The organism is Streptomyces meridianus, from assembly GCF_023703325.1.
Classification (GTDB): domain Bacteria; phylum Actinomycetota; class Actinomycetes; order Streptomycetales; family Streptomycetaceae; genus Streptomyces; species Streptomyces meridianus.
The window spans coordinates 169,895-227,565 of the sequence record NZ_JAMQGM010000002.1; the positions used below are offsets into that span (position 1 = coordinate 169,895).

The 57,671-nt window shown below is 71.0% G+C and carries 50 protein-coding genes (2 of these 50 running past the window's edge); 29 read left to right on the forward strand and 21 right to left on the reverse strand.

Translation table 11 applies throughout. From position 1 onward, the window contains the following. The 6 genes from M1E25_RS02450 to M1E25_RS02475 form a co-directional block, all read right to left on the reverse strand. Window positions 1-200, reverse strand: the start of a protein-coding gene (locus M1E25_RS02450; protein WP_251408709.1) for an ABC transporter ATP-binding protein. It extends 835 nt beyond the left edge of the window; 200 of the gene's 1,035 nt are visible here — the first part of the coding sequence; it begins with the start codon at window positions 198-200; the stop codon falls past the left edge of the window. Window positions 201-211: 11 nt separating this feature from the next. Continuing rightward, the gene (locus M1E25_RS02455) at window positions 212-1,192 is read right to left on the reverse strand and encodes an ABC transporter permease (protein WP_251408712.1); all 981 of its coding nucleotides are present in this window, start codon (window positions 1,190-1,192) and stop codon (window positions 212-214) included. Next, complete coding sequence (locus M1E25_RS02460; RefSeq protein WP_251408717.1) at window positions 1,185-2,108, reverse strand: ABC transporter permease; 924 nt, start codon at window positions 2,106-2,108, stop codon at window positions 1,185-1,187. Before M1E25_RS02460 ends, M1E25_RS02455 begins: the two co-directional genes overlap by 8 nt. A gap of 104 nt (window positions 2,109-2,212) precedes the next feature. Next, window positions 2,213-3,841 carry a peptide ABC transporter substrate-binding protein gene (locus M1E25_RS02465; protein WP_251408719.1) on the reverse strand — a complete coding sequence of 543 codons (1,629 nt, stop codon included), beginning with the start codon at window positions 3,839-3,841 and terminating at the stop codon, window positions 2,213-2,215. Between the two features lie 258 nt (window positions 3,842-4,099). Then, window positions 4,100-5,965: a translational GTPase TypA gene (gene typA / locus M1E25_RS02470; protein ID WP_251408722.1), complete on the reverse strand. Its 1,866-nt coding sequence runs from the start codon at window positions 5,963-5,965 to the stop codon at window positions 4,100-4,102. Window positions 5,966-6,232: 267 nt separating this feature from the next. Further along, entirely contained in the window at window positions 6,233-8,227 is a 1,995-nt protein-coding gene (locus tag M1E25_RS02475; protein ID WP_251408725.1) for an ABC transporter family substrate-binding protein, read from the reverse strand. A 381-nt stretch (window positions 8,228-8,608) separates the two neighbouring features. On the opposite strand from M1E25_RS02475, the gene M1E25_RS02480 reads away from it, so the two are divergent. The 5 genes from M1E25_RS02480 (at window position 8,609) to M1E25_RS02500 (ending at window position 13,854) form a co-directional block, all read left to right on the forward strand. After that, window positions 8,609-8,899, forward strand: coding sequence for an Rv0250c family protein (locus M1E25_RS02480; protein WP_251408728.1), 291 nt, complete (start codon window positions 8,609-8,611; stop codon window positions 8,897-8,899). A gap of 97 nt (window positions 8,900-8,996) precedes the next feature. After that, complete coding sequence (sdhC, locus tag M1E25_RS02485; protein ID WP_251408731.1) at window positions 8,997-9,842, forward strand: succinate dehydrogenase subunit SdhC; 846 nt, start codon at window positions 8,997-8,999, stop codon at window positions 9,840-9,842. Between the two features lie 22 nt (window positions 9,843-9,864). Then, on the forward strand, window positions 9,865-11,823 hold the full coding sequence (locus M1E25_RS02490; RefSeq protein ID WP_251408733.1) for a fumarate reductase/succinate dehydrogenase flavoprotein subunit: 1,959 nt from the start codon (window positions 9,865-9,867) through the stop codon (window positions 11,821-11,823). Next, window positions 11,820-12,653 (forward strand): succinate dehydrogenase/fumarate reductase iron-sulfur subunit, encoded by an 834-nt coding sequence (locus M1E25_RS02495; protein ID WP_251408736.1) that lies wholly within the window; start codon window positions 11,820-11,822, stop codon window positions 12,651-12,653. Before M1E25_RS02490 ends, M1E25_RS02495 begins: the two co-directional genes overlap by 4 nt. A 148-nt stretch (window positions 12,654-12,801) precedes the next feature. Beyond that, a complete protein-coding gene (locus M1E25_RS02500; RefSeq protein WP_251408739.1) occupies window positions 12,802-13,854 on the forward strand; it encodes a LacI family DNA-binding transcriptional regulator in 1,053 nt (350 codons plus the stop codon). Window positions 13,855-13,913: 59 nt separating this feature from the next. On the opposite strand, the gene M1E25_RS02505 is transcribed toward M1E25_RS02500, so the two are convergent. Continuing rightward, window positions 13,914-14,471 carry a histidine phosphatase family protein gene (locus M1E25_RS02505; RefSeq protein ID WP_251408742.1) on the reverse strand — a complete coding sequence of 186 codons (558 nt, stop codon included), beginning with the start codon at window positions 14,469-14,471 and terminating at the stop codon, window positions 13,914-13,916. A 225-nt stretch (window positions 14,472-14,696) separates the two neighbouring features. Here M1E25_RS02505 and M1E25_RS02510 point away from each other — a divergent pair, with 225 nt between their 5' ends. From M1E25_RS02510 to M1E25_RS02540, 7 genes are all read left to right on the forward strand, one after another. Beyond that, the gene (locus M1E25_RS02510; RefSeq protein WP_285830247.1) at window positions 14,697-14,951 is read left to right on the forward strand and encodes a CbtB domain-containing protein; all 255 of its coding nucleotides are present in this window, start codon (window positions 14,697-14,699) and stop codon (window positions 14,949-14,951) included. A gap of 20 nt (window positions 14,952-14,971) precedes the next feature. Beyond that, window positions 14,972-15,733, forward strand: coding sequence for a CbtA family protein (locus M1E25_RS02515; protein WP_251408749.1), 762 nt, complete (start codon window positions 14,972-14,974; stop codon window positions 15,731-15,733). A 255-nt stretch (window positions 15,734-15,988) separates the two neighbouring features. After that, a complete protein-coding gene (locus M1E25_RS02520; RefSeq protein ID WP_251408751.1) occupies window positions 15,989-17,236 on the forward strand; it encodes a sugar ABC transporter substrate-binding protein in 1,248 nt (415 codons plus the stop codon). Between the two features lie 3 nt (window positions 17,237-17,239). Continuing rightward, window positions 17,240-18,205 carry a carbohydrate ABC transporter permease gene (locus M1E25_RS02525; protein ID WP_251408754.1) on the forward strand — a complete coding sequence of 322 codons (966 nt, stop codon included), beginning with the start codon at window positions 17,240-17,242 and terminating at the stop codon, window positions 18,203-18,205. Then, window positions 18,202-19,047 (forward strand): carbohydrate ABC transporter permease, encoded by an 846-nt coding sequence (locus M1E25_RS02530; RefSeq protein WP_251408757.1) that lies wholly within the window; start codon window positions 18,202-18,204, stop codon window positions 19,045-19,047. The genes M1E25_RS02525 and M1E25_RS02530 overlap by 4 nt, the downstream gene beginning before the upstream one ends. Before the next feature lie 79 nt (window positions 19,048-19,126). Beyond that, a complete protein-coding gene (locus M1E25_RS02535) occupies window positions 19,127-20,968 on the forward strand; it encodes a GH39 family glycosyl hydrolase (protein ID WP_251408760.1) in 1,842 nt (613 codons plus the stop codon). A gap of 404 nt (window positions 20,969-21,372) precedes the next feature. Next, on the forward strand, window positions 21,373-22,884 hold the full coding sequence (locus M1E25_RS02540) for a glucoamylase family protein (protein ID WP_251408763.1): 1,512 nt from the start codon (window positions 21,373-21,375) through the stop codon (window positions 22,882-22,884). A gap of 101 nt (window positions 22,885-22,985) precedes the next feature. Here the strand turns inward: M1E25_RS02540 and M1E25_RS02545 are convergent, their stop codons facing one another. From M1E25_RS02545 to M1E25_RS02575, 7 genes are all read right to left on the reverse strand, one after another. Further along, complete coding sequence (locus tag M1E25_RS02545; RefSeq protein ID WP_372500499.1) at window positions 22,986-25,598, reverse strand: SpoIIE family protein phosphatase; 2,613 nt, start codon at window positions 25,596-25,598, stop codon at window positions 22,986-22,988. A 192-nt stretch (window positions 25,599-25,790) separates the two neighbouring features. Continuing rightward, the gene (locus tag M1E25_RS02550; RefSeq protein WP_251409051.1) at window positions 25,791-26,261 is read right to left on the reverse strand and encodes an ATP-binding protein; all 471 of its coding nucleotides are present in this window, start codon (window positions 26,259-26,261) and stop codon (window positions 25,791-25,793) included. 169 nt (window positions 26,262-26,430) lie between these two features. Further along, complete coding sequence (locus M1E25_RS02555; RefSeq protein ID WP_251408766.1) at window positions 26,431-26,853, reverse strand: (deoxy)nucleoside triphosphate pyrophosphohydrolase; 423 nt, start codon at window positions 26,851-26,853, stop codon at window positions 26,431-26,433. A 40-nt stretch (window positions 26,854-26,893) separates the two neighbouring features. Continuing rightward, a complete protein-coding gene (locus M1E25_RS02560) occupies window positions 26,894-27,070 on the reverse strand; it encodes an SPOR domain-containing protein (RefSeq protein ID WP_251408769.1) in 177 nt (58 codons plus the stop codon). 71 nt (window positions 27,071-27,141) lie between these two features. Continuing rightward, window positions 27,142-28,845, reverse strand: a complete 1,704-nt coding sequence (locus tag M1E25_RS02565; protein ID WP_251408772.1) for an APC family permease — start codon at window positions 28,843-28,845, stop codon at window positions 27,142-27,144. A gap of 191 nt (window positions 28,846-29,036) precedes the next feature. Then, window positions 29,037-29,789: a GntR family transcriptional regulator gene (locus M1E25_RS02570; RefSeq protein ID WP_251408776.1), complete on the reverse strand. Its 753-nt coding sequence runs from the start codon at window positions 29,787-29,789 to the stop codon at window positions 29,037-29,039. 165 nt (window positions 29,790-29,954) lie between these two features. Continuing rightward, window positions 29,955-30,662, reverse strand: a complete 708-nt coding sequence (locus tag M1E25_RS02575; RefSeq protein ID WP_251408779.1) for an excalibur calcium-binding domain-containing protein — start codon at window positions 30,660-30,662, stop codon at window positions 29,955-29,957. Window positions 30,663-30,837: 175 nt separating this feature from the next. Here M1E25_RS02575 and M1E25_RS02580 point away from each other — a divergent pair, with 175 nt between their 5' ends. The 5 genes from M1E25_RS02580 to M1E25_RS02605 all read left to right on the forward strand — a co-directional run bounded on the left by M1E25_RS02580 (window position 30,838) and on the right by M1E25_RS02605 (window position 37,656). Further along, complete coding sequence (locus M1E25_RS02580; protein WP_372500500.1) at window positions 30,838-32,253, forward strand: MFS transporter; 1,416 nt, start codon at window positions 30,838-30,840, stop codon at window positions 32,251-32,253. A 564-nt stretch (window positions 32,254-32,817) separates the two neighbouring features. Next, window positions 32,818-33,726 (forward strand): oxidoreductase, encoded by a 909-nt coding sequence (locus M1E25_RS02585; RefSeq protein WP_251408785.1) that lies wholly within the window; start codon window positions 32,818-32,820, stop codon window positions 33,724-33,726. A gap of 618 nt (window positions 33,727-34,344) precedes the next feature. Further along, window positions 34,345-35,436 (forward strand): zinc-binding dehydrogenase, encoded by a 1,092-nt coding sequence (locus M1E25_RS02595; protein ID WP_251408788.1) that lies wholly within the window; start codon window positions 34,345-34,347, stop codon window positions 35,434-35,436. Between the two features lie 816 nt (window positions 35,437-36,252). Next, window positions 36,253-36,987, forward strand: a complete 735-nt coding sequence (locus M1E25_RS02600) for a class I SAM-dependent methyltransferase (RefSeq protein ID WP_251408791.1) — start codon at window positions 36,253-36,255, stop codon at window positions 36,985-36,987. 273 nt (window positions 36,988-37,260) lie between these two features. Then, on the forward strand, window positions 37,261-37,656 hold the full coding sequence (locus tag M1E25_RS02605; RefSeq protein WP_251408794.1) for a tyrosine-type recombinase/integrase: 396 nt from the start codon (window positions 37,261-37,263) through the stop codon (window positions 37,654-37,656). A gap of 20 nt (window positions 37,657-37,676) precedes the next feature. Here M1E25_RS02605 and ychF read toward each other — a convergent pair whose 3' ends face one another. Beyond that, complete coding sequence (gene ychF, locus M1E25_RS02610) at window positions 37,677-38,765, reverse strand: redox-regulated ATPase YchF (RefSeq protein WP_251408797.1); 1,089 nt, start codon at window positions 38,763-38,765, stop codon at window positions 37,677-37,679. A 193-nt stretch (window positions 38,766-38,958) separates the two neighbouring features. Here ychF and M1E25_RS02615 point away from each other — a divergent pair, with 193 nt between their 5' ends. After that, window positions 38,959-39,528, forward strand: a complete 570-nt coding sequence (locus M1E25_RS02615) for a DUF6542 domain-containing protein (RefSeq protein WP_251408800.1) — start codon at window positions 38,959-38,961, stop codon at window positions 39,526-39,528. Here the strand turns inward: M1E25_RS02615 and ppgK are convergent. Further along, entirely contained in the window at window positions 39,525-40,313 is a 789-nt protein-coding gene (ppgK, locus tag M1E25_RS02620; protein ID WP_251408804.1) for a polyphosphate--glucose phosphotransferase, read from the reverse strand. The genes M1E25_RS02615 and ppgK overlap by 4 nt on opposite strands. 28 nt (window positions 40,314-40,341) lie before the next feature. Further along, a complete protein-coding gene (locus M1E25_RS02625) occupies window positions 40,342-41,334 on the reverse strand; it encodes a 4-hydroxy-3-methylbut-2-enyl diphosphate reductase (protein WP_251408807.1) in 993 nt (330 codons plus the stop codon). 211 nt (window positions 41,335-41,545) lie between these two features. Here M1E25_RS02625 and M1E25_RS02630 point away from each other — a divergent pair, with 211 nt between their 5' ends. The 4 genes from M1E25_RS02630 to M1E25_RS02645 all read left to right on the forward strand — a co-directional run bounded on the left by M1E25_RS02630 (window position 41,546) and on the right by M1E25_RS02645 (window position 44,729). Next, window positions 41,546-42,229 (forward strand): esterase/lipase family protein, encoded by a 684-nt coding sequence (locus tag M1E25_RS02630; protein ID WP_251408810.1) that lies wholly within the window; start codon window positions 41,546-41,548, stop codon window positions 42,227-42,229. Window positions 42,230-42,311: 82 nt separating this feature from the next. Continuing rightward, window positions 42,312-43,565, forward strand: a complete 1,254-nt coding sequence (xseA, locus tag M1E25_RS02635) for an exodeoxyribonuclease VII large subunit (RefSeq protein ID WP_251408814.1) — start codon at window positions 42,312-42,314, stop codon at window positions 43,563-43,565. A 116-nt stretch (window positions 43,566-43,681) separates the two neighbouring features. Further along, window positions 43,682-43,969, forward strand: a complete 288-nt coding sequence (locus tag M1E25_RS02640; protein WP_251408816.1) for an exodeoxyribonuclease VII small subunit — start codon at window positions 43,682-43,684, stop codon at window positions 43,967-43,969. Between the two features lie 166 nt (window positions 43,970-44,135). Next, the gene (locus tag M1E25_RS02645; RefSeq protein ID WP_251408819.1) at window positions 44,136-44,729 is read left to right on the forward strand and encodes a malonic semialdehyde reductase; all 594 of its coding nucleotides are present in this window, start codon (window positions 44,136-44,138) and stop codon (window positions 44,727-44,729) included. A gap of 106 nt (window positions 44,730-44,835) precedes the next feature. Here M1E25_RS02645 and M1E25_RS02650 read toward each other — a convergent pair whose 3' ends face one another. Beyond that, window positions 44,836-45,360 (reverse strand): DUF4245 domain-containing protein, encoded by a 525-nt coding sequence (locus tag M1E25_RS02650; RefSeq protein WP_251408822.1) that lies wholly within the window; start codon window positions 45,358-45,360, stop codon window positions 44,836-44,838. A gap of 203 nt (window positions 45,361-45,563) precedes the next feature. On the opposite strand from M1E25_RS02650, the gene glpX reads away from it, so the two are divergent. Then, window positions 45,564-46,595, forward strand: coding sequence for a class II fructose-bisphosphatase (gene glpX, locus M1E25_RS02655; RefSeq protein WP_251408826.1), 1,032 nt, complete (start codon window positions 45,564-45,566; stop codon window positions 46,593-46,595). 101 nt (window positions 46,596-46,696) lie between these two features. Here glpX and M1E25_RS02660 read toward each other — a convergent pair whose 3' ends face one another. Next, window positions 46,697-47,071 carry a WhiB family transcriptional regulator gene (locus M1E25_RS02660; protein ID WP_251408829.1) on the reverse strand — a complete coding sequence of 125 codons (375 nt, stop codon included), beginning with the start codon at window positions 47,069-47,071 and terminating at the stop codon, window positions 46,697-46,699. Window positions 47,072-47,275: 204 nt separating this feature from the next. Further along, a complete protein-coding gene (locus M1E25_RS02665; RefSeq protein WP_251408831.1) occupies window positions 47,276-47,977 on the reverse strand; it encodes a DUF1707 SHOCT-like domain-containing protein in 702 nt (233 codons plus the stop codon). A 232-nt stretch (window positions 47,978-48,209) separates the two neighbouring features. On the opposite strand from M1E25_RS02665, the gene M1E25_RS02670 reads away from it, so the two are divergent. The 6 genes from M1E25_RS02670 (at window position 48,210) to M1E25_RS02695 (ending at window position 56,981) form a co-directional block, all read left to right on the forward strand. Next, window positions 48,210-49,925, forward strand: a complete 1,716-nt coding sequence (locus tag M1E25_RS02670; protein ID WP_251408834.1) for a fumarate hydratase — start codon at window positions 48,210-48,212, stop codon at window positions 49,923-49,925. Between the two features lie 251 nt (window positions 49,926-50,176). Continuing rightward, complete coding sequence (locus M1E25_RS02675) at window positions 50,177-51,571, forward strand: class II fumarate hydratase (protein WP_308290378.1); 1,395 nt, start codon at window positions 50,177-50,179, stop codon at window positions 51,569-51,571. Window positions 51,572-51,665: 94 nt separating this feature from the next. Then, window positions 51,666-52,364: a cytidylyl-2-hydroxypropylphosphonate hydrolase gene (fomD, locus tag M1E25_RS02680; protein ID WP_251408837.1), complete on the forward strand. Its 699-nt coding sequence runs from the start codon at window positions 51,666-51,668 to the stop codon at window positions 52,362-52,364. A gap of 81 nt (window positions 52,365-52,445) precedes the next feature. Beyond that, on the forward strand, window positions 52,446-53,150 hold the full coding sequence (locus tag M1E25_RS02685) for a class I SAM-dependent DNA methyltransferase (RefSeq protein WP_251408840.1): 705 nt from the start codon (window positions 52,446-52,448) through the stop codon (window positions 53,148-53,150). Window positions 53,151-53,197: 47 nt separating this feature from the next. Next, a complete protein-coding gene (locus tag M1E25_RS02690; RefSeq protein ID WP_251408843.1) occupies window positions 53,198-55,267 on the forward strand; it encodes an ATP-binding SpoIIE family protein phosphatase in 2,070 nt (689 codons plus the stop codon). A 247-nt stretch (window positions 55,268-55,514) separates the two neighbouring features. Beyond that, the gene (locus M1E25_RS02695; protein WP_251408846.1) at window positions 55,515-56,981 is read left to right on the forward strand and encodes a catalase; all 1,467 of its coding nucleotides are present in this window, start codon (window positions 55,515-55,517) and stop codon (window positions 56,979-56,981) included. A gap of 94 nt (window positions 56,982-57,075) precedes the next feature. Here M1E25_RS02695 and M1E25_RS02700 read toward each other — a convergent pair whose 3' ends face one another. Then, a protein-coding gene (locus M1E25_RS02700) for a transglycosylase domain-containing protein (protein ID WP_251408849.1) crosses the window boundary here: on the reverse strand, window positions 57,076-57,671 show its end. It continues 1,735 nt past the right edge of the window; 596 of the gene's 2,331 nt are visible here — the last part of the coding sequence; its start codon lies off the right edge, out of view; the stop codon is at window positions 57,076-57,078.

Consider the following 57,671-nt stretch of genomic DNA (forward strand, 5'->3'; position numbering starts at 1 on the left):
CCCATGACCGCCTGTGCGGTGACCGACTTGCCGGACCCGGACTCGCCGAGGACCGCCAGGGTCTCCCCGGCGCCGACCGAGAAGGAGACCCGGTCGACGGCCTTGGCCACCCCGTCCCGGGTGCGGAACTCGACCTCCAGATCGCGGACTTCGAGCAGCGGGACGTCGGGCTCCGCGGGTGCGGGGGACATCGTGGCCATGGGATGCCTCCTCAGCGCAGCTTGGGGTCGAGGGCGTCGCGAACGGCGTCGCCGAGCATGATGAAGGCGAGCACCGTGATGCTCAGGGCACCCGCGGGCCACAGCAGCATGTGCGGGGCGTTGCGGATCTGGGGTGCGGCGTTGGAGATGTCGATGCCCCAGGAGACCGTGGGCGGTCGCAACCCGACGCCGAGGAACGACAGGGTCGCCTCGAGGGCGATGTACGTGCCCAGGGCGATCATCGCGACGACGATCACGGGAGCGACCGCGTTGGGCGCGACGTGGCGCAGGAGCATGCGCAAGTTCCCGGCGCCGAGTGCGCGGGCCGCCTGAACGTAGTCGTTCTGCTTGGCGGTGATCACCGAGCCGCGGGCGATGCGGGAGATCTGCGGCCAGCCGAGCAGGACGATGAAGCCGACCACCGGCCAGACGGTGTCGCTGGTGACCACCGACAGGAAGACCAGGCCGCCCAGGATGATGGGGATGCCGAAGAAGACGTCGGCGACGCGGGAGAAGAGGGAGTCGGTCCACCCGCCGAAGAAGCCGGCCAGCCCTCCGAGGAGGCTCCCGAGCAGGGCGGCGCCCGCCGTCGCGCAGACGCCGACGGTGACCGAGGCGCGGGCCCCGTACACGGTCCGGGTGTAGACGTCGCAGCCCTGGGTGTCGAAGCCGAAGGGGTGGCCGGGCGCCGAGCCCTGCTGGGACCTGGCCAGGTCGCACGTCAACGGGTTTCCGTCGGTGATGAGTCGGGGCCAGATGGCGATCAGCACCAAGAAGACGATCATCAGGGCGGAGACGACGAAGACGGGGTTGCGTCGCAGTTCGTGCCAGGCGTCCGCCCACAGTCCGCGGGGCTTGGCGGCCGGCCCGTCCGGAGGAGGGGCCGGGGCGGGTGGGCTCTCGACGGTCCCGGTGTCGGTGGTGGCCAGTTCGATCCGGCCGCCGGCTCCGGCCGGGGCGACGGCGTCCTCCTGGCTGTACGGCTCAGGCATAGCGGATCCTCGGGTCGAGCACGGCGTAGCAGAGGTCGACGAGCAGGTTCGCGAGCAGGAAGACGATCACCAGGACGGTCACGAAGCCCACGACGGTGGGTGAGTTGTTGCGGAGCACTCCCTGGTAGAGCTGGAACCCGACGCCGTGGATGTTGAAGATCCGCTCGGTGACGATGGCCCCGCCCATCAGTACGCCGATGTCGGTGCCGATGAAGGTGACCACCGGGATCAGGGAGTTGCGCAGCAGGTGCCGGACGATGACGCGGTGCCGCGGCAGTCCCTTGGCGACGGCGGTGCGCACGTAGTCGGCCCGGACGTTCTCGGCGATGGACGTCCGGCTCAGCCGGGTGACGTAGGCGAGCGACACCAGGGCGAGGACGGTGCCGGGCAGCAGCAGTTCGCCGAACGTGGCGTCGGCGGAGACGGACGGCCGGACGATGCCCCACTCGACGCCGAACAGGTACTGGAGCACGTAGCCGGTGACGAAGGTCGGCACCGAGATGACGATCAGGGTGATCATCAGCACCGTGCTGTCCACCGACCGTCCCCGCCGCAGGCCGCTGACCACGCCGAGCGTGATGCCCACGGCGATCTCGATGACGACGGCGACGAGGGTGAGCCGCAGCGTCACGGGAAACGCCTCGCCCATCAGCTCGGTGACGGGTTGGCCGTTGAAGGCGGTGCCGAAGTCGCCCTGGAAGATCTGCCCCATGTAGTGCAGGTACTGCTTCCAGATGGGCTGGTCGAGGTAGAGGTCGTGGCGGATCTGCGCGGCGGTCGCGGGGTCGGGAGCCTTCTCGCCGAAGAGCGCGGCGACGGGGTCGCCGAGGGCGTAGACCATGACGAAGATCAGGAACGTGCTGCCGATGAACACCGGGATCATCTGAAGCAGCCGCCGAATCACATAGCGTCCCATGGGGGCTCCGGGGGGTCGGGCGGTGTGACGGTGCGCCGGCCGTCGGCGATGGCGGCCGGGGCCGGTACGGAAGACTGCCGCGCACCGGCCCGTCCGCGGTGCCGTCAGCTGACCTTGATCTCGTTGTAGACGGGGACGCTGAAGGGGTTCAGCTGCACGTCGGACAGCCGCTCCGAGTAACCGGCGCTGCCGTTCTGGTACCAGAGCGGGATGGCGGGCATCTTCTCGGCGAGGATCTTCTCGGCCTGCGGGAACATCGTGACGGCCTTGGCGGTGTCGTTCTCGGCGTTCGCCGCGTTGACGATCCTGTCGAACTCCTCGTTGCTCCACTTCCCGTCGTTGGACGAGGCGTTGGTGTAGTAGAGCGGCTGGAGGAAGTTCTGTGCCAGCGGGTAGTCCATCTGCCAGCCGGCGCGGAACGGCCCGCTCATCTCCTCGTTGCCGAGCTTGTTCCGGTAGTCGGCGAAGGTGCCGACGGGGACGACCGTGCAGGCCTTGTCCTTGCCGAGCGCGTTGTTGATGCTGTTGCAGACGGCGTCCATCCACACCCGGTGGGATCCGGTGTCCACGTTGGAGGTGATGGTGACCTTGCCGTTCGGCAGACCGCCGCCGGCCTGGATCAGCTTCTTCGCCTCGGCGGGGTCGTACGTGCAGGCCTCGCCGCAGAGCCCGGCCTGGTAACCGCCGTCCTTGCCGAGCACCGGGGAGGTCCAGTCGGTGGCCGGGGTGCGGGTGTTCTGGTAGATCTGCTCGGTGATCTGCTTGCGGTTGATCGCCCGTGAGATGCCGATGCGCAGCTTCGCCTTTCCCTCACCCCAGTTCTTGTCGTAGAAGGGGAAGGCGAGGGTCTGGATGATGCCGGCCGGCTGGTTGATGTAGCGGTCGCCGAGGTCGGCCTCGACGTTCTTCAGCTGGGCGGCGGGGATGTCGTCGACGAGGTCGAGGTTTCCGGCCTGCAGGTCGGTGTAGGCCGCGTTGTTGTCGGTGTACACCTTGAGGTCGACGCCGCCGTTCTGCGCCTTGTCCTCGCCCGGGTAGTCCCCCCAGGTGCGCAGCTTCATCACCGAGCCCTTGGTATAGGAGTCCACTGCATAGGGGCCGTTGCCGACGGGCTTCGCGACCCAGGCGGCGTGGTCGTCGAAGAAGGCGCGGGGCAACGGGGCGAACGCGGCGTAGCCGAGGGTCTGGGGCCAGGTGGAGAACTTCTGGGTGAGCTTCACCGTGAAGGTCCGCTCGTCCTTGACCTTCAGGCCGGAGAGGGTCTTGGCGGTCGCCTTGCCGCTCTCCGGATGAACCTTGTCGTAACCGTCGATGTACTCGAAGAAGTACGCGTTCTTCTGCTTGTTGTCGACGAGTGCCCCGTAGTTCCAGGCGTCGACGAACGACTTGGCGGTCACCTTCTCGCCGTTGCTGAAGGTCCAGCCCTTCTTGACGGTGACGGTGAAGTTCTGCGCGTCGGAGGACTCGATCTTCTCGGCGAGCATCTTCTCCGCCTCGCCGGTCTTCGGGTCGTAGCGCATGAGGCCGCGGAAGATCATGTCGAGGACCTTGCCGCCCTGGACCTCGTTGGTGTTGGCGGGCTCGAGGGGGTTCTGCGGATCGCCCCAGGAGGAGCTGAGCACGGCCGACGCGTCGGCGCTGCCGCTTCCGCTTCCCGATCCGCCGCAGGCCGTGGCCGCGAGGGCGACGATCACCGCACAGGCGGTCCATCCGGCATGTGTGCCTCCGCGCATGGAGTGCCTCCTCAGACTCTCTGATCCGACGCAGGACCGGCGAACACACCACAGTGGACACACGGCGATTAATACGACGATCAGACACGCGTTGAGGCGCTGGGATTCGCCCGGATGCGGCAGCGGACGGCTGGGCTCCGGGGCCGTCGGGCCCCTTCCGAGCACCGGTTCGGAAGGGCCCCGGAAACGCGGAGGCCCGGTGCCCCGCCTCTGCGGCGGGGCACCGGGCCCGCGACTGTCCGGGCGGGGCCGGACGCGTCAGCGCTTGGCGCGGGAAGCGGCCCGGCCGCGCTCCTTCTGGTCGAGGACGACCTTGCGGATGCGGACGGTCTCCGGCGTCACCTCGATGCACTCGTCGTCGCGGCAGAACTCCAGCGACTGCTCGAGCGAGAGCTTGCGCGGCGGCACCACGTTCTCGGTCGAGTCCGCGGAAGCCGCACGCATGTTGGTGAGCTTCTTCTCCTTGGTGATGTTCACGTCCATGTCGTCGGACCGCGAGTTCTCACCGACGATCATGCCCTCGTAGACCTCGGTGCCCGGCTCGACGAAGATGACGCCGCGCTCCTGCAGGTTGAGCATCGCGAACGGCGTCACGCTGCCGGACCGGTCGGCCACCAGCGAACCGTTGTTGCGGGTGCGCAGCTCACCGAACCACGTCTCGTGACCCTCGAAGATCGAGTGCGCGATACCGGTGCCGCGGGTCTGCGTCAGGAACTCCGTGCGGAATCCGATCAGGCCGCGGGACGGGACGATCCACTCCATCCGGATCCAGCCGGATCCGTGGTTCGTCATGGTCTCCATACGGCCCTTGCGGCTGGCCATGAGCTGGGTGATCGCGCCCAGGTACTCCTCCGGGGCGTCGATCGTCATGCGCTCGATCGGCTCGTGCAGCTTGCCGTCGATCTCCTTGGTGACCACCTCGGGCTTGCCGACGGTCAGCTCGAAGCCCTCCCGGCGCATGGTCTCGACGAGGATGGCCAACGCCAGCTCACCGCGGCCCTGCACCTCCCAGGCGTCGGGCCGCTCGGTCGGCAGGACGCGCAGCGACACGTTGCCGATGAGCTCCTTGTCGAGGCGGTCCTTGACCAGGCGCGCGGTGACCTTGTGGCCCTTGCCGCCCTTGCCGACCAGCGGCGAGGTGTTGGTGCCGATGGTCATCGAGATCGCCGGCTCGTCGACCGTGATCAGCGGCAGGGCGATCGGGTTCTCGGGGTCCGCCAGGGTCTCGCCGATCATGATGTCGGGGATGCCGGCGATGGCGCAGATGTCACCGGGGCCGGCCTTCTCGGCAGGCTTGCGGGTGAGCGCCTCGGTCATCATCAGCTCGGTGATGCGGACGTTGGAGTGGGTGCCGTCGCGCTTGATCCAGGCGACGGTCTGGCCCTTCTTGAGCTCGCCCTGCTCGACCCGGCACAGCGCGATGCGGCCGAGGAAGTTGTCGGCGTCGAGGTTCGTGACGTGTGCCTGCAGCGGGACGCTCTCGTCGTACTCCGGCGCCGGGACGGTCTCCAGCAGCGTGGAGAAGAAGGGCTCCAGGCTGTCACTGTCCGCCGGGACCGTGCCGTCCTCCGGCTTGGTCAGCGAGGCGATGCCGTCACGGGCGCACGCGTAGACGATCGGGAACTCGATCTGGTCCTCGGTCGCGTCCAGGTCCAGGAACAGGTCGTACGTCTCGTCGACGACCTCGGCGATGCGGGAGTCCGGCCGGTCCGTCTTGTTGATGCAGAGGATGACCGGCATCTTCGCGGCCAGCGCCTTGCGCAGCACGAAGCGGGTCTGCGGCAGCGGCCCCTCGGAGGCGTCGACGAGGAGCACGACCGCGTCGACCATCGACAGACCGCGCTCGACCTCGCCGCCGAAGTCGGCGTGGCCCGGGGTGTCGATGATGTTGATCGTGATCGGCTCGCCGCCGTCCTTGGGGTGGTACTTGACCGCCGTGTTCTTCGCGAGAATGGTGATGCCCTTCTCGCGCTCGAGGTCGTTCGAGTCCATCATGCGGTCGTCGAGCTGCTGGTGAGCGGCGAACGCACCGGCCTGCTTGAGCATGGCGTCGACGAGGGTCGTCTTGCCGTGGTCGACGTGGGCGACGATGGCGACGTTACGGATGTCGTGGCGCGTGGGCATACTGCGGCGCTTCTCCCGGAATCGTGGATGGCGACACGTACGGTCCGGTACGCGTGCCCGTGCCGGGCGAGTCGAGCCACGGCCTCATGCCATGGTACGGGCCCCGTCCGGCACCGGCCGCCCCAGCCCGTACGGCACCCGCTCGTAACCGGCCGTCCGGAAGCCGGGGGCCGCGTGATACCGGACACATTCCGTCGCCCGGATCACCGCGCGGACATGCCACGGCCCTGCCCCGGGGCGCACCCGTGACAGGGCCGTGCGGGAAGGTCAGCGGCGGAAGCCGATGTCCTGGTAGCGCGGGGTCGCGAAGCCGAACGCGCCCGCGTTCGCCACCCGCGGCTTCACGGCGACCAGCTGGGGCCGCTGGAAGAGCGGGATCGATCCGGCGACCGCCCAGATCCGCGCATCGGCGCGGGCCATCAGCTTCCGCGACTCGTCGGGGTCCAGCTCGGCCAGCGCCTTTTCGAAGAGCTGGTCGATCCGGTCGGTGCCGACCCGGGTGTAGTTCTGCTCGACGATGAGCGAGCCGTCGTTGCCGGGACGCGGCTTGGCGAAGATGGGCCGTCCGTCGGTGGCCGGGAAAGCGGTGGCGGGCCACGAGTACAGCGCCAGGTCGTAGCCGCCCGAGGCGACATAGTCCTTGAAGTAGCTGTCGTCCTCGACCTTCACCATCTCGGTGCGGATGCCGATGGCGTCGAGCATCGCGGAGATCCGGTTGCCGACCGTCCGCACCGACTCGGTCCCGGGCCCGGTCGGCAGGACGAAGCGGAGCGTCAGCGCCTTCCCGTTCTTCTTGGCGGTCACGACCTCCTTGCGGGCCTTCTCGCCGTCCTCCGGCTTCGACCCGTCCTCGGCGGCATTCTGCTCGGACTTCGGACGGGAGCCGGGCACCGGCCGCCAGCCGGCCTCGGTCAACAGGCCCTGGGCGGCCTCGGTGTCCTGGCTCCCGAGGGCCGAGCTGTTGTCCTCGTAGCCCTGCTGGCCCGCCACTCGCAGGTGGCTGCCGAGGGGTTCGGCGGGCAGTCCGAGCGGCTTGAGGACGGCCTCGGCGAGCTTCTGCCGGTCCAGTGCGCGCGCCACCGCCCGGCGCACCCGCTCGTCCGACAGCGGGCCGCTCTCGCCGTTCATGGCGAGCTGTGTGTAGGCGGGCTCCAGCGACTTGCGCAGCGTGTAGCCCTCCAGCGACTTCTTCCGCGCCGCGGCGGCCACCGCCGCGGCGCGGGCGTCCTTCTCGGCCGCACGCTCCTCGGCGGTACCGTGCGCCCGCGCCCAGGACTTCAGCGCCGCCGAGGCCTCCGCGCCGGTGGCGCCGGGCCGGGCGGCCGGTGCGCCGGCGTTGCCCTGTTCCCCCTCCTTCCCCTTGGCCTGCTGCACTCCGCCGGGTCCCGCGATCTTCTTCGCGGTGGACGGGTCGACCGTCGCCAGGTCGAGCGAGCCGGCCTCCAGCGCCTGGACGCGACGGTCGCGCGGCACCGCCTTGAAGACGATCCTGTCGAGCTTGGCGCGATCGCCCCACCAGCGCGGATCGCGCTCGATGGTGACGGTGTTCCGGTCGGTGTCCCGGCCCTTGAGCCGGAACGGTCCCGCGGTCGCTTTCAGACTCCGGCGCGCGCCGTCGTTGAACGCGCCGGGGCTGCCCATGACGGACCGGGGATACAGCGGGGTGAAGAGCGACTGCCAGTCGCTGTACGGCTTGCGGAAGGTGACCTCGACCTGGTGCGGATCGTCGCCCTGACGGACACTGCGGATCCGGTCGTAGCCCGCGTTGCGCGCGGTCCAGAACGCCGAGTCCTTGCCGCTGAGCGCCTTCCACTGGGCGGCGAAGTCGAGCGCTCGGACGGCCCGGCCGTCGCTCCACTTCGCCTTGGGGTTGAGCTTGTAGACCACGACCTGCCTGGGCTCGGTGCGGACGACGTCCGCCGCCTCCAGGTAGTCGGGGTTGCGCTGGGGACGTCCCTGCGAGTCCAGGGTGAACAGGGCCGGCAGCACCGCGCCCGCGATGCGGTCGCTCGCCGCGTCGGCGTCGGCCTGGAAGGTGTTGAAGGTGCCGGGCATGGTGTCGATCGCCCAGCGCAGCGTGCCGCCGTCGCGCACGGCGCCGCGCTCGGCGCTCGCGACGTCCTCCCCGACGCCGCCCCCCGACCCGTCCGACCCGCTGCTGCACCCCGCGAGCAGCGGAAGGGGAAGCAGGACACCGGCGAGGAGCGCACCCCAGCGGCGTCTGCCGGACGCCGCCGCTCCTCTGACACCGTCGATGGACATGGCTGCTACCTCCGGGCCGCGGACCTTGGCGGCCGATGTCGCTCATCACATCGTTTGCCGACCACTGACAGCGACTCATTCCACGCCCCGGCCCGGAGTCGTCACGGCGCCCGGGTATCCCACCCGGAGGGACCAAGCCCGATCATCCGACCGCAGAGGGGCGCGCAAGCGGGCCGTGCTTCGGTTGGTCGGGCCGATCACGACAGAAACCTTCACAAGGCGGTGTGTGACGCGCAACACTCTGGGGGGCTTCGGGCTGCCCATGCCGAGGCCCCCGGCCGGGCGATCCGGCCGACAGAGCCATGCGCGCCAGTGTTGCCACCCCAGCCTCCTCACCGTCGACCGGAGGGGAGGGGCCCACCGCGGAGGTGAGGGCAGAACATGTCCCTGCAGGACGAACTGTCGAATGTCCAGCGAGCGCTCGACGAGCTGCTCCGGGCAGTCGGAAGACTCGAGCCCCAGGCCGGAACCGGACTGGACATGCGCCGGGTACGCACGGACGCCGATCACCTGCGGGAGAGCTTCGCCCTACTGCGCACCGCCATGGCCCGCCCGGGACAGCCGACGCAGACGCCGGAACTGGTCACCATCCCCGACGCCCCCTACGACAGCAGTCTGTGGACGGACGCCGAGGACGAGGGGCTGGGGTCCCGCGACCGGCACGCGCCGTAACGGGCTTTCCTGCTCCCGGCCGCGTCGGCCCCCACCCGCCGCGCCGCCTGCCGCCCTGTACCCCCCGCATCGTCCTCGCTCCACGACGGAGTCTTCCTTGGCCACTGGCATCGAACCCCGACCCGGAACCGACGAATCGAGCAGCAGCGCGCGTGGCGGAGTGGACGGCGCCACGCGCGCCGCCATTCCGGCACGGCATCTGCGCACCGACCGCTGGTGGCTGGCGCCCGCCACCACCGCCTTCGGCCTGTTCGCCTTCGTCGTCTACTCGACCTGGCGCGCCTTCGCCGGCGAGCACTACTTCGCGGCCCCCTACGTGTCGCCGTTCTACTCGCCCTGTCTGGCGGAGAACTGCGTCCCCATGCCGGGCGGAGCCGACTGGCACCTCGTCGGCAGCTGGTGGGGCCTGTCGCCGGCGCTGCTGATCCTGATCTTCCCGCTGGGGTTCCGGCTGACCTGCTACTACTACCGCAAGGCGTACTACCGCGGGTTCTGGGCGTCTCCCGCGGCCTGCGCGGTACCCGAGCCGCACCGGCGGTACACGGGCGAGACCCGGTTCCCGCTGATCCTGCAGAACGTCCACCGGTACTTCTTCTACTTCGCCCTGGTCGTCGCGGGGATCCTGACCTACGACACCGTGCTCGGCTTCCGAAACGCCGAGGGCGAGTGGGGCCACATGGGCCTGGGCACCCTGGTGCTGCTCGTGAACATCGCGCTGATCTGGGCGTACACCTTGTCCTGCCACTCGTGCCGGCACATCATCGGCGGTCGCCTCAAGCACTTCTCGCGGCATCCCGTGCGCTACCGGATGTGGGGCTGGGTCAGCAGGCTCAACGAACGGCACATGCAACTCGCCTGGGCCTCGCTGATCAGCGTCGCCGTCGCCGACTTCTACGTGTATCTGCTCGCAACCGGCGTCTTCGACGACCCGCGGTTGTTCTGAGCGAGAGAGGGATATTCCAGAGATGACGCAAGTCGACCGGCAGGCGTGGGACGTGGTCGTGGTCGGCGCCGGAGGCGCCGGCCTGCGCGCGGCCATCGAGGCCCGCGAGCAGGGCATGCGCACCGCGGTGATCTGCAAGTCACTGTTCGGCAAGGCCCACACCGTGATGGCCGAGGGCGGCATCGCGGCGAGCATGGGCAACGTCAACGAGGGCGACAACTGGCAGGTGCACTTCCGCGACACCATGCGCGGCGGCAAGTTCCTGAACCAGTGGCGGATGGCGGAGCTGCACGCCCGCGAGGCACCGGACCGGGTGTGGGAACTGGAGGTCTGGGGCGCTCTGTTCGACCGGACCGCCGACGGCCGCATCTCGCAGCGCAACTTCGGCGGCCACGAGTACCCGAGGCTGGCCCACGTCGGTGACCGCACAGGCCTGGAGCTCATCCGCACCCTCCAGCAGAAGATCGTCTCCCTCCAGCAGGAGGACGAGCGGGAGTTCGGCGACCACGAGGCCCGGCTCAAGGTCTTCCAGGAGTGCACCGTCACCCGGGTGCTCACCACGGACGCAGCCGGGCCCGGGTCGGGCGGCAAGGTGGCCGGCGTCTTCGGCTACGAGCGGGAGTCGGGGCGCTTCTTCGTCATCGACACCCCCGCGGTCGTCCTGGCGACGGGCGGTATCGGCAAGTCCTTCAAGGTGACCTCCAACTCCTGGGAGTACACCGGGGACGGACACGCCCTCGCGCTGCTCGCCGGTGCCTCCCTGATCAACATGGAGTTCGTCCAGTTCCACCCGACGGGCATGGTCTGGCCGCCGTCGGTGAAGGGGATCCTCGTCACCGAGTCCGTGCGCGGCGACGGCGGCGTGCTGCGCAACAGCGACGGCAAGCGGTTCATGTTCGACTACATCCCGGACGTCTTCAAGGAGAAGTACGCCCAGACGGAGGCCGAGGGCGACCGCTGGTACGAGGACCCGGACAACAACCGGCGACCGCCCGAGCTGCTGCCCCGCGACGAGGTCGCGCGCGCGATCAACTCCGAGGTGAAGGCGGGCCGCGGCTCCCCGCACGGCGGCGTCTTCCTGGACGTCTCGACACGCATGCCGGCCGAGGTCATCAAGCGCCGGCTGCCGTCGATGCACCACCAGTTCAAGGAGCTGGCTGACGTCGACATCACGGCCGAGCCGATGGAGGTCGGCCCGACCTGCCACTACGTGATGGGCGGTGTCGACGTCGATCCCGACACCGCCGCCGCGGCCGGCGTGTCCGGCCTCTACGCGGCGGGTGAGGTCGCCGGTGGCATGCACGGCTCCAACCGGCTCGGCGGCAACTCGCTGTCCGACCTGCTGGTCTTCGGCCGGAGGGCGGGCCTCCACGCGGCTCAGTACGCGGCGGCGCTCACCGGAGACGAGCGTTCCGTGGCCGGCGACGCCGACATCGACGCGGCGCAGTCCGAGGCGCTGCGGCCGTTCAGCGCCGAGAGTCCGGAGGGAGCCGGTGCCGGGAGCCCGGCCGAGAACCCTTACACGCTGCACCAGGAACTGCAGCAGACGATGAACGACCTGGTCGGCATCATCCGCCGCGAGGAGGAGATGTCCGAGGCCCTGCACCGGCTCTCCGGCCTGAGGGCCCGGGCCCGGAGTGCAGGCGTCGAGGGGCACCGGCAGTTCAATCCCGGTTGGCATCTGGCACTCGATCTGCGGAACATGCTGATGGTCAGCGAGTGCGTGGCGAAGGCCGCCCTCGAACGCACCGAGAGCCGGGGCGGTCACACCCGCGACGACCATCCGGCGATGGACCGCCAGTGGCGCCGGTTCAATCTGGTCTGCCGGCTCGCCGACCGCTCGGGAGCGCAGGCGGACCCTGAACGCGGCCAGATCCGGTTGGAGCGGCGGGAGATGCCGCCGATCCGCCCCGATCTGCTGGGCCTGTTCGAGAAGGACGAACTGGTGAAGTACCTGACGGACGAGGAGCTGAGCCAGTGAGTGCCACGGCATCCCACCACGACGCGGACCAGCAGCCGGCCGCCGCACCGGAACCGGCAGCGAGTACGGGATACACCGCGCACTTCCGGGTCTGGCGGGGCGACACGGACGGCGGGGGGCTCGAGGACTTCCGCGTCGAGGTCCACGAGGGCGAGGTCGTCCTCGACATCATCCACCGTCTCCAGGCCACCCAGGCGCCGGACCTCGCGGTGCGCTGGAACTGCAAGGCGGGCAAGTGCGGTTCGTGCAGCGCGGAGGTCAACGGCAGGCCGCGGCTGATGTGCATGACCCGGATGTCGGTGTTCGAGCAGGGCGAGACGATCACGGTCACCCCGATGCGGGCGTTCCCCGTCGTACGGGACCTGGTCACCGACGTCTCGTTCAACTACACGAAGGCGCGGGAGGTGCCGGCCTTCGTCCCGCCTCCGGGGGTGGCGCCGGGCGAGTACCGGATGCAGCAGGAGGACGTGGAGCGCTCGCAGGAGTTCCGCAAGTGCATCGAGTGCTTCCTGTGCCAGGACGTCTGCCACGTGGTGCGCGACCACGAGGAGAACAAGCCGGCCTTCGCCGGTCCGCGTTTCCTGATGCGGATCGCGGAGCTGGACATGCACCCGCTCGACGCGGCGCAGCAGGCCGGGCTCGACCGCAAGAAGACGGCGCAGGACGAGCACGGCCTCGGCTACTGCAACATCACCAAGTGCTGCACCGAGGTGTGTCCCGAGCAGATCAAGATCACGGACAATGCGCTGATCCCGCTGAAGGAGCGGGTGGCCGACCGCAAGTACGACCCTCTGGTCTGGCTGGGCAACAAGATCCGCCGGCGGGACTGACCTCCCGCCACCGCCACGGCCGTCAGGACGCACCCGCGCGTCCTGGCGGCCGTGGTTGCCTCTGTGTGCAACGAGCACCTACCATGAATGCGCTTACAGCGCCTGGTGAAAGGGTGCTGTTCCACAGCGGAAGCGGACGGTCGGTCGTGTGAGTGCCCCCACGGTGTACGACGTCGCCGATCGGGCGGGCGTCTCCATCGCCACGGTGTCGCGGGTCTACCGCAGCCCCGGTTCGGTACGCAGCGAGACGCGGGACCGGGTCCTGAAGGCCGCACGCGCGCTCGGTTACGTCCCGAGCGGCAGCGCCCGGGGCCTCGCCAGCCGCAGCACCGGGGTACTCGGACTGTGCTTCCCCGACTATGCCGACCCCGACGCCGAGGACTCCCCCGCCAACGGCGACGAGGAGATGCTCTACTCCGACGAGATCATCCGCGGCATGGAACGCGCGGCCCGCCGCAGGGGCTACGCCCTGCTCATCGCCGCCTCGCTCGCCGGGGGCCCGGAGAACCTGGTGGCGGAGGTCGCGGGCCGGGTGGACGGCTTCGCCGTGCTGGCCCGCACCGTGCCGACGGAGTCGCTCGAGGTCATCTCGCGGCGGCTGCCGGTCGTCATGCTCGCCGGGCCCAGGGAGATCGACCATCTCGACCACATCGAGGTGGCCAACCACGACGGCCAGCGCGAACTGACCCGCCATCTGATCGGTGACCACGGCTACCGGCGGCTCGCGTTCGTCGGCGGCGAGGCGGTCTCCCCCGACGCCGAAGCACGGTTCCGGGGCTTCCGGCAGGCGTGCGAGGAGGCCGGGGTGGAGGTCCCCGGCCAGCCGGACGTCCGCGCGGAGATGACGCAGGCGGAGGGACGACGGGCGGCGCATGCGCTGCTGGACCGGCCCGGCGAACCGCCGCGGGCGATCCTGTTCGCGAACGACCAGATGGCCGTCGGGGCGCTGCACGCGCTCGAGGAACGCGGCACCCGGGTTCCGGACGACATCGCGGTGACGGGATTCGACGGCATTCCGCTGGGCCGGTTGGTCCGACCGGCGCTGACGACCGTCCGGCAGCCGATGCGGCGGCTCGGTGAGGAGGCCGTCGAGTTGCTGGTGCAGCGGCTCGCGGCCCCCAAGCGGGAGCCGGTGTCGCTGGTGCTGCCCGTCACGGTGATGCGCCGGGCCAGCTGCGGCTGCCCGGACCCGCAGCTCTGAGCGGTCCCGGCCCGGCCGGCCCCCACCCGCGGAGGGTCCTGCCGCGCACCGGCTGCGGATCAGACGAGGCGGAGGTTCCAACGGCCGGCGCGACGGGTGAACCGGACGACGGCGAGCGGAAGTACGTCCACGCGCGGGAAGGATCCCGGCCCGGCGCCGAGGGCGTGCACGACCGCCGCGCGCACCACCGCGGGCCCGGCGACCGAGACGGCCCGGCCGGTCCCGTCGGGCAGGCCGTCGAGCCAGCGGGCCACGCGGGCGCACAGCTCGCTGACGGACTCGCCGCCGTGCGGCGCCGCGTCGGGATCGGCCGTCCACGCCCCGAGCGAGGCAGGGTCACGGGCGGCGATGTCGTCGAGCGTGCGGCCCGTCCAGCTGCCCATGTCGCCGTCCCGCAGGTCCGGTTCGACCGCGGCGGGGAGCCCGAGCAGCCGGGCGGTCTCCCGGCATCGGGCGGACGGGGCGGTGAAGTGGTGGCGGGCGCCGGACAGTCGGGCGGCGATCGTCAGGATCTGCTCCCGTTCGTGCTCGCCGGGCGGACGGTCGTCGCCGAACCGGACTGCGCGCACGGCGGGCCCGGTCGGGGCGGCGGCCAGCAGGGTCAGCCGGACTGTCATGGAATCAGATCCTCCCATCCCGGTGTCCGGGCCGGTCACGGAGGAGGGTGCGCCCTTGGCCGCGGGGTGCAGTACCGATAGCGTCGGTTCCGACAGGACGACGGTGCGAAGGAAGCCGGTGGGAATCCGGCACGGTCGCGCCACTGTATGCCGTATCCCGATGCCCTCCGCGGGGACTTCGGGACGGTGAGTCAGACCCTCGGGCCGTCGTCGCGTGCTCCAACAATGCGGGACGCGTGTTCCCGAGGAGGTTCCGCCGTGGCTGAATCCGCCATCACCCCTGCCCCCCTCCCCTCCGCCGACCTGGCCAAGGTTCCGGTCCGGACCCTGCTGCCCTGGGCTGCCTTCTTCGGTCTGCTGATGCTGATCGTGCTCTACTTCGTCGGCGCCGAGCAGGGCGCCACCTCGCTGATCGCGGGCGAGAACGTGCACGAGTGGCTCCACGACGGCCGGCATCTGCTCGGCTTCCCGTGCCACTGACGGCCGGGGGGAACGGACGCATGGACGCCGCCAAGGTCCGCGCGCTGCTGGTGCGCGGCATGCTGGCCGGTGCCGTCGCCGGTCTGTTCGTCTTCGTCTTCGCCTATGTCGTGGGTGAACCGCCGGTCGACGCGGCCGTCGGTTTCGAGGAGGCCCACGGCCACGGCCACGGTCACGGCGTGGAGGCGGTGAGCCGCGCCGTGCAGTCCACCGCCGGGCTGGCCACCGCCGTCCTCGCCTTCGGAACCGCGACCGGCGGCATCGGCGCGCTGGTCTTCTGCTTCGCCCTCGGGCGGATCGGTCGCTTCGGCGCGCGGGCTACCGCCGCGCTGACGGCGTTCGGTGTCTTCGTGACCGTGCATCTGGTGCCGTTCCTGAAGTACCCCGGGAACCCGCCGGCTGTGGGCGATCCGGACACCATCGGCAAGCGCACCGCCCTGTTCTTCCTGATGATCGCGCTCACGGTGCTGCTGGGCGTCCTGGCCGTGCTGCTCGGCCGCCGGCTCGCCGCACGGTGGGGCAACGGGAACGCGACGGTCACGGCGACGGGAGCGTTCGTCCTCGCCTGTGCCCTGGCGATGGCGTTCCTGCCGTCCATGCAGGAAGTGCCGGACGGCTTCCCCGCAGCGCTGCTGTGGCAGTTCCGACTCGCCTCGATCGGCGTCCAGGCGCTGCAGTGGGCGGCCTTCGGCGCCGTCTTCGGGGTGCTGGCCGAGCGGCTGCTGGAGCCCGGGGGCCGGCGCGCGGACGGGCCGAGCGCCCTGAGGGCCGCCGCCCGCTGAGGTCCGTACGGAGGGGCCGCCGGATGTGTCCGGCGGCCCCTTCGCACGACATCCATCAAACCGGTTCGGTCACAACCACTTCCGCCGTCTCTATTTCGAACCTAACGTCTGACCCCACCGGTTCGGTTTCAACTCTGCCGTTACCGAAGCGTGATCCTGGGGCCTCTTGCGAGCATCCGCGCGGCTGCCACACAGTGATGTATGCGCTTACAGGCAGCGCATACACCAGGCCTGGAGCTCGAGGAGGAGCCCCTCATGCACCGCACAGCCAGAACCGTCTCGGCCGCCGTAGCGCTCGGCGCGACCTTCGCACTCACCGCGTGCGGCGGGTCGGGCGCCAAGGAGACCGCCGCGGACGCCAAGCAGACGATCACGGTCTGGGGCTTCGGCACCGAAGGCGAGAAGCTCCAGGAAGTCGCCGACGCGTACGAGAAGAAGCACCCCAACATCACCGTCAAGGTGACCCCGATCGGCTGGGACGTCGCCCACCAGAAGCTGGTCTCCGCGGCCGCCGCCGGGACGCTGCCGGACATGGCCCAGATGGGCACCACGTTCATGGGCGAGATGGCCGACCTCGGCGTCCTCGAGCCGGTGGACACCAAGAAGTTCGACAAGGGCGACTTCTTCCCCGCCGCCTGGGGCAACAACGTCTTCGACGACAAGGTCTACGGCGTGCCGTGGTACGTGGACACCCGCGTCCTCTACTACCGCACGGACCTGGCGAAGAAGGCCGGCGTCGACAAGGCGCCGACCACCTGGAAGGAACTGTCCTCGCTCGCCGCGAAGTACCAGGACAAGGCCGACACCAAGTGGGGCATCTCGCTCCAGCCCAACGGCCTGGACACCAACCAGAACTGGCTGCCGTTCCTCTACTCCGCGGGCGGCGACCTGGTGAAGGACGGCAAGCCGTCCCTCGACACCCCCGCCACGGTCGAGGCGCTGAAGGAGTACGCCGCGTACTTCGACAAGGGCCTGGCCAAGAAGAGCCTCCGGCCCGGCTACGACGTCACCAAGGACTTCGGCAACGGCTCCGTGCCGATGTTCCTCTCCGGCCCCTGGATCACCACCAGCCTGGCCGAGAACCAGCCGCAGCTGAAGGGCAAGTGGGGTGTGGCCCCGATCCCGGCCGGCCCGGACGGGAAGGGCACCTCGTTCGCGGGCGGCTCGAACCTCGTCGCGTTCAAGGACAGCGAGCACAAGGCCGCCGCCACGGATTTCATCTCCTACCTGACCTCGACCGAGCAGCAGGTGGACTGGCACAAGCGGACCACCGACCTCCCCGCCAACCGCGAGGCCTGGGAGGGCGGCAAGCTCGGGGACAACCCGAACCTGGAGATCTTCCGCACACAGATGGACAACGCCAAGGCCGTCCCGCCGATGGCCAAGTGGGCCGAGTTCGGCGCCCGCCTGGACTCCGGCATCGAGTCGGTCATCCAGGGCAAGGCCACCCCGGAGCAGGCCGCGAAGAAGATGCAGTCCTCGACCGCAGGCCTCGTGGAGTAGGCGTTGAGCACCACGACCACTGACCGGGTCGCCACGTCCACGGCCGGCCCGGGGCCCTCCGCCCCGGCCGGCCGGGCCCGGCGGTCCCGGGCCGGCGTGCACCACCTCGCGGGCTGGCTCTTCTCCACGCCCTTCCTGGTGCTGTTCGCGACGTTCATGGCGATGCCGATCCTGGCGACCCTGGCCATGAGCTTCACCGACTTCGGACTGCGCAACGTCACCGACCCGTTCTCGGCGGAGTTCACCGGGTTCGAGAACTACACCAGGCTCTTCGAGGACGAGAAGTTCCTCGCCGCGCTGTTCAACACCGCGTACTTCGTGGCGGCGGGCGTGCCGTTGACCATCGGCCTCGGGCTCGTGGTCGCCGTCCTGCTCAACTCCGGCATCGACCGCATGCGCACGTTCTTCAGGGTCGGCTTCTACGCCCCGGTGGTCACGAGCATCGTCGCCGTCGCGGTCGTGTGGCGGTTCGTGCTCGACCCGGGCGACGGGCTGATCGCCGGCCTTGCCGCCGAGGTCGGTCTCACCTCACCCGACTTCCTCGGCTCCGAGGCGCTGGCAATGCCCTCGTTGATCGTCATGGCAGTGTGGCGCAACCTGGGCACGGTCATGGTGCTGTGCATCGCCGGCCTCCAGGCCATCCCCACCGAGGTGCGGGAGGCGTCCCGGCTGGACGGCGCGGGCGCCTGGCAGGAGTTCCGCAGGATCACCGTCCCACTGCTGCGGCCGACGTTGCTGTACGCCACCGTGATCACCACCATCGGCTACCTGAACGTGTTCGAGGAGCCGTTCGTGATGACCCAGGGCGGACCGTCGGACAGCACGCTCACGGTCTCGCTCGACATGTACCGCGAGGGCTTCAGCTACTTCCACATGGGCTATGCGAGCGCGATGGCCTACGTCCTGTTCGTGGTGATCATGGGCATCACCGTGCTCCAGCTCCGACTGCTGAAGGACAACACCAAATGACCACCGCCCGACCGGGGAAGTCACGGCACAACCGGGCACTGCCCCTCGTCCTGCTGTCGGCCGGACTGGTGGTGATGGCCGCGCCGTTCGTGTGGATGGGTCTGGCCTCGTTCAAGACCGCCCCCGAACTGTCCGCCAGCCCGCCGGTGTGGATCCCGACGGAGTGGACCCTCGAGAACTTCAGCGAGCTGCTGGACAAGCTCGACATGCCGCTGTACTTCCTCAACTCCGTGATCGTCGCCACTCTGGTCACGGTCGGCAACCTGCTGTTCTGCTCGATGCTCGGCTACGCCCTCGCGAAGCTGAACTTCGCCGGCCGCAGCCAGATCTTCGCGCTGGTGCTGGGCGCCCTGATGGTCCCCGGCAACCTGATGCTGCTGCCGCTGTTCGTGCTGATGAGCCGGATGCAGCTGCTCGACACCCACGCGGGACTCGTCCTGCCCTTCGCGGCGGGGGCGTTCGGGGTGTTCCTGATGCGCCAGTTCATGCTGTCCGTCCCCGACGAGATGCTCGAGGCGGCCCGCATCGACGGGGCGGGCGAGTGGTTCATCTTCTGGCGGATCGTGATGCCGTTGGTGAAGCCCGCCCTGGCGACACTCGCGATCCTCACCTTCCTGCAGTCCTGGAACAACTTCGTGTGGCCGCTGATCGCCACCAACGATCCGGACAAGTACACGCTGCCGGTGGCCCTCGCGACGTTCGCCACCGACCCCAACCAGGCGGACGGTTCCAACGGCGTCCTGATGGCCGGATCCTTCCTGGTCGTCCTGCCGGTGCTGCTCGTCTTCGCCGTCCTCCAGCGCTACTTCACGCAAGGGTTCGCCACCGCAGGCCTCAAGTGACGCCACGGCGCCCCCCGACAGCCGCACGACCCGACAGCCGCACGACCCGCACGCCCCTGACGAAAAGGTACGTCCACTCATGACCGACAAGTCCGCAGCCCGTGCCGACTGGGAGCAGCGCATCGGCATGCCGAGCGACGCCGGTCTCACCGGCACCGGCGAGCTCCCCGCCCCCACCGGTCTGACGGCTGAGGACGGTACCGGCCATGTGCTCCTGAACTGGGACCCGGTGCCGGGCGCGCTCGGCTACCTCGTGCACCGAGCCGAATCCGTCGACGGGGAGTTCGTCCCGCTCGACCATCTCGGGGGCGATGTCCTCGCGGTGCCCCACCCGCCGTACGCGGACACCCTGGCCGCCCCCGGCCGCGGCTACTGGTACGCCGTCGCGACCTGGTCGGACAGCGGCGCCGGGCCGCTCTCGGAGCCGGTCAGCGGCTGCGCCCGGGCGGGCGGTTCGGAGCCCGCGGGAGTCCAGGTCACCGTGGACGCCTCTGCCGAGCCCGGTCCGCTGCCGGACGTGTGGCGGCGCATGATCGGTGCCGAGCACTTCTCGCTGCTGCTCTGGGACAAGCCCGGTTCGGGCGGCTCCGACGTGGCGAAGGAGTACGCCGAGGCGCTGGGCATCATGCGCGACGAGATCGGCGTCCGTACGGTCCGTGCACACGGCACCTTCCTCCCGGAGACGGTGACGGTCCGCCCGGACGGCAGCTTCGACTTCTCCGGCCTCGACGAGGTCTACGACCGGTTCCTGGCCACCGGCCTGAAGCCCGTCGTCGAGCTGTCGTTCATGCCGAAGGAGCTGGCGTCCGACCCCGGCTACACCGTCTTCGACTACAAGGCGCTGGTGTCGACCCCGAGGGTCTGGGAACGCTGGGGCGATCTGGTCCGCGACCTGACCGTCCACCTGCGGGAGCGGTACGGCGCCGACGAAGTGGCGGGCTGGGAGTTCGAGGTCTGGAACGAGGCCAACCTCGAGGTCTTCTGGAACGGCACCCAGGCCGACTACCACCGCCTCTACGAGGTCGCGGTCCGCGCCGTGAAATCGGTCGATGCGCGCATCCGCGTCGGCGGCCCCTCCTCCGCGGCCGCCGGCTGGGTCGGCGACCTGCTGGAGTTCTGCCGCGAGAACGACGTCCCGGTCGACTTCGTCTCCACCCACACCTACGGCAACGCGCCACTGGACTTCCGCCCGCTCACCCAGGCGTACGCGAAGGCCACCGGCAAGCCCGAGCCGGAGATCCTGTGGACGGAGTGGGGCGTCACGCCCACCCACTTCAACCCGGTGAGCGACGCGGTGTTCTCCGCGCCGTTCGTGCTGCGGGGCATGAAGTCCGCGCTGTCCTCCACCGACTGCCTCGCGTACTGGGTGTGCTCCGACCAGTTCGAGGAGCTGGGCTGGCCGCCGAAGCTGTTCCACGGCGGTTTCGGCCTGCTGACGGTCGGCAACCTGCGCAAGCCGCGCTTCTGGGCGCTGTACCTGCTGTCCCGGCTGGCCGGCGGACGGCTGCCCGCCACGGTCACCGGGGACGGCGCCGAGGCGCTCGTCGAGTCGCTGGCCACGGGCTCGGACGCCGCGGTGGACGTCCTGGTGTGGAACGGCACCCTCGACCAGTCCAAGGTGGCCGGCGCCAAGGTGCTCGACCGGACGGTGACGGTGAAGGTCAACGGCCTTCGCCCCGGCACCGAGTACACCGTCACCTCGCACCGGGTCGACCAGGAGCACGGCAACATCCAGGCGGTCTGGGACGGTCTCGGCGGCGGCGACTGGCCGGACGAGCAGCAGTGGGCCGAACTCCGCGCCGCCGACGAACTCCCCACGGAGACCCTGGCCGCGGTCACCGCCGACGCCCACGGCACGGCCACGGTCACCACCCCCCTCCCCAACCCGGGCATCCGCTTCCTCCGCCTCACCACCGACTGAACCCGCCCCTCTTCCCCCACCGGAGCCGGAGCGGGACAGCAAGCAGCACCGGGCCCATCGGGGACTTGGCGGAAGGGGAGGGCGACTGCCGCACACAACCGAACAGCAATACACCCGGTACGGCGCTCACCACCACACACCGAACCGTCGAACGAGGCGGTCAGAGGCGGGAGTCCGAACCGGAGGGGACGGGGTCGCAGGGAAGGGGTCCTGGACACTTCCGTGTATTTGTGGCCGGCAGCGGCCGTAAATATGCGGTCCAGGACCCCTCCCCGGAGGCCTCGGACCCGGCACCACAACGCACCCGCACCACCGCACGAAGCGCACCACAACGCACCCGCACCCGCACCACCGCAGAACCGCACGTTCCACCCCCGATCCACCCCACCCCAGGGAGGAAACCCATGGACCGTCGCAGATTCCTCGCCGGCACCGCCACCGCCGCCACCGCCGCAGCCGCCGGCGCCGCCTTCGCCCCCCGCGCCACCGCCGCCCCGGCCCCGTCCCCAGGAGCCGCCACCGGAATCGCCTCGGCCGGCACCGCCACCGGCAGCGTCAAGGACACCCTGCACACCTGGTTCCGCGACACCTACCGCTCCATCGAAACGATGACGACGGACTTCGGCCTCCCCGCCGACGCCCTCGATCTGAGCGGCCCCACCCCCGTCAGGTCCCGCAACACCTCGCCGACGAACATCGGCTGCGGTCTGTGGTCCACCGTCGCCGCCCACGGACTCGGCGTCATCAGCGGCACGCAGATGCACTCCCGCCTCGCCCGCACCATCGGCGCCGTCGAGAAACTGGAGCGCGCGAACGGTTTCTGGTTCAACTGGTACGACCCGGCCACCGGTGACGTCCTCACCGAGTGGCCCGGCACCGGAGCGCCCGTCCGCCCGTTCCTGTCGTCCGTCGACAACGCCTGGCTCGTCACGGGCCTGCGCATCGCCGCCGACGCCGACCCGTCGCTGCGGCCCCGGGTCGAGCGGCTGCTGGCGGACGCCGACTGGTCGTACTACTACACGCCGTTCGACGCGGACGACCCCATCGGCCACCCCGGCCAGCTCCGCGGCGGCTTCTGGACCGACACCGGCGAGCCCACCGGCCACCACTACGGCGCGCTCAACACCGAGCCCCGGATGGCCAGTTACCTCGGCATAGCCGACGGCAGCCTGCCGACCGAGCACTACTGGCACGTCTTCCGTACCCTGCCCCCGGAGAACGGCCAGGAGCAGACCCCGCAGGGCGGCAAGGTCACCATCGACGGCGTCAGCGTCTACGAGGGCCACTACACCTACCGCGGCCGCAGGATCGTCCCCACCTGGGGCGGGTCGATGTTCGAGGCCCTGATGGTGCCGCTGTTCGTACCGGAGCCCGAGTGGTCGCCGAAGTCCTGGGGCCTGAACCACCGGCGGACCGTGCAGTCGCACATCGAGCACGGACTGCGGGAGGCCGAGTACGGCTACTGGGGCTTCTCCCCGTGCAACGTCCCCGAGGGCGGCTACCAGGAGTACGGCGTCGACGCGATCGGCATGAACCTGGACGGCTACGCCTCCAACACCGACCGCACGTACATCAAGGAGGGCGAGCCGCTGCCGCCCGCCTCGGCGTACACCAACGGCGTCGTCACCCCGCACGCCTCGTTCCTGGCCATGCAGTTCGCCCCGGACGACGCCGTGGCGAACCTGACGCGGATCGCCCGTGACTTCGGCGCCTACGACGACGGATACGGCTTCCGGGACTCCGTGAACGTGCAGACCGGCCGGGTCAGCGCCCACGTCCTCGTCCTCGATCAGGGCATGATCGCCGCCGCTCTGGCCCAGCAGCTCAAGCCGGGCCTGCTCCAGCAGCCGTTCCGCAGCGGCGGCTTCACCGGACGGGTCCGCCCGCTCCTGCGCAAGGAGCGCTTCAGCATCTGACGCACCCGGCCGGCAGGAACGCAGAGCAAGGAGGGGCGCCGCAGACCGCGGCGCCCCTCCCTCCTTCCGTCCGTCCGGTTGCTCCGGTTCAGCAGCCGCGGTCAGTACAGGCTGAGCAGCGCCTCGACCGGGTCGGCCGGCGGGCTGCCGCCGTTCGGCAGCCGCAGCTCGAACCAGACCGTCTTGCCGTGCGGGGTGCGGCGACTCCCCCAGCCGAGGCTGAGCAGGCCGACGAGTTGCAGGCCGCGCCCGCCCTCGTCGGTGTCCCGGGCCCGGCGCCTACGGGGCTGGACCAGCCCGCCGTCCCACACCTCGCAGACGAGGGTGCTGTCGAGCAGCAGCCGGATCCGGATCTCGCCCTCGCCGTAGCGCAGCGCGTTGGTGACCAGCTCGCTGACCAACAGTTCGGTGGTGTCCACGAGTTCGCCCAGGCCCCAGGTGACGAGCTGTCCGCGGGCGAGTTCACGGGCGCGCGAGACCGACTGCGGTTCGGCCGGGAGCTTCCAGTCGCCGACCGACTCGGCGGGCAGCCCCTGGACCCGCGCCATGAGCAGGGCGATGTCGTCCTCGCCGTGGTGGGTGTCGAGGGCGCTGAGCACGTGGTCGCAGACGTCCTCGAGCCGGCGGCCGGGGTCGGCGAGCGCGGCGCGGAAGGCGTCCATGCCCTCGTCGAGCGGCTGGTCGCGGGATTCCACCAGGCCGTCGGTGTACAGGGCGAGCAGCGCATTGTCGGGCAGCTCGACGTCGATCTCCTCGAACGGCTCGCCCCCCACGCCCAGCGGCATGCCCGACGGCACCTCGAGCATCAGCGCCGGCTCACCCGGCTCCACGACCACGGGCGGCAGGTGCCCGGCGTTGGCGATCGTGCAACGGCGCGTGACCGGGTCGTAAACGGCGTACACGCAGGTGGCGAGGTAGATCTCGGACAGGTCGGACGACTCGTCGGCGCTCTGCCTGCCTCGGCTGGCACTGCGGGCTCCGCCGTGGGTCCCCGCGGGCGCACCCAGGCCCTGGGCGATCTCGTCGAGAGCTCCGAGCACTTCGGCGGGCTCGAGGTCGAGCAGGGCCAACGTCCTTACGGCGGTGCGCAGTTCACCCATCGCGGCGGCGGCCCGCAGACCGCGGCCCATGACGTCGCCGACGACGAGAGCCGTCCGGTGGCCGGGCAGCTGGATGACGTCGAACCAGTCGCCGCCCACCTCGGTGGCGGTGTTGCCGGGCAGGTACCGGCACGCGATGTCGAGTCCCGCGGCCTCGGGGTCGCCGGGCGGCAGCAGGCTGCGTTGGAGGATGAGGGCGCGCTCGTGCTCCCTGCGGTAGAGCCTCGCGTTGTCGATGCAGACGGCGGCTCGGGCGGCCAGCTCGACGGCGAGGGCGATGTCCCGTTCGCCGAAGGGTTCGCTGCCCTTGGTCCGGGAGAACTGGACGAGCCCGACGACGGTGTCGTGGGCGACCATCGGGACGGCGAGCGTGGACTGCACCACCACGCCGAGTTCGCGGGGGCTGTCGCCGTCCCCGCCCGGTATGAGCTGCGGCCGGGCGGTGCGCAACGCGTCGGCGCAGGGAGAGGTGAAGGGGAAGCGGTGGACCTGACCGACGGCGGTCGGCTCCGAGGTGTCCTGCCCGCCGATGGCGACGGGCGCGTCGGAGACGGCACTGGAGAAGGCCACGCGGCGCAGCTCGGCGCTGCCGTCGGCCAGTCCCTGCGGTGTCTCGTCACCGGCCAGCAGCCCCTGGTAGAGGTCGACCGAGGCCAGGTCGCAGAAGCGCGGGACGGCCACGTCCAGCAGCTCCCGGGCGGTGGTCTCCAGGTCGAGCGAGTTGCCGATCCGGGCCCCGGCCTCGTTGAGCAGCGCCAGGTTGCGGCGGGCGCTGGCGGCTTCGCGTTCGGCATTGCGCCGGCGAGTGACGTCCATGCCGAGCGCCGCGACACCGATGGTATGTCCGGTGCGGTTGTGCAGCCGGTAGAGGTTGAGGGACCAGCGGTGTCCGTCGCGCTGCCCGGGTATGGCGCCCGCGAGCTGCATCTCGGTGACGGGGCTGCCGGTCTGGAGGACCTGCCGCAGCGCGACGTTCAGCCGGTCGGCCTCGGCGCGCGGCAGGTAGTCCTCGGCGCTGCGCCCGCGGTGGGAATCGGCGGTGCCACCGAAGATGGTGGCGAAGCGCTCGTTCGCGCGCATGATCTGGAGGTCGGTCCCGAACAGCAGGAAACCCACCGGGGATTGGCCGAAAACAGCTTGTGAGGCGGCGAGGTCGGTCTCGATGTGCCGCAGGGCGCGTACGTCGACGACGACACACAGGGCACCGCGTCCGCCGTGCTCGGTCCTGGTCGGCATCACGTACAGCTCGGCCAGTCCTTCGGCGGGGGTGCCCTGGGCGCTGCGGTAGGGAACGATGCCGACGCGGCCGCCGGCGTCCGCCCCCGAAGGCAGCTCACCGGCCTCCAGGATCTCGGTGAACCAGCGGTCGGCGCCGTCGCGGAGTTCGGCGGGGAGGAATGCCTCGACGGGACTCCGGCCCAGCGCATCTTCGGCAGGAATGCCCAGGAGGGCGGCTGCGCGGTCGCTCCACTGGTCGATGCGGCCGTCGGCCGCGAGGGAGAAGGACGCGACCCTGATGTAGTCGTAGAGCGACCCGGGAGGGCTGTTCAGCCGGCCGGCCGCCTCGGCAGCCGTCTCGTCGGGGGTTTCCGCCCCCGCTGGTATCTCGCTCACGCGACCGTCCCCTCCAGCTCACACATCCCGGACCGGTCCTCGCCGAGTATCCAGCACAACGACCACCGGGACACGGCCTCCCCGATCACAGCACAGTCTCAATCGACCGCAGCCGATGCCCCCCGTGTCCTCCACGCGGCGGCCCCCGCGGCTCTCGCAGCAGCCGTGATCAGTCGTTCTCTCCCCCCACTCCTAACCCATCAGCGGCAGCTCGAACCACACGGTCTTGCCGGTCCGGCCACGGCGGGTCCCCCAGCGGCGGGCGGAACCGGCGACGAGCTGCAGACCGCGCCCGCTCTCGTCGTCCACGCCGACCGCCCGTTCCCGCGGCGGGTCGGGCAGCGGATCGGAGACCTCGACGAGGAGGGCGTCCGCCGCCCGGTCACGCTCCATGCGCAGGCCGATCGGGCCGCTGGCGTGGCGCAGGGCGTTGGTCACCAGCTCGCTGACCAGCAGCGCCGTCATGTCGCCCATCGTCTCGAGCCCCCATTCGCGCAAGGTCCCCCGGACGACCGCACGGGCGCCGGCGACGGCGTCGGGCTCCGCCGGAAAGGTCCACTCGGCGTTCGAACCGGGCGGTGCAGCGGCGCCCCGGGGGCCGCTCGGCGAGGGCGGAGCCTCTTCGGGAGGACCCGCATCTGTGCTGTCGCTCACGCCGACCACTTCCCGGAGCAGGGAGCGTTCCCTTTCGGCCAGGACGCCCGACCGTCCCGGACGCACCGGAACCATCCTCGCTGTTCATGACGATCAAGACAATCAGCCCGTCATGGTGTGCATACCCCGGATCGGATCGACCTATCTCGGGACCACTGCGGCACCGGGCGGACCTCATTCAGAGCTCCGCCCCGGGCCCGGCCGCGCGGAGCCTGCGCATGACCTCGGCGACGGCCGGACGGTCCAGCTCCAGCCAGTCGACCTCGTCGACCCGGTCCGGGGGCAGCCATCGCAGCTCGTCGTGGTCCTCCAAAGGCCGAGGCCGGCCGGACACGAGCCGGACGGTCCACACCTGCAGGACGTAACCCCGGCCCAGCGCCCATTCACCCGGGATCCGGTCCCGGACGCGGGCTTCGACCCCCAGTTCCTCCCGCAGCTCGCGGACCACGGCTTCCTCCGGAGTCTCGCCCGGCTCGACCTTGCCGCCCGGCAGCTCCCACCGGCCGGCCAGCCCGGCCGGCCGGGTGCGCCGCGCGGCGAGCAGTGCTCCGTCGCGCGTCAGCGCGCCGCCTGCCACGATCCGTGCACCGTTTTCGGTCATGTGCCGCAACCTGGAAACCTCTCCGGCGAGCCGTGGAACTTCACGAACGGCGGCCGAGGCGTTCCACCGCGTAGAGTCCGGGCCCCTGGCCGTCCAGGCGGGCGGCGACCCGCTCGGCCTCCGCCCGGGTCGGATAGCTCGCGACCCGGTAGCGGTTGCCGTTGCCGTCCTGCCGAATGACGAGCCACGGCTGGACCGCCGTCGCACGTTCGCTCATCGTCACCCCTCCACCGCCCCCGCGACCGCGGATCGCGACGCGGGGGCAACCGCAATCTGCATATGCCGACCCTACGCCGGTCCTTCACTGCATGGACACGGTTTCTTGCAAAGGGTGATGTCACCGGCCACGTGTTCGAGGTTCCGGTCGGCGGGGCGGCCCTGACCGGCCCCCGCCGCGTCGGCCCCGGACTCCGCGACGATCGCGGCCAACGAGGGGTTGCGCCAGGCGCTGCGGACGCCCCACACGTAGAACGCCAGGCCGACCAGGGAGACGACGAGGAGGTCCCAGTCCTCGGGGAGGTATCCGCGGCCGCCGAACTCCTTGCCACCGGCCCACGACACGAAGGCCATGACCAGCAGGTACACGACCATCCATGCGCCCGCCTCGAGGTGCGGCTTCAGCTCGGCCCACGGCCTGCGCAGCTCGTACCAGGCCCAGATCGGCAGGCCGATCGCCATGATGAGGATGACCTTTCCGGTCAGCGGCCAGCGGGCCCAGTACATGACCAGCGAGCCGAAGACCATGGCCAGCGGTGCGATGACCGGCATGGCCCGCAGCCGGACCGGCCGCGGCAGCTCGGGCGCCAGACGGCGCAGCGACATCACGGCCACCGGACCGGTGACGTACGAGATGACGGTCGCGACGCCCACGATCTCGGCAATGGAGCCCCAGCCGCGGAAGACGGCGAGGAAGGCGAACGCCACCACGAGGTTCAGCAGCAGCGCCGGGCGCGGCACGCCCGTCTTCCGGTCGACCTTGCCGAAGACGCCGGGCAGGTGCCCGTTCTCCTGCACCCCGTGGATCATGCGCGAGGTGGTGGCCGCGTAGATCATGCCCGTGCCGGACGGCGAGACGAACGCATCGGCGTACAGCAGCAGGGCCAGCCAGTTCAGGCCCCAGGCGATGGACAGGTCGGCGAGCGGGGAGTTGAACGACAGGCCGGCCCAGCCGCCCTTCGCCAGGTCCGCGGCCGGCACGGCCATCAGGAACGCGACCTGGAGGGCGAGATAGATGACGAGGGCGATCAGGATCGAGCCGATGACGGCCATGGGCAGCGACCTGCCGGGCTTGCGGGCCTCGGCGGCCATGTTGAGCGGTGGCTGGAAACCGTTGAACGCCCAGACGATGCCGGAGACGGCGACCGCGCTGAAGACCGCGCTCCAGCCGTTCGGGCTGAAGCCGCCGTGCCGGGCGACGTTGCCCGTGTCGAAGTGCGCCAGCAGCAGGGCGCCCGCGGTGAGGCCGGGAACGACGACCTTGAAGACCGTGATCGCGGTGTTGGTCTTCGCGAACAGTGAGATCGCGAACCAGTTCACGAAGAAGTAGAAGACGAGCAGGACACTCGCGGCGAGGATGCCGGTCGTGCTCAGTTCCTCGCCCTGGTACAGGCCCTTGGCCCAGCCGAAGCTCCACGAGCTCATGTACTGGATCGACGCGGTCGCCTCGCCGGGGATCACGGACACGATGGCGATCCAGTTGGCCCAGGCGGCGAGGTAGCCGGCCAGCGAACCGTGTGAGTACTGTCCGTAACGGACCATGCCGCCGGCCTTGGGGAACATCGCCCCCAGCTCGGTGTAGGTGAGGGCGATGGTCAACGCCACCACCGCGCCGATGACCCACGAGATGACGGCTGCCGGTCCGGCCAGGGCAGCAGCCCGTTCCGCTCCGAAGAGCCAGCCGGAACCGATGATCGACCCGAGACCCACGGCCGTGAGAGCCACGGTCCCCAGGGACCGCCGGTAGTTCGAGTGGGACTCCTGCTCCGTACTCAACGCTCTTGGTTCTCCCTACGCCCCCACGGCTGACAGAAGCCGCCATCGTACGAGCGCCACCACCCCGAAAATCCCACAGCGATGCTCTGACCAGGGGTTATGTGAGGTTTCCAACACTGGGGCGGGGGAACCGGACCGCTCCCGCCCGGCGTCCGGAACGGGCTCGGCAAGCCACCTCCCGGTGCGCCGGCTCAGCGCACCGGGAGGTGGTACGAGAGCCGGAAGCGGTCGGCCGGCACCACGATGTCCGCGGTCTCGACCGGACGTCCGGAGGCGAAGTAGGTCCGCGTCACGACGAGGACCGCACGCCCCGGAACGCAGCCGAGCGCGAGGGCCTCCTCGGCCCGGCCGGGCCGGGCCCCGACCTCCTCCATCACGTTGTCGACGACCACCTCGATGGCCGCCATCCGCTCGACGACCCCGCGTCCTGCCAGCGGGCCCTCCTCGGGGAGCATGACCGGGGAGCGGCCGGTCACGGAGAGTGGCTCCCAGGAGGTGGAGAGCATGGCCGGCCGGCCGTCGACCCGGTAGACGTAGTGAGTCCGCATGACACGGTCGCCCGCCTCGATCGCCAGCCGTGCGGCCACGTCCGGGCTCGCCGGCTCCTGCTCGCTGTGGGAGTCCCACGAGCCCCGGACGCGGTCGTCCCCCTGTTCCTGGCGGAAGGGCGTGGACTCGTCGGCCGGCCGGTAGCCACCGCGCACCACACGCTGCGGCACGGGCTGCTCGCGCACGTACGTCCCCGAGCCGGACCTGCCCTCGACCAGCCCCTCCGCCATCAGCACCTTGCGCGCCTCCAGCGCCACCGTGTCCGACACGCCGTACTCCTGGCGGATTCTGGCCTGCGAGGGGAGCCGGGTGTGCGGGGGCAGGGAGCCGTCGACGATCTGGCGCCGCAGGTCGCCGGCGACCCGGAGGTACGCAGGCTGCTCACCGAAAGGCACGTGCCCCTCCCAACAGGTTGACAGACAGCAACAGCCTGGCAACTGTTCGTGGTCAAACGCAACCACGGGCCAGAGTGTCACCCGATGTGGGGATCTTCCTCCGTGACGCGCGTCAATTCCTCGACAGCCAGCGGCTTTCGAGGTATATGCCGCCACAGTGCGGGGTCAGGACGGCGGGGCGGCGGGAGAGGACGACGTGGGGGCCGGCGCCTTCGACTCGTGCGGTTCGCACGCCAGGCCGTCCTGGTCCCGGTCGAGTTCACGCCGGTAGGCGGGAGCGTCACCGGGGATGTCGAAGACGCCGTCACGGTGCGCCTCCGTGCAGTTCTCGTAGTGCCCCGCCGGCTCGCTGCTCCCCTCCCTCGGCCCGGGTTCCGCGACCTCGCGGACCGAGGCCGCGACGATCTCGCCGTGCCGCACGGTGTAGGTGCCGCGGAACGACTTCGTCGTGCCGTCGGTCTGCACCGCGTCCAGTGCGATCTCGACCCTGCTCCCGGAGGTGCCCAGGATCGTCAGGTCGTCCCGTTCCAGGCCGTCGAATCCCGCGGCGAAGGCGTCGTAGGACGAGGCGAGGTTACGCCCGCCCAGCTCCCAGGCGGTGCGGAAGTCACGGGCGTTGATCGCCGCGTAGTAGGCCGTGACCACCTCGGCCGGCGACGTCGCGCGGGGCTTCCCCGAGGGCCGGCCCGAGCTGTCCGCCCGGGGCGACGTACCGGCCGGACCCGAGCTGCCCGAGTCCCCGGGGACGGTCCGGGTCACCGTCTCGCCCCCCGTCGGAGACGTGGTGGACGTGCAGGAGGCGAGCGCCGGGGACAGGACCAGCGCCAGCGCCAGCGAGGGCCCCGCGGACAGCCGCATCGTCCGACGGGTCATGACGACCTCCAGCCCCGCCTGAACGGCGCGCCGGCGGCCCTCCCTCGGGGCGGAGAGCCGGGAGCCTTCATGGTCGGTCGAGGCGCCCGGGGCCGCCACTCGGACGGCCCGGGTGCTCCACGCCGGCGGGGGCGCTGCCGGGAACCGCGCCCGCACCGGGGGCGTCCTGTCGCCCATGGGCCGCCCCGGTCCGGTGCGGCCCATCCCGCCCGGCCCGGGGGCAGTTGAACCAGCGAGGGGGCGCCGGATGGCGGGGAAACGGGCACGTGTGACGGCCGATCTGCGCCCGCTGCAAACAGCACCGTTCCGCAGACTGTGGGCGTCCACGACCGTCACGGCGGTCGCGAGCCAACTGACGGCGGTCGCCGTCCCCGTGCAGGTCTACGACCTCACCGGGTCCTCGGCGTACGTCGGTTACGCCTCGCTGGCCGGACTCGTCCCGATGGTGGCGGCCGCCCTGTGGGGCGGCGCGGTGGCGGACGCCGTCGACCGCCGCCGGATGCTGCTGGTGACCAGCAGCGGCATCGCGCTCACCTCGGCCCTGCTGTGGGCCCAGGCTGCAGCCGGGCTCGAGTCCGTCGCCGTGCTGCTGGTCCTGATCGCCGTGCAGCAGGCCCTGTTCGGCGCCAACTCCGCCGTCTCGGGCGCGGTCACACCGCGGCTGATCACCGCGGACCTGCTGCCGGCGGCCAACGCGCTCCAGTCGAGCGTCATGTGGTTCGGCGGGATCGCCGGGCCGCTGCTCGCGGGCGCGTTGATCCCCCTGACCGGACTCGGCACGCTCTATCTCGTCGACGCCATCGCCCTGTGCCTGACGGTGTGGGCCGTGTGGCGGCTGCCGCCGCTTCCTCCGGCTCCGTCGCAGGACGGGGTTCCGGGCACGCCGGGGGGCGCCTCGGTGGTCCGCCGGATCGGCGCGGGACTGGTCCATCTGACGCGGCACCGGATCCTTCTGGCCGCCTATCTCGCCGACTTCATCGCCCTGTTCCTCGGCATGCCGGCCGCGCTCTTCCCCCAGATCGCCCACGAGACCTTCGGCGATCCGCCGGGCGGAGGCTTCGCGATCGGCGTCCTGTACGCGGCGATGTCCGTCGGCGCCCTGGCGGTGGGGCTGTGCTCCGGGCTCCTCACCCGCACCCGGCGCCACGGCGCGATGGTGGTGGCCGCCGTGTGCGCCTGGGGTCTCGCGATCGCGGCATTCGGACTCGCGGAGCGCCTGTGGACGGCCGCATTCTTCCTCGCCCTGAGCGGCAGCGCCCTGATGGTGCTCGGCATGTTCCGCAAGACCATCCTCCAGACGGCGGCCGTCGACGGGATGCGCGGCCGGCTGCAGGGCGTCGACACGGTCGTCGCGGCGGGCGGCCCCCGGCTCGCCGGTCTCGTGCACGGCACCGCCGGCGCGGCGGTGGGCGCCACCTGGGCCGTCACCGGGGGCGGGATCCTGGTGGTGGTGACGATGCTCGCCGTCGCCCTGACGTTCCCGTCGTTCCGCCGTTATCGCGGACCGGAGGCCTCCGAAGACGCTGCGACGGCGATTGCTCCGGCTTCGGACAGCCCGGCCCGGGTCCCGCCCCGCGCGGACGCGGACTGACCGGGACGGACCGAGGGGGGGCACGGACCGCCCGCCCCCATGCGGACCGGACGTAGAGTCCGACGGCTTCGCGCCGACTGTGCCGGGGCACGCAACTGCACCCTGAGGGAACCGATCGCGGCATCGATCCGGCCTCGGAACTGCCAACGGACCTCGTGATCACGTTCGCCTGCGATCCCGGAGACCGGTGCGCTAACCTGCATCAGCGCACCCCGTGAACAGGGCGCGCCCCTTCCGTCCGGGGTGGCTCCATCGCCGCTCCGACATCACCCAGGTGAACGCCGGCTCCGCTCTCAGGCCCGAACCCGCTCCGCACAGGACGTTGGCCGGCGGAGACCAGAGCCCACCGGCGCACGAACAGCCGTCGACACCGACCGGGTCCCGTCCGGTCCCAGCAGTAGACCCGACCTTCCCACGCGCGCCCCGGGAGAAGCGGCAGCCGACTTCCGCCGCCCGTCGACGCGCCGATGACACACGGCCGTCGGAAGTACCCGGAACACGCGCAACGCACCTTCCGCACGCCCCCTTTCCGAGCACGCCCGCACACGAGAAAGGCAAGCAAGCATGAACTCGACCACGGCCCACGCAGCGGACGCCGGCACCTGGAGGCTCGGCGACATGGAGGTCAACCGCCTCGGCTTCGGCGCCATGCGGCTGACCGGCAACGGCATGAAGGGCAACTCCGACGGTCCGCCGATCGACCGCGATCTCGCTGTCCGGGTCCTGCGCCGAGCCGTCGAACTCGGCGTGAACCACATCGACACCGCGGCGTTCTACTTCTCGCCCCTGCGCTCCGCCAACGAACTGATCAACTCCGCGCTGGCCCCCTACCCCGACGACCTGCTCCTCTCCACCAAGGTGGGCCCGGTCCGGGGCCCCTCGGGGGACTGGCTCACCGCCGCCACGCCGGAACAGCTGCGCGGCCAGGTCGAGGAGAACCTGCGGCAGCTCGGCCGGGACCACCTCGATCTCGTCAATCTGCGCCGGATGAACCAGAATTCGATCGCCGAGCACTTCGGTGCCCTGGCCGAGCTGCGCGACGCCGGGCTCATCCGCCACCTCGGCGTCTCGGCCGTCACACCCGAGCACCTCGCCGAGGCCCGGGCCATCGCACCGGTGGTCTGCGTCCAGAACTCGTACGGCCTCGACCTCCGCCTCTCGGAGGACAACGGGCTGATCGACACCTGCGGTGAGCAGGGCATCGCGTTCGTCCCGTACTTCGCCATCGCCGGTCAGGAACGGGAAGGAAGTGCGAACGAGCGGCACCATGCCGAAGTCCTCGCCGTCGCACGGGAATACGGCGTGACGCCCGCGCAGGTCCGGCTGGCCTGGACGCTGCACCGCGGGCCGCACGTCCTGGCGATCCCCGGCACGCGAAGCCCGGATCACCTGGCCGAGAACGTCGCGGCCTGCTCGCTGCGGCTCTCCCCGAGCGAGGTGGACCGCCTTCAGCAGATCCGTCAACTCCCGTAACCGCACTGAGCGTTGCGGAGACGCGGAGACCTCGGCATCCGGGGCCGAGGTCTCCGCACGACCGTCCCGCGTCAGTCGGCCGCCGGGAGCCCGGCGTGCACTTCCAGGATCGTCGCCGTACCGCCGGCCGCGGCACACTCGTACATGGTGACGGTGTCGCCGGGAGCGACGTGGGCCACCGCGTCGGAGTCAAGGGCAGGAGCCGCACCGGCGCACGGTCGCCCGGCGCAGGCGCGTCTGCGAATTCGACCCATACGCGCACGATGTCCGGCACCGGCTCTCCGTCCTTGCGATTGCCGACGTCCACTGCGGCGTCACAGTACGAACCAGAGCGATCGCGTGGGGCGTCGGACCGTCCAGGCCGACTCAAAGGCTCCTGGGCGTGAGGAACCCCGCCCCCGCCGTACCCGGACCACGCACCGGATGTGTACCGCCGGAAACGGAGAGAAAGCGGGCGGCCAGGACACCCAGAACCGTTCGGGCGGTCCGCAGAGACCAGGCACGGGTCCAGGACCCACTCCTGCTCACTGATGCGGAACGGTGCGAACATGCCTCGAAGGCCCGGTCGGGCGCCCGTGAGCAGCGGTGGAGACCGGGACCGCGTGCGATCCTGCCTCCATGCCACCGACATCCCCGCCCGCGTCCGGGCCGCTGTCGCCGCCCCTTCCCCGCACCATGCGGGCCGTCGTCATCACCGGCCACGGAGGCCTCGATGTGATCGAGGCTCGCGAGGTACCGGTGCCGCGCCCAGGGCCGGGCGAGGTGCTGGTCCGGGTCCACGCGGCCGGCTGCAACAACACCGACCTGTGGACCCGCGAGGGCTCCTACGGAGCGGCAGCGGACCCGGACATCAGGACGGGATGGCTCGGCCCGCTCGACTTCCCGCGCATCCAGGGAGCCGACGTGGCCGGCACGGTGGTGGCCTCGGGCGACGGGACGGCCGCCGGTCGGATCGGGGCGCGGGTACTGGTGGACCCGGCCGAGTACGACGGTCCGGGGCCGGACGCGCGCCCGGCCGACGTGCTCGGCAGCGAGCGGGACGGAGGCTTCGCCGAGTACGTCGTGGTGCCGAGCGCACGAGCTCACTCCGTCGACGGGTCGCCCCTAACGGACATCGAACTGGCCGCCCTCCCCATCGCCTACGGCACCGCGCTGGGCATGCTCGACCGCGGGTCCGTCTCGGAGGGACACACCGTGCTCGTCACGGGCGCCTCCGGCGGCGTCGGACTGGCCGCGGTCCAGCTGGCCCGCGCCCGCGGGGCCCGCGTCGTCGCGGTGTGCAGCGGCGAAAAGGGTGAGGCTGTCCGCAGCGCCGGAGCCGACGCCGTGGTGGACCGGCGACGGGGTCAGGTGCTCGCCGACGCGGCGAAGGCCGCACCGGAGGGGTACGACGCGGTGGTCGACGTCGTTGCCGGCGCAGCCGTCGGCCCCGGCCTCGGGTTGCTGAGGGCCGGCGGGCGCTGGGTGGTCGCCGGCGCCCTCGACGGCTGGGCGGTCGAGATCGACGTGCGGCGGCTCTACCTCGCCGATCTCGCGCTGGTGGGCTCGACCATGCACACACCGCGGATCTTCGACCGCCTGGTGGAGATCGCCCGGCACGGCGATGTCCGGCCCGTCGTCGCCGCAACGTACCCGCTCGGGGAGGTACGCGAGGCCCAGGAACAACTCGCCCGGCGTCGGCATGTCGGAAAGCTGATCGTCATTCCCTGACCGGCGCCGGCAGGCGCCGCCGAGGAAGAGGGCGTCCCGCTCTCCCGGCTCGTCGCCGGCGCGGCTGAGCGGGAATTGCAGCTGCGGGCCGGGCGCGCCGTTGTCCAGGAGTGGCAAGCGGCGCATGGCACCTTCACCCCGGAGGAGCTCGCCGTCGCCCGTGCCGACATGGCCGCTGCCGATGCCGAGCACCTCAGTGGCTCGGGAGCCTCGGCCCGTGAACATCCCCTACCTGTACGACGTCGGTGCACTGATCGACCTGTACGACGTCGGTGCACTGATCGCCATCGACAACGACGACCGGCTCATGTGGGCCCGCCACAACCTGGCCCTCGAGGACGGCCGGGACATCCACGTCCCCTCCGTCGTCGTCAGCCAGGCGTGGCGGGACTCCCGCCGCCGGGTCCGGCTCGGCAAGTTCCTCGCCGGGTGCAACATCGTGCCTGTGGGCCCGCCCCGTCCCCCTGACAACCAGCCGGCACTTGGGCCGCGGTCGTTGAGTCAAGGTTCGAGCTTGCGAGATCGCGGAGCGACGCGTCAGCGGGGGGATCCACAGCGCGCTGCGGAGCGTCCGGATGGCCGCAGCGCACGCTCTCTGCGGCATGGTCGGGCGCTTCCGTCCCGACAGCGGCATGTGAGTGCGTTCCCGCGCCCACGACGGGCTGAGTTGGGGTCGAACTCCAAACCCGTGGTGTGCCGAAGGTTTGAAGTGATTCTCTGGGACAGGCGCACGTGCGTCCACGGCGTTGTCGAGTTTGGTTGGGATGTATAGCTGTGGCCGGTTACGGTGCCCTATCGGATGTTTATGAGTGGCTGATGCCAGACGGGAAGCTCACTCCCGCGGGCTCTGTCGCTGCGTTCGGTGACCTGGTCGAACGGCTTCCCCCGGAAGCGCGCCTTCTCGACTGCGCGTGTGGCACCGGGCAACTCGCGGTTGGTCTGGCTGCTCTCGGCCTGGACGTGATGGCGACAGACGCGAGCGCTGCGATGGTGCGCCGGACCCACCAACTCGCAGAGCAACATGGTGTCCCGCTGCGCACGTTGCGCGTCAGCTGGGATGAGCTGTCCGATCGTCTCGATGGGTCCCCGCCCTTCGATGTGGTCTTCTGCGTGGGCAACTCGCTCGCCCATGCCGAAGGTGCCTCTGCCCGGTTCGATGCACTCACCGCCATGTCGCGGCTGTTGAGTCGCGACGGACGCCTCGTCCTCACATCCCGCACTTGGGAGCTCGTACGAGCCCGTGGATCTCGTCTGGACGTGGGGCATCGACTCGTCCGGCGTCAAGGACGTGATGCGGTCGTCGTCTACAACTGGCAGATCGAGCAGCGCTGGGACGAAGAGCACCACCTGGAGATTGCTGTCGCGCAGGTGGCATTGGACGGGTCGGTACTGACGTGCTCCGAGAGGCTGTCATGCTGGCCTTTCCGGCAGGAGGAGCTCGTCTCGCAGCTGCAGGCGGTCGGACTTGAGGTGGAGTCCAACACCTTCGACCCCGACGCAGAGAACTACACGGTGGTCGCCGTAAAGGGGGACGTGCCGGCCGCTGTCTGACGTTGTCTGCTGTCTCGATGCTGCGGTCCCCCGGGTCGAGACAGTTGCTTCACCAGTTGTTCACGGACCTCCCGGACCGGCTGTGCGGTGCGGCGGGACCGCAACACAGCCCGCACGGCACAACCTCTGGGGCGGTGAGAACGGTGAGCATGCGAAACCGTCACGCCGCGCTGGCCACCGCCCTGGACCTGATGCCCGAGCTGATCCCGGCACTCACCGCCGGCCGTCCCCCTGCGTCGTGGGACGGGGTGCCGGAGCTGACCGGCCCGGACCGTGCCGCTTCCGCTGGTGGTGGCCGCGGCGTTGTCCCGGCACATCCGGGAGTTCGCCCCTGGCGCCGACGGGACGCTGTTCACGACCCGCTTCGGGGCGCCGTACCGGCACGACTGCTACGGGACGCGGATCTTCTCGGCCGCGGTGAGGCGGGCCGGCCTGCCACCGTCCACAACCTCCCACGACCTGCGCCACCGCTACGCCTCGATCCTCCTCGCTCAAGGCGAGTCCGTGATCGGGGTGTCTGAGCGCCTGGGCCACCACAACGCGTCACCGGTGCTCTCGACGTACGGCCACCTGGTGCCGGATTCCGAGGATCGGACCCGCCGGGCGGTCGACAGCGCATGGGCAGCATGTGCCCCGCCCGCGCCCCGGGACGACGCCACCGCGCGCTGACCTGCGCAAACAGGGCTGGTTCACACGTTGAAGCGGAACTCCACCACGTCGCCGTCCTTCATGACGTAGTCCTTGCCCTCCATGCGCGCCTTGCCCTTGGCGCGTGCGTCCGGAATGGAGCCGCACTCGACCAGGTCCTCGTACGAAACGATCTCGGCCTTGATGAAGCCCTTCTGGAAGTCGGTGTGGATCACACCGGCGGCCTCGGGGGCCGTCGCGCCCTTCTTGATGGTCCAGGCGCGGGCCTCCTTCGGTCCCGCCGTGAGGTAGGTCTGCAGGCCGAGGGTCTCGAAGCCGACACGAGCCAGGGTGGCGAGTCCGGGCTCCTCCTGCCCCATGGACTGGAGCAGCTCCAGCGCCTCGTCGTCCTCCAGCTCGATCAGCTCGGACTCGATCTTGGCGTTGAGGAAGATCGCCTCGGCCGGGGCGACCAGCGCACGCTGGTCCTGCTTGAAGGCCTCGTCCGTGAGCTCCTCCTCGTCGACGTTGAAGACGTAGAGGAACGGCTTGGTCGTGAGCAGGAAGAGGTCGCGGAGCAGCTGCCCCTGCTCGGTCTCCTTGGTGATGCCCGCGGAGAAGAGGGTGCGGCCCTCCTCGAGGATCTTCTTCGCCTCCTCGACGGCGGCGAGCACCGCGACCTTGTCCTTCTGCAGGCGCGCGTCCTTCGTGAGGCGCGGGAGGACCTTCTCGATGGTCTGGAGGTCGGCGAGGATCAGCTCGGTGTTGATCGTGTCGATGTCGTTCTTCGGCGAGACGCGGCCGTCGACGTGCACGACGTTCTCGTCGTCGAAGGCGCGGATGACCTGGCAGATCGCGTCCGACTCCCGGATGTTCGCCAGGAACTTGTTGCCGAGCCCCTCGCCCTCCGAGGCGCCCCGCACGATGCCGGCGATGTCGACGAAGTCGACGGTGGCCGGGAGCTTGCGCTCGGAACCGAAGATCTCGGCGAGCTTGTCCAGCCGGGAGTCGGGGAGACCGACGACGCCCACGTGGGGCTCGATGGTGGCGAACGGGTAGTTGGCCGCCAGTACGTCGTTCTTGGTCAGGGCGTTGAACAGGGTCGACTTGCCGACATTCGGCAGACCGACGATTCCGATCGTGAGCGACACGTGGCGACTTCCCGGAGAGCGAGGGCGTGGACGGAGGCCTGAACGGCCGGGCCCGGTGCCGGGCCGGTCATCCAGTCTACGGGCCGCCCGCCGACCTCCCGCCCGTCGTACCACCCCGCATATCGCCATCAAGGTGGACCAAAGGGCGTGTCCATCGCCGGGTGGCCGCCGGGTCGCGACCTACGTTGAGGGCGTGGAGCAACCCATCACGCGCACGTCCCGCCCCAAGCCGCGCCGGACCGACCGGCCGCGGCTGCCCCGTCCGGCCCGCGCCGACGGCTCGGACCGCTGCGGGGGGAACGGCACGGTCGCAGGACCGGGCGGCGGTGGAGCCGGATCGCAGGCTGTGCTGCGTGCCGGCGCGGGGCCACGTCCGGTGCTGTCCGGCGCCGTCCGGCAGGCGACGGGCCCGCGTCTGACCGGGCTCGGCTGCGGCCTGTTCGCCTCGCTCGTCATGCTCGCGGCAGCTACGGCGGACCGGATTCTGCTGGCTGCCTCACCACTCGGGTACGGCCTGGTCTTCCTGGTCGTGTGCACCGCGACCGCGCTCTGGGTCCGGCGCAGCGACCTCGCGGCGGCCCCCGTCAGCGCGCCGATCGCGTTCACCGTCGGGCTGATCGTCCTCAGCGGGGACACGGGCGGCAGGCTGATGGGGGTCTTCACCACCCTGGCGCTGCAGGCGGGCTGGCTGTACGGCGGGACGCTGCTGGCCGGGTTGATCGCCGTGCTGCGGGGCCTCGCCCCGGCCCGGCCGTACCGTTAGGCCGCGCCGCCCTCTGCTGTCACCGCGGATGCTCCGATGTGCGCGCCCGACTCGCTGTGCGCTGCCATCGCGGCCCCGACGATGCCCGCGTTGTTCTGGAGCCGCGCCGGGACGATCTCCGCCCGGATGTCCTCGATGAGCGGCAGGAACTTGTCCGCCTTGCGGCTGACCCCGCCGCCGATGATGAACAGCTCGGGCGAGAAGAGCATCTCCACGTGGGCCAGGTACTTCCGCACCCGCTTCGCCCAGTGGTGCCAGCTCAGGTCCTCGTCCTCCTTGGCCTTGGTCGACGCGCGCTTCTCCGCCTCGTGACCGTGCAGCTCGAGGTGGCCGAGTTCGGTGTTGGGGACCAGCCGGCCGTCGGTGAACACGGCACTTCCGATGCCCGTGCCGAGTGTCAGCAGAATGACGGTGCCATGGCGTCCGCGCCCTGCGCCGAAGTTCATCTCGGCGATGCCGGCGGCGTCCGCGTCGTTGACCACCGTCACGGGCCGGCCGAGGCGGTCGCCGAGGAGGCGGCGGGCGTCCCGGTCGATCCAGTCCTTGTCGACGTTGGCTGCCGTTCGGGTCGTGCCGTCGGTGACGACGCCCGGGAACGTCACGCCGACCGGTCCCGACCAGCCGAAGTGCTCGACCACCTCGCGGACTCCGTCGGCCACGGCCTCCGGGGTCGCCGGATGCGGGGTCAGCACCTTGTGACGGGCCTCGGCGAGGTCGCCCCGCCCGAGATCGACCGGGGCGCCCTTGATCCCGGATCCGCCGATGTCCACACCGAAAACGTTCATGGGAACACGCTAGGCCCAGCGGCCGGGCTCACGTGCCGGAGCCGAGGGAGGAGGCCTCGGATCGCAGGTCCCGGCGCAGTTCCTTCGGCAGGGAGAAGGTGATGCTCTCCTCGGCGGCGGTGACCGTCTCGACGTCCTCGTAGCCGTGCTGCGCGAGCCACTCCAGGACGCCCTCGACCAGCACGTCCGGGACCGAGGCACCCGAGGTGACGCCGACGGTGCTCACGCCCTCGAGCCAGGACGCGTCGATCTCGTCGGCGAAGTCGACCAGGTGTGCGTCCTTGGCTCCGGCGCCCAGGGCGACCTCGACCAGGCGGACGGAGTTGGAGGAGTTCTTCGAGCCGACGACGATGACCAGGTCGGCCTGCGCGCCCATCTGTTTGACCGCGATCTGGCGGTTCTGGGTGGCGTAGCAGATGTCGTCGCTGGGCGGGCTCTGCAGGAGTGGGAAGCGCTCCTTGAGCGCGTCGACCGTCTCCATCGTCTCGTCGACGGAGAGGGTGGTCTGGGAGAGCCAGACGACCTTGGAGTCGTCCCGGACCTCGACGTTCTTCACGTCGTCCGGGCCGTCGACCAGGGTGATGTGGTCGGGGGCCTCGCCGCTGGTCCCGATGACCTCCTCGTGGCCCTCGTGGCCGATGAGGAGGATGTCGAAGTCGTCCTTCGCGTACCGGACGGCCTCCTTGTGAACCTTGGTCACCAGGGGGCAGGTGGCATCGATGGTGGCGAGCTTGGCGCGCTCCGCCTCCTCGTGGACGACCGGGGCGACTCCGTGTGCGGAGAAGATGACGATGTTGCCCGCGGGCACCTCCTCCGTCTCGTCGACGAAGATCGCGCCCTTCTTCTCCAGCGTCCTGACGACGTACTTGTTGTGGACGATCTCGTGGCGCACGTAGACCGGCGCGCCGTACTGCTCCAGAGCCTTCTCGACGGCGATCACGGCGCGGTCGACGCCCGCGCAGTAGCCCCGGGGGGCGGCGAGCAGGACGCGGCGGCGAGGCGTTGCAGTCATGCGGCCCATGGTAGGCGGTGGCCGGTCGTGGTCGATCGCACCGGGGGGGCAGGGGTGTTGGAGTGCGGGGGTGGAACGCGAAACCGCGCACGGGGGGTTGTCATGACGCGTTCATGACATCAGTGTGTTGGTTGCCCCTCACACCTATCTCCCCACTGGCCGGACACCTCACACGCCCCACCGTGCCCGGCCGCCCGCCTCCCACCACCTGTGAGGTCACGTGAAGAAGCAGCTGTTCGTGGCGGCAGTCCTCGGCGCACTGCTCGCGATCCTGTCCCCCTCCCCCGCCTCCGCCGCCGGATCCCCGACCCTCGCATCGGCCGGCGATCCGGTCGTCTTCGTGCACGGATGGAACAGCGACGCCTCCACCTGGAACACCATGGCGGACCGCTTCCGGGCCGACGGCTGGCCCGACTCCCGCCTGGACCCGTGGGGTTACGACTACCGCCAGTCCAACGCCACCACCGCCCAGCAGCTCTCCGCCGAGATCGACCGGGTCCTCGCCGCCACCGGGGCCTCCAAGGTCGACGTCGTCACCCACTCCATGGGCGGCCTCTCGTCGCGCTACTACGCGAAGAACCTCGGCGGTACGGCCAAGATCGACGCCTGGGTGTCGCTCGGCGGACCCAACCACGGCACCGACACGGCGAACGTGTGCTTCGACGCCTCCTGCGTCGAGATGCGCCCGGGATCGTCCTTCCTCAACGATCTCAACGCGGGCGACGAGACCCCGGGGAGCACCCGCTACGCGACCTGGTGGTCGCCCTGCGACACGGTCATCAACCCGGACAGCAGCGTCGCGCTCTCCGGCGCCGCGAACACGCAGACGGCGTGCCTGAGCCACGGGGACCTCCACGAGGATGCGACCGTGTACAGCCAGGTCAGGGACATGATCGACAGCTGACGACGTTCCGCCCGCCGCGTCCCCGGTCCGGCCCCGCGCCGGACCGGGGCCGGTCGTCGGTGCCTGCCGATACGCTCACGACATGGCTATCGACACCTCTGCGGAGACACCGATCCCGGTCGGTGAGGTGTCCCGCCTGATCGGCGGCTGGATCAGCCGGCTGGGGGCCGTCTGGGTGGAGGGACAGATCACCCAGCTGTCCCGGCGCCCCGGGGCCGGCGTGGTGTTCCTGACGCTGCGCGATCCGTCGCACGACATCTCGCTCTCGGTGACGTGCTTCCGCGCCGTCTTCGACCGCATCGCGGACACGGTCGGCGAGGGCGCGCGGGTCGTCGTGCACGCCAAGCCCGAGTGGTACGCGCCGCGCGGCCAGCTCTCCCTGCGGGCCGCCGAGATCAGGCCCGTCGGCATCGGCGAGCTGCTGGCCCGGCTGGAGCAGCTGAAGAAGAGGCTGACCGCCGAGGGTCTGTTCGCGCCCGACCGGAAGCGCCCCCTGCCGTTCCTGCCGCAGCTGATCGGCCTGGTCTGCGGCCGGGCGTCGGCCGCCGAGCGGGACGTGCTGGAGAACGCGCGGCACCGCTGGCCGGCCGTACGCTTCGAGGTCCGCAACGTGGCCGTGCAGGGGGTCCACGCGGTGCCCCAGGTCGTCCGTGCGGTGAAGGACCTGGACGCGCACCCCGACGTGGACGTGATCGTCGTCGCCCGGGGCGGCGGCAGCGTCGAGGACCTGCTGCCCTTCTCCGACGAGCAGCTGGTGCGGGCCGTCTCGGCGTGCCGGACGCCCGTGGTCTCGGCGATCGGGCACGAACCGGACTCCCCCCTGCTGGACCTGGTCGCCGACGTGCGGGCCTCCACGCCCACCGACGCCGCGAAGAGGGTGGTCCCGGACGTGGGCGAGGAACTTGTCCGCGTCCGGCAGTTGCGCGACCGCGCACTGCGCACGGTGACCGGGCTGCTCGACCGCGAGGAACGCGGGCTGGCAGCTGCACTGCACCGGCCGTCGATGGAGCATCCCCACCGGATGGTCGACGACCGCGAGGAACAGGTCGCGGCGCTTCTCGGACGGGCCCGCCGGACGGTGGGCCACCTGCTGGACCGTGCGGATTCGGAACTGGCCCACACCCGGGCCCGCGTGGTGGCGCTGTCCCCGGCGGCGACGCTGGAGCGCGGCTACGCCGTCCTGCAGCGGACCGACGGCTCGGTCGTGCGGGCGGCCGGCGAGGTGGGGGGCGGCGAGGAGCTGCGGGCCAGGGTGGCGGACGGCGGCTTCACCGTCCGGGTGTCCGAACCGGCAGCGGAAACGTCCTCGGGGGTCCCGCCCGAACCGGAGCCGTGAGCCCCGTGGGAGCCGGACCCGGCACCGTTGACCTGCGCCGGAGCCCCGAACCCGACGCAGCGACCGCGCACGAGCGCATCCCCTCACCCCCGTGACCCCGACCTAGGCTGGAGACCATGACCGAGACGGACGCAGAGCCGACCGCAGCCGCCCCCGACGCAGATGCCCCGGCAGGCGGCGGTGCTGCGGCCTCACTCGGCTACGAGCAGGCACGGGACGAGCTCGTCGAGGTCGTCCGCCGCCTGGAAGCCGGCGGCACCACGCTGGAGGAGTCACTGGCCCTCTGGGAACGCGGCGAGGAACTGGCGAAGGTCTGCCGCCGCTGGCTCGAGGGTGCCCGCGCACGTCTCGACGCCGCCCTGGCCGCCGAGGAGAAGGCCGGGGAGGACGGGCGCCAGGTGTAGCTGTCGCGTCGCAGTCATCCGGCTTTCGACGGGCTCCGGGCCGGGCCTCCCGGCCCCGCGCAGTATGTGAATCCGATCACACCACCGCCGTTTTAGTTGAAAGTTCACCTAACTTCCGTAGGGTTGGATCCGTCAGAGAGAACCGACCCCACGAGAAGGTGCGCAGATGACCCTCGCCCTCGACGCGGCCGCCCAGGACCTCCTCTTCCGCGAGGCACGGAGCGCCAACACGTTCACCGACGAGCCGGTGACGGACGAGCAGATCCAGGCCGTCTACGACCTGGTCAAGTACGCGCCGACGGCGTTCAACCAGTCACCGCTGCGCATCGTCCTGGTCCGCTCGGACGAGGGTCGCGAGCGGCTCGTCCAGCACATGGCGGAGGGGAACCGGCCCAAGACGTCCACCGCCCCGCTGGTCGCGATCCTGGCCGCCGACCACGAGTTCCACGAGGAGCTCCCGCGCCTCTTCCCGCACTTCCCGCAGGCCAAGGACGCCTTCTTCGCCGAGCGGCCCGCCCGTGAGCAGTCGGCGTCCTTCAACGCCGCGCTCCAGGTCGGCTACTTCATCATCGGCATCCGCGCGGCCGGTCTCGCCGCGGGGCCGATGACCGGCTACGACGCCGCCGGGATCAACAAGGAGTTCTTCCCCGACGGCGACCACTCGGTGCTGGCCGTCGTGAACATCGGCCGCCCCGGCGAAAGCGCCTGGCTCGAGCGCAGCCCCCGCCTGGCCTACGACGAGGTCGTCACGACCGTCTGAGGGTCCGGAACGGCAGGGGCCGGGCCCGAGGGGTGAACACGCCCTCGGGCCCGGCCCCTGTGCGTTTCCGGTCGCGCGCGGAGGATCCACGGCCCCGCGCGACGGATCAGGTGCCGCGGAGCGCGGCGGCCATCTCCGCCAGCCGCTCGAAGGACGCGGTGCCGGTGACGACGGTCGTGACGCCCTTCTGCTCCCGCACCAGCGCCCGGTACGTCTCGCCCTCGTAGCGGTCCCACTTGTCCCCGCCGGCCTTCACCGCGTCACCGGCCGGCTCGGCCCGCTTCGTGACGCTCGAGATGAACGCGGCCGGCCGGCCGTCGCTCTGCTCCACGGCGACGTACTGCTCCTTCGGGGCGAGGAATCCCAGGTGCCACTGGGCGCCGTCGGAGCCGTTGCCCTCGTAGGTCACCGAGGTCGCACGCCAGCCGCGGCCCAGCCCCTCGGGTGCCAGGACGGGGTAGGGCGCGGCACGTCGGGCGGACGCCAGTTCCACCCGGTAGTCGACCGTCTTCACGGGATTCTTCGACTCGTCGTGCGGAATGACGACGTAGATCCCGGCGGAGACGGCCACGATGACCGCCATCGACAGGACCATGTCCCGAACTGTCTGATTGCCACGCTTACCTGCCACGGCCCCATCGTCCCCCATGGCCCCGGCAACCCTCCGGCGGGGGCCCGTCGTCACGGCACCCCGCGCCCGGGCGAGCCGCTCATCCGTAGGGCGCCCTGCTCACATTGGCAGTGAACCGATACTGTTCCTTACACGGGGGGAACTCTCCTCCCGACGCACAACCGCATTTTCCCGGCCGTCGCCGTACAGAAAGGTGCGCTCCGATGACCGAGCACAACCTCCCGTCCTCGCTCGAAGTGAGCCCGGAACACCCGGACCGCAACCTCGCGCTGGAGCTCGTCAGGGTGACGGAGGCGGCGGCCATGGCCGCCGGACGGTGGGTCGGGAGGGGCGACAAGATCGGCGCCGACGGCGCCGCGGTGAACGCCATGCGCACCCTCGTCCACACCGTCTCGATGAACGGCGTCGTCGTCATCGGCGAGGGCGAGAAGGACGAGGCGCCGATGCTCTACAACGGCGAGCGCGTCGGCGACGGGACCGGGGCGGAGTGCGACGTCGCCGTGGACCCGGTCGACGGCACGACGCTGACCGCGAAGGGCATGTCGAACGCGGTGTCCGTGCTGGCCGTCGCCGACCGCGGAACGATGTTCGACCCGTCCGCGGTGTTCTACATGGACAAGCTGGCCACCGGTCCGGAGGCCGCCGACTACGTCGACATCACCGCCCCGCCGGCGGTCAACATCCGCCGGGTCGCCAAGGCCAAGGGCGGCTCGCCCGAGGACGTCACCGTGGTGATCCTCGACCGGCCGCGCCACGAGGGCATCGTCAAGGAGATCCGCGAGGCCGGCGCACGCATCAAGTTCATCTCCGACGGCGACGTCGCCGGCGCCATCATGGCGGTGCGGGAGGGCACCGGCGTCGACCTGCTGATGGGCATCGGCGGCACACCGGAGGGCATCATCGCCGCCTGCGCGATCAAGTGCCTCGGCGGAACCATCCAGGGCAAGCTGTGGCCCAAGGACCTGGAGGAGAAGCAGCGGGCGCTGGACGCCGGCCACGACCTCGACCGGGTGCTGCACATCGACGACCTGGTCAGCGGCGACAACGTGTTCTTCGTCGCGACGGGCATCACCGACGGCGAACTGCTGCGCGGCGTGCGCTACCGCGCCGAGACGGCGACCACCCAGTCGCTGGTGGTGCGCTCCAAGTCCGGCACGATCCGGCAGATCGACTCGACGCACCGGCTCGCGAAGCTCCGCGCGTACAGCTCGGTCGACTTCGACCGCGCGCGCTGACACCCCGGGCCGGCTCCCCTGCCGGCACCGCACGCGCGACGGGCCGCTCCGCTTCCGGAGCGGCCCGTCGCGTACCTGAGGTTCGCGGAAAGGGTGCGGCGTCAGCCGGCGGCCGCGACTGCGCCCCGGGCCGCGGCCCGCCGCTCCATCTCGCGGCGCCTGCGCCGGGCCAGCACCACGCGGCGCTCGGCAGCGGTGAGCCCGCCCCAGACGCCGTACGGCTCGGGCTGGAGCAGGGCGTGCTCCCGGCACTCGACCATCACCGGGCAGCCGGCGCAGACCCGCTTCGCAGCGGCTTCCCGTGACAGTCGGGCGGCTGTCGGTTCCTTGGAGGGGGCGAAGAACAACCCGGCCTCGTCGCGGCGGCACACCGCCTCGGAGTGCCAGGGTCCTGCGTCGTCGCCCCGGTCGCGTACGGCGGGGCGCTGCGACGGTATGGCGGCGGTCTGCAGGGGCTGATGCGGCGTTTGCAGCACGGTCTACTCCTGACGACGGGTTCGCGAAAGAGTCACCCTTCACCCGCCTTCCGCGTCCGGCGATGCACACCCCCGCGCCGGACGGAACGCGGATGCAGCAGGCTTACCCGCTGCGGCCTGCTTCATGCCGAGCGTGCACGACCGTGCGCGGAGGGTGGAGCAGTTCCGCGGAACCACCGCGGCCCGCCGCCGCGCGTCCGCGGGTCAGTCCCCGAGTTCAGGACGCTTGCGACCGCGCAGGTCCCGCAGCCGCTTCCCCCGCTTCGGCTTGGCATCCACCCCTCCGAACATCGCGAACCCGCCGACGATCACCACCGGGGCGCCCGGGTCGGGGGCTTCGTACGTCTTGACGTCGAAGCCGCCGAAGATTCCGATGCCGCTGCCGCGCAGCGAGACGTTCTCCGGCACCTTGATGTCCACACCGCCGAAGATCGCGGTCGCGTTGATGCGGATCTCCTGCTGCTCGAAGACCGCCTCGGTCAGGTCGATGTCCACGCCGCCGAAGATCGCGGTGGCGGTGGTGCGGCGTCCGACCCGCCAGCGGCCCTTCCGGGTGGCACCGCCGAAGACGGCGACCAGGTTCTCGCCGCCCGCCGGGGCGTCCGAGTGCGGTGTCACCGCCCCCACCTGCGGAGACGCACGGCGCGGGCCGTGCGCGTCACGTCCGGCCGGGAGGTCGCGCACGAGCGGCTCCAGGTCCGCGACGGTCCGGGCCCGGTACACCTGCTCGACGCGTTCCGCGTGCTCGTCGGCGTCGAGCCGGCCCTCTGCGAGCGCCTCGCGGAGGATGTCGGCGATCCGGTCCCGGTCGGCGTCGGAGGCGCGCAGCTGCGGCTCCGCCGCCGGCGCCGGCTTCTTGGTCAACGAGGGCTGCTGATCACGTTTTTCGAGCGAAGACTCATCCACCGTTCCAGCCTAGCGAAACGCGATAGATCGCGAACAGGTCCTTTCCCGCAATACCGGGGGCCCGGCGTGACCGGTGGCGCCCCCGGGCCGGGCAGTGCGGGCCACCTCACAGCCGCACCGTCCCCCGGCCGTTCTACTCTGGACGACGGCCCCCCGCGCCCGAGCAGTCGGCGTACGGGGCCCCAGTCTCCGACTGGCAGCCGATGTCGTCTGCGAATGAGGAATGGCCGTCATGCCTCCCGTCTCCCGCCCCGCCAACTCCCCAGCCACGGGACCCGAGTTCGTCTACACCGACCTCCTGCCCCTGGGCGAGGACACCACCCAGTACCGCAAGGTGACGTCCGAGGGCGTGAGCACGTTCGAGGCGGACGGCCGGACGTTCCTCAAGGTGGAGCCGGAGGCCCTGCGCACCCTGGCCGCCGAGGCGATGAAAGACATCTCGCACTACCTGCGGCCCACGCACCTGACCCAGCTGCGGCGCATCCTCGACGACCCCGAGGCGTCCGCCAACGACCGGTTCGTGGCGCTCGACCTGCTGAAGAACGCGAACATCGCCGCCGCGGGCGTGCTGCCGATGTGCCAGGACACCGGCACGGCGATCGTCATGGGCAAGCGCGGCCAGAACGTCCTCACCTCGGGCGGTGACGAGGAGGCCCTGTCCCGGGGGGTGTACGACGCCTACACCGAGCTGAACCTGCGCTACTCGCAGATGGCCCCGCTGACCATGTGGGACGAGAAGAACACCGGCACGAACCTGCCGGCGCAGATCGAGCTGTACGCGACGGACGGCGACGCGTACAAGTTCCTGTTCATGGCCAAGGGCGGCGGCTCGGCCAACAAGTCGTTCCTCTTCCAGGAGACGAAGGCCGTCCTCAACGAGGCCGGGATGATGACGTTCCTGGAGGAGAGGATCCGCTCGCTGGGCACCGCGGCCTGCCCGCCGTACCACCTGGCGATCGTCGTCGGCGGCACCTCCGCCGAGTACGCGCTGAAGACCGCGAAGTACGCCTCCGCGCACTACCTCGACGAGCTGCCCGCCGAGGGGTCGCCGGCCGGGCACGGGTTCCGCGACAAGGAGCTCGAGGAGAAGGTCTTCGAACTGACGCAGAAGATCGGCATCGGCGCGCAGTTCGGCGGCAAGTACTTCTGCCACGACGTGCGCGTGGTGCGCCTGCCGCGGCACGGCGCCTCGTGCCCGGTCGCGATCGCCGTGTCCTGCTCGGCCGACCGGCAGGCCGTCGCGAAGATCACCGCCGAGGGCGTGTTCCTGGAGCAGTTGGAGAAGGACCCGGCGAAGTACCTCCCGGAGACCACGGACGAGCAGCTCACCGAGGGCGCCGGGGCCGACCTGGACGCCGTCCGGATCGACCTCGACCGCCCGATGGAGGAGGTGCTGGCAGAGCTCACCAAGCACCCGGTCAGGACCCGGCTGTCGCTGACCGGCACCCTCGTCGTCGCCCGCGACATCGCGCACGCGAAGATCAAGGAGCGGCTGGACGCCGGCGAGGAGATGCCGGAGTACCTGAAGAACCACCCGGTCTACTACGCGGGCCCGGCGAAGACCCCCGAGGGCTATGCGTCCGGCTCCTTCGGCCCGACCACGGCCGGCCGTATGGATTCCTACGTCGAGCAGTTCCAGGCCGCCGGCGGCTCGAAGGTCATGCTCGCCAAGGGCAACCGCTCGAAGCAGGTCACCGACGCCTGCGCCGCGCACGGCGGCTTCTACCTCGGCTCGATCGGCGGCCCGGCGGCCCGGCTGGCGCAGGACTGCATCAAGAAGGTCGAGGTTCTGGAGTACGAGGAGCTGGGCATGGAGGCGGTCTGGCGGATCGAGGTCGAGGACTTCCCGGCTTTCGTCGTCGTGGACGACAAGGGCAACGACTTCTTCGCCGACCCCTCGCCCGAGCAGCCGTTCGTCACCAGCATCCCGGTGCGCTCCGGCAGCTGAGCCCCCGGCAGGAACCCCGTGAGTCCCCGGCAGCCCGCTGCCGGGGACTCACGCGCGATCGGCCGGCCGCGCACGGCGCAGGCGGCGGGGCACGGAAGGCCGCGAACCGGCCGACGGAGTGGTTTCGGTACCGATGGCCGGGAAGATGCAGTGCGGCATGTGGTCGACTTTCGGCCATGCCGAGTCGGCGTCCCGCGCACGGGAAACCGTGGGTGGGCAGAAGGCCCCGCACTCCCGGGAGGTGACCGGCCGTGGCCGGCGACGAGAAGTACCGCATCGAGCACGACTCCATGGGCGAGGTGCGGGTCCCCGCCGACGCCAGGTGGCGGGCCCAGACCCAGCGGGCCGTGGAGAACTTCCCGGTCTCGGGGCAGCGCCTGGAGCGGGCGCACATCGAAGCGCTGGCCCGGATCAAAGGCGCGGCCGCCCGGGTGAACGCCCGCCTCGGAGTGCTCGACGAACAGTTGGCCGAGTCCGTGGCGCAGGCCGCCGACGAGGTCGCCGAGGGCCGCTGGGACGACCACTTCCCCGTCGACGTGTTCCAGACCGGCTCCGGCACGTCCTCCAACATGAACACCAACGAGGTCGTCGCCACCCTCGCGAGCGAGCGGCTGGGCGCGCCGGTCCACCCGAACGACCACGTCAACGCGGGCCAGTCGTCCAACGACGTGTTCCCCTCGTCCGTCCACATCGCCGCGACCGCGGCGGTGACCCGCGACCTGATGCCGGCCCTGGAGCACCTGGCCGAGTCCCTGGAGCGGAAGGCGTCGGAGCTGGCCGGCGTCGTCAAGGCCGGCCGCACGCACCTGATGGACGCCACCCCGGTCACCCTGGGGCAGGAGTTCGGCGGCTATGCCGCGCAGGTCCGGTACGGCGTCGAACGGCTGGCGGCCTCACTGCCCCGGCTGGCCGAACTGCCCCTCGGAGGCACGGCGGTCGGCACCGGCATCAACACCCCGCCGGGCTTCGCCGCCGAGGTGATCGCCGAGGTGGCACGGGCCACCGGGCTGCCGCTCACCGAGGCCCGCAACCACTTCGAGGCCCAGGGCGCACGGGACGGTCTGGTGGAGACCTCCGGTCAGTTGCGCACCATCGCCGTGGGGCTCACCAAGATCTGCAACGACCTGCGCTGGATGGCCTCGGGTCCGCGTACCGGACTGGCCGAGATCAGCCTTCCCGACCTCCAGCCCGGTTCGTCGATCATGCCCGGCAAGGTCAACCCGGTGATCCCTGAGGCGGTGCTGATGGTCGCGGCGCAGGTGACCGGCAACGACACGACCGTCGCGGTGGCCGGGGCCTCGGGAAACTTCGAGCTCAACGTGATGATGCCGGTGATCGCCAAGAACCTGCTCGAGTCGGTCCGGCTGCTGGCGAACGCCTCGCGCCTGCTCGCGGACCGCACGGTCGACGGCATCACGGCCGACGCCGAGCGGACCCGGGAGTACGCCGAGTCCTCGCCGTCGGTGGTGACACCGCTCAACAAGTACCTCGGGTACGAGGAGGCGGCGAAAGTCGCCAAGCAGTCACTGGCCGAGCGCCGGACGATCCGCGAGGTGGTCATCGCCGGCGGCTACGTCGAGCGGGGCGTGCTCACGGTGGAGCAGCTCGACGAGGCGCTGGACGTGCTGCGCATGACCCGTCCCTGAACCCGCCGAGGCCCGCCGGACCGACCGCTTGCGCGCGCCCACCGCGGGTGCGCGATCCCGGACCCCGATGCCGGGCACGCCCTAAGATCTGCTCATGACAGGGGAGACGACGCACATGCGGGAAGGCGGTCGGAACGACCGCGCGGGGGGCGGCTGGGCGGCCGGGGAGCACATCCTCTGGCGCTACCGCGGCAACGCCACGGACACCTTTCACATCTGCCGCCCCGTCACCGTCGTGCAGGACTCCCCGGAACTGCTCGCGGTGTGGATGGCGCCCGGCACGACGTGCGTGAAGCCCGTCCTCGCCGACGGCACGCCGGTGTACCGCGAGCCCCTGGCGACCCGTTACACCAAGCCGCGCGGCATCATACGGGCTCGCTGGTTCGGCACGGGGGTCCTCAAGCTGGCCCGGCCGGGCGACCCGTGGTCGGTGTGGCTGTTCTGGGACCGCGGATGGCGTTTCCGGAACTGGTACGTGAACCTGGAGGAGCCCCTGCGCCGGTGGCCCCACGGCGTCGACTCGGAGGACCACTTCCTCGACATCGAGGTCTACCCGGACCGCAGTTGGGCGTGGAAGGACGAGGACGAGTTCGACCAGGCGCAGCGGGTCGGCCTGCTCGGGGCCGAGCAGGCCGAGCGGGTCCGGGAGGCGGGACGGTCCGCCCTGGAGCTGGTCCGTTCCTGGGGCGCGCCGTTCGCCGACGGGTGGGAGAACTGGCGGCCGGACCCCCGATGGCAGGTGCCCGAGCTGCCGGCGGACTGGAACCGCTCCGCTCCGGAGGTGGCGCAATGAGGCACTTGCTGCGGACCCGGACAGCAACCGTAGGATCGTCCTCCGCACCATAGATCACGGGCAACTACCGAAGCATTCGTCATGTCTGACTGGACGTCACCCGGAGGCAGGCCGTTGAACGGCGAAGGACACGAGGAGTACGGCGGGCCCGTCGGAGCGGGCCGCGCCGGACAGGCCGAGGCCTTCGACGCGATCGGCAACCGCTACGACGAGGCGTTCCCGCACAAGGACGGTCAACTGGCCGCCGGGCGGTGGCTCGCCTCCTCGCTGCCGGACGGGTCGCGCGTTCTCGACCTGGGCTGCGGCACCGGCCTCCCGACGGCACGGCAGCTCACGGCCGCCGGCCACCGGGTGACCGGGGTGGACTTCTCGTCCGTCATGCTCGGCCTGGCCGGGCGGAACGTGCCGGAGGCCGAGTTCCACGCGCTGGACATCGCGGAGGTGTCCGCCGAGCGGCTCGGCACCTTCGACGGTGCGGCGGCCTTCTTCTCCCTGTTGATGCTTCCGAGGGCCGAGATCCCCCGGGCTCTGCGTATGCTGCATGCGGTGCTGCGGCCCGAGGGGCTGCTCGCACTGTCCATGGTCGAAGCCGACGCGGACGGCCTCGCAATTCCGTTCCTGGGCAACACCATCCGGGTATCGGGATACCCGAGGGACGAATTGCGGGAAGTCGTACGCAATGCGGGATTCGAGGTCACCGGGGAGGACTCGTATGTGTATGCCCCCGCCGACTCGGATGTGCCGCCCGAGATCCAACTCTTCCTGCACTGCCGACGACGTGCCTGACCCACGGCGCGCCTGACGCGCAGACCCGGACGGATGGAACCCTACGCGTGACGGAGCACCCGATCTCCCGCAACAGCCGGAAGGCCGCAGCAGCCATACCCGCCCCGGCCGAACCCCGGCGCGCGGCCGAGGCCGCGCAGGACGCGAGCCACGACAGCCGGCCCGCGCACCGGCAGCCCACGGGCCGGCCACGTTCGGGCGGACGGGCGGGGGAGGCCGACGCGAACGCCGCCACGGGCGCCGCCCGCACCGACCACGGGGACGCCGCGCACCAGCATGCGGCGGCCATCCCCGAGCAGACCGACGCCGCCGGCGCCCCGGGGCTCGGCCGGCGTCCGGCCCGGCCGTCCCCCGACCCCGGCACTGGCCCCGGGGAGGACGGTTACGCCGCCCGGTCCGTCGGCTCCGGAGCCACGGGCCCGGACGCCGAGCGGCTGCGCTTCGTCGGTGCCGCCACCCGCCGGATCGCCCGGGGCATCGACCTGGACGAGATCGTGCTGGGCCTGTGCCGGGCCACTGTTCCGACGTTCACGGACGTCATCCTCGTGTACCTGCGCGACCCGTTGCCGGTCGGCGACGAGCGTCCCGTCGACCCGGTGGTGCTGCGACTGCGCCGCACCGACCGCATCCCGGCCGAGAACGACGCCGACACCGGCGGCCACGCTCTGCTGAGCCTGCAGAACGAGCCCTCCCCCGCCTCGGATCTGACCGAGGTGCGCCCGGGCGGTCCGCTCGCCGAGGTGCTCCGCGGGGTGCGGCCGGTGTTCGGCGACTCCGAGGCGGTCGGGGCCGCGCTGCCGGAGCTGCTGGGCGCGGAGTTCTGCATACCGGGCCCGCATCGCGCGATCCTCGCCCCGCTGCGCGGGCGCCGCCGGGTGATCGGCGCGGCCGTGTTCCTGCGCCGGGCCGAGCGGGCGCCGTTCGAGGCCGACGACCTGCTGGTGGCGGCACAGCTGGCCACCCACACGGCGCTCGGCGTCGACAAGGCGGTGCTGTACGGGCGCGAGGCGTACATCGCCGACGCACTCCAGCGGTCCATGCTTCCCGATTCCCTGCCGCAGCCGACCGGTGTGCGGCTGGCCAGCCGCTATCTTCCCGCCGCCGAGACCGCCCGGGTGGGCGGCGACTGGTACGACGCGATCCCGCTGCCCGGCAGCCGGGTCGCCCTGGTGGTGGGTGATGTCATGGGCCACTCCATGACCTCCGCCGCGATCATGGGGCAGCTGCGGACGACCGCGCAGACGCTGGCCGGTCTGGACCTGCCGCCGCAGGAGGTGCTGCACCACCTGGACGAGCAGGCGCAGCGGCTCGGCAGCGACCGCATGGCGACCTGCCTGTACGCGGTGTACGACCCGGTCGCGCACCGGATCGTGGTCGCCAATGCCGGCCATCCGCCGCCGGTCATGCTGCACGTCGGGGGGCGCGCCGAGGTGCTGCGCGTACCACCGGGCGCCCCGATCGGCGTCGGCGGTGTCGCGTTCGAGGCGGTGGAGCTGGACGCGCCCACCGGCGCGACCCTGCTGCTCTACACGGACGGGCTGGTCGAGTCGCGGCTGCGGGACGTGTGGACCGGCATCCATCAGTTGCGCGACCGGCTGACCGCGACCGCCGAGCTCACCGGCGCCGATCACGCACCGCCGCTGGAGCCGTTGTGCGACGAGGTCCTCGACATGCTCGGCCCGGGCGACCGGGACGACGACATCGCGCTGCTCGCCGCCCGCTTCGAGGGGATCTCGCCGGAGGATGTCGCCCTGTGGCACCTCGACCCGGACGAGACCGCCCCGGGGCGTGCGCGGCGGCTGGCCCGCAGCGCCCTGCAGCAGTGGGACCTGGAGGATCTGACGGATTCGGTCCAGTTGCTGATCAGTGAGGTGGTGACGAACGCGGTGCGGTACGCCGAACGCCCCGTCACCCTGCGCCTGCTGCGTACGGACGTGCTGCGCTGCGAGGTCGGTGACGACGTACCGCAACTGCCGCGGCTGCGGCAGGCCAGGCCGTCGGACGAGGGCGGCCGCGGGCTGTACCTCGTCAACCGGCTGGCCCGGCGGTGGGGCGCGACGCGGCTGAGCACCGGCAAGGTCGTGTGGTTCGAGCTGGGCGGCCCCGCCCCGGCCTGAGTGCCTGTGGTGGTGGCCGGGCTCGGATCGCCGGGCCGCGGACGGTGCGGGTGGACCCGGAGTTCTCCGGGTCCACCCGCATTACGCGTTTCGGGGGACTCGCGGTACCCCGCACCGCATGGGGGTACCGATCTCGGGTACGGGCTTGTGACAGAGAGAACGTTTGAAGGCGTATGCGCCTTTCTTCCGGCTCCTTCGGGTTCTCTCCGATTCTTCCGAACGGCAGTCGACGTTCAGCGAGGCGTTCATGACCGAGTCAGCAGCCCGCAACATCCCTCCGACCACGAACAACGCCGGCATTCCGGTGGAGAGCGACGAGCACTCCCTCACGGTGGGTCCCAACGGACCGATCCTGCTTCAGGACCACTACCTCCTCGAGAAGATGGCCCAGTTCAACCGGGAGCGGGTCCCCGAACGCGTGGTGCACGCGAAGGGCAGCGGCGCGTACGGCGTCTTCGAGGTGACGAACGACGTCAGCCAGTTCACGAAGGCCGACCTGTTCCAGCCGGGCCGGCGCACCGAGATGCTGGCTCGCTTCTCGACCGTGGCCGGCGAGCAGGGCAGCCCGGACACCTGGCGCGACCCGCGCGGTTTCGCCCTGAAGTTCTACACGGAGCAGGGGAACTACGACCTGGTCGGCAACAACACCCCGGTCTTCTTCGTCCGCGACACCATCAAGTTCCAGGACTTCATCCGCTCGCAGAAGCGGCGCCCGGACAACGGGCTGCGCGACCACGACATGCAGTGGGACTTCTGGACGCTCTCCCCCGAGTCTGCCCACCAGGTGACGTGGCTGATGGGCGACCGGGGCATCCCCAGTTCGTACCGGCGCATGAACGGCTACGGGTCCCACACCTACATGTGGATCAACGCCGCGGGTGAGAAGTACTGGATCAAGTACCACTTCCACACCGACCAGGGCATCGGCTTCCTGACGCAGGAGGAGGCGGACCTGATGGCCGGTGAGGACGCCGATGTGCACCGCCGGGACCTCTTCGACGCGATCGAGCGCGGCGAGCACCCGTCGTGGACGCTCAAGGTCCAGGTGATGCCGTTCGAGGACGCGGCGGACTACCGGTTCAACCCGTTCGACCTGACGAAGGTGTGGCCGCACGGCGACTACCCGCTGATCGAGGTCGGCCGGATGACGCTGAACCGGAACCCGGAGGACTTCTTCGTCCACATCGAACAGGCGGCGTTCGAGCCGAGCAACATGGTGCCGGGTATCGGCCCGTCACCGGACAAGATGCTGCTGGGGCGGTTGTTCTCGTACCCGGACACCCACCGGTACCGGATCGGGCCGAACTACGCGCAGCTGCCGCCCAACCGCCCGCACGTACCGGTGCACTCGTACGCCAAGGACGGTCCGATGCGCTACGAGCCGAACCGGGTGGGTGCGGTGTACGCGCCGAACTCGTACGGCGGGCCGGCTGCCGACGCGGCCCGGTTCGGCGATCCCGCCGGGTGGGAGACGGCCGGTGCGATGGTGCGCGAGGCGTACAAGCTGCACCGTGAGGACGACGACTGGGGCCAGGCCGGGACGATGGTGCGTGAGGTCCTGGACGACGATGCCCGGCAGCGCCTGGTGTCCAACATCTCGGGGCACCTGCTGGACGGCGTGAGCCGGCCGGTGCTGGCCCGCGCGCTGGAGTACTGGCGCAAGGTCGACAAGAACCTCGGCGACCGGGTCGCCAAGGCGGTCAACGGGAGCTGACGCCCCGGGGCCGCGGTCGCGCGGACTGTCGGAACGGCGAAGACGCCCGGAACCTGTCAGGTTCCGGGCGTCTTCGCCGTTAGGCTCCGGCCGGTCAGCCGGCGGTGCCGGCGTCGCTGCCGGCGCCGCCGTCGGTTCCGCGGCTGGTGCGCGGTCCGGGTTCCACGGTCGGCCCGGTCCCGTCCGGCGGCATCGGGGGCTGTGTCGGGAGCTGCTCGGAGCCGGACGGCGACGGGGGCAGGCCGCTTCCGGACGGGGCCGTCGGCTGTCCGGATCCGGGCGCGCTGGGACCGGTGGAGGCGCCGCTGTCCGAGGGGGACGGGGAGGGCGTCGGGGCGACGGCCGCTCCCTGCTCGGTGTCGAGCTCGAAGTCGGTGACGCGCTGCCCCTGCAGCGCCGCCTTGGTGTAGGCGGCCCAGATCTGCGCCGGGAACCCGCCGCCGTTGACGCGGCCGCCGCCGGCGGCGCCGGACAGCGACACCTGACGGCCGCCCTCGCCTTCGCCGAACAGGCCCACGGTGGTGACCAGTTCGGGGGTGTAGCCGGCGAACCAGGCGGACTTGTTGTCGTCGGAGGTTCCCGTCTTGCCCGCCACCCTGCGCCCGGTGGACTGCACGATGGCTCCGGTGCCCTCGTCGACGACGCCGGTGAGCACCGAGGTGACCGCGTCCGCGCTCTGCCGGGTGATGA

What these genes read in the sequence shown, in the direction of transcription:
- M1E25_RS02455 (WP_251408712.1), bottom strand. Translation starts at nt 1,192, where the DNA reads ATGCCTGAGCCGTACAGCCAGGAGGACGCCGTCGCCCCGGCCGGAGCC.
- M1E25_RS02460 (WP_251408717.1), bottom strand. Translation starts at nt 2,108, where the DNA reads ATGGGACGCTATGTGATTCGGCGGCTGCTTCAGATGATCCCGGTGTTC.
- M1E25_RS02465 (WP_251408719.1), bottom strand. Translation starts at nt 3,841, where the DNA reads ATGCGCGGAGGCACACATGCCGGATGGACCGCCTGTGCGGTGATCGTC.
- typA (WP_251408722.1), bottom strand. Translation starts at nt 5,965, where the DNA reads ATGCCCACGCGCCACGACATCCGTAACGTCGCCATCGTCGCCCACGTC.
- M1E25_RS02475 (WP_251408725.1), bottom strand. Translation starts at nt 8,227, where the DNA reads ATGTCCATCGACGGTGTCAGAGGAGCGGCGGCGTCCGGCAGACGCCGC.
- M1E25_RS02480 (WP_251408728.1), top strand. Translation starts at nt 8,609, where the DNA reads ATGTCCCTGCAGGACGAACTGTCGAATGTCCAGCGAGCGCTCGACGAG.
- M1E25_RS02490 (WP_251408733.1), top strand. Translation starts at nt 9,865, where the DNA reads ATGACGCAAGTCGACCGGCAGGCGTGGGACGTGGTCGTGGTCGGCGCC.
- M1E25_RS02505 (WP_251408742.1), bottom strand. Translation starts at nt 14,471, where the DNA reads ATGACAGTCCGGCTGACCCTGCTGGCCGCCGCCCCGACCGGGCCCGCC.
- M1E25_RS02510 (WP_285830247.1), top strand. Translation starts at nt 14,697, where the DNA reads ATGCGGGACGCGTGTTCCCGAGGAGGTTCCGCCGTGGCTGAATCCGCC.
- M1E25_RS02515 (WP_251408749.1), top strand. Translation starts at nt 14,972, where the DNA reads ATGGACGCCGCCAAGGTCCGCGCGCTGCTGGTGCGCGGCATGCTGGCC.
- M1E25_RS02520 (WP_251408751.1), top strand. Translation starts at nt 15,989, where the DNA reads ATGCACCGCACAGCCAGAACCGTCTCGGCCGCCGTAGCGCTCGGCGCG.
- M1E25_RS02530 (WP_251408757.1), top strand. Translation starts at nt 18,202, where the DNA reads ATGACCACCGCCCGACCGGGGAAGTCACGGCACAACCGGGCACTGCCC.
- M1E25_RS02535 (WP_251408760.1), top strand. Translation starts at nt 19,127, where the DNA reads ATGACCGACAAGTCCGCAGCCCGTGCCGACTGGGAGCAGCGCATCGGC.
- M1E25_RS02540 (WP_251408763.1), top strand. Translation starts at nt 21,373, where the DNA reads ATGGACCGTCGCAGATTCCTCGCCGGCACCGCCACCGCCGCCACCGCC.
- M1E25_RS02555 (WP_251408766.1), bottom strand. Translation starts at nt 26,853, where the DNA reads ATGACCGAAAACGGTGCACGGATCGTGGCAGGCGGCGCGCTGACGCGC.
- M1E25_RS02560 (WP_251408769.1), bottom strand. Translation starts at nt 27,070, where the DNA reads ATGAGCGAACGTGCGACGGCGGTCCAGCCGTGGCTCGTCATTCGGCAG.
- M1E25_RS02575 (WP_251408779.1), bottom strand. Translation starts at nt 30,662, where the DNA reads ATGACCCGTCGGACGATGCGGCTGTCCGCGGGGCCCTCGCTGGCGCTG.
- M1E25_RS02580 (WP_372500500.1), top strand. Translation starts at nt 30,838, where the DNA reads ATGGGCCGCCCCGGTCCGGTGCGGCCCATCCCGCCCGGCCCGGGGGCA.
- M1E25_RS02585 (WP_251408785.1), top strand. Translation starts at nt 32,818, where the DNA reads ATGAACTCGACCACGGCCCACGCAGCGGACGCCGGCACCTGGAGGCTC.
- M1E25_RS02595 (WP_251408788.1), top strand. Translation starts at nt 34,345, where the DNA reads ATGCCACCGACATCCCCGCCCGCGTCCGGGCCGCTGTCGCCGCCCCTT.
- M1E25_RS02600 (WP_251408791.1), top strand. Translation starts at nt 36,253, where the DNA reads ATGCCAGACGGGAAGCTCACTCCCGCGGGCTCTGTCGCTGCGTTCGGT.
- ppgK (WP_251408804.1), bottom strand. Translation starts at nt 40,313, where the DNA reads ATGAACGTTTTCGGTGTGGACATCGGCGGATCCGGGATCAAGGGCGCC.
- M1E25_RS02625 (WP_251408807.1), bottom strand. Translation starts at nt 41,334, where the DNA reads ATGGGCCGCATGACTGCAACGCCTCGCCGCCGCGTCCTGCTCGCCGCC.
- xseA (WP_251408814.1), top strand. Translation starts at nt 42,312, where the DNA reads ATGGCTATCGACACCTCTGCGGAGACACCGATCCCGGTCGGTGAGGTG.
- M1E25_RS02640 (WP_251408816.1), top strand. Translation starts at nt 43,682, where the DNA reads ATGACCGAGACGGACGCAGAGCCGACCGCAGCCGCCCCCGACGCAGAT.
- M1E25_RS02645 (WP_251408819.1), top strand. Translation starts at nt 44,136, where the DNA reads ATGACCCTCGCCCTCGACGCGGCCGCCCAGGACCTCCTCTTCCGCGAG.
- glpX (WP_251408826.1), top strand. Translation starts at nt 45,564, where the DNA reads ATGACCGAGCACAACCTCCCGTCCTCGCTCGAAGTGAGCCCGGAACAC.
- M1E25_RS02670 (WP_251408834.1), top strand. Translation starts at nt 48,210, where the DNA reads ATGCCTCCCGTCTCCCGCCCCGCCAACTCCCCAGCCACGGGACCCGAG.
- fomD (WP_251408837.1), top strand. Translation starts at nt 51,666, where the DNA reads ATGACAGGGGAGACGACGCACATGCGGGAAGGCGGTCGGAACGACCGC.
- M1E25_RS02685 (WP_251408840.1), top strand. Translation starts at nt 52,446, where the DNA reads ATGTCTGACTGGACGTCACCCGGAGGCAGGCCGTTGAACGGCGAAGGA.
- M1E25_RS02695 (WP_251408846.1), top strand. Translation starts at nt 55,515, where the DNA reads ATGACCGAGTCAGCAGCCCGCAACATCCCTCCGACCACGAACAACGCC.